We start from the raw sequence: 57671 nt of genomic DNA on the forward strand, positions 1-57671 counted from the left end.
CATTGCCGACCCCCTTCCCAAGACCCCCCCCCCCCCCCCCACCGTGGTGCGGGGTGAGGCGGGGCCGGGCCGCGGGGTGGGGCGGGGCCCCGGGGGTCACTCGTCGGTGAAGGTCATCCGGAGGCCGCCGAGCAGGGCGGCGACGAGGTTGTAGAGGAAGGCCAGCAGCGTGCCGAGCGCGGTGATGATCACGACGTTCACCACGGCCACGATCACGCCGTAGGAGAAGAACTTCTCGAACTCGAAGAAGGTCATGAAGGGCAGCGGGTCGCCGCTGTTGAGGTCGCGACCGAGCTGGTCGATGGAGGCCCACAGGCCCACCGCGTCCACCAGGTTCCACAGCAGCGCGACGGCCACCACGGTCGCGATGCCGATGGCGATGCCGATCAGCAGCGACAGCTTCATCACGGAGAACGGGTCGATCCGCGAGAGGGTCAGACGCACACGGCGCGGGCCGCGGCGCTCCCCGGTCGAGGGGCTCGCCGCCGCCTTGACGGGGCTGCGGCTCGCGCCCTTCGCGGCGTTCCCCGAGCCCTTCGAGGTGCTCCCGGAACCCTTCGCGGAGCTCCCGGAGCCCTTCCCGGTGCGGGACGAGCTCGCGGAATCCTCGACCACGGGCATCTTGGACGTCTCCTCGGCGGACGTGGTCGTCCTCGAGTCGCTCGAGCTCATGGGGGTCACTCCTCGTTCTCGTCGTCACCCGCGGGGGACGGGGCGGACGGATCCGAGCCTAGATCATCGCTGTCCGCGGGCGCGGAGGCGTCGCCGTCGGCCGCGGAGATCTCCACAGCATCTCCGTCGGCCCCGGCGGCCCCGGCAGCTTCTTCGAGGTCCTCCTCGGACTCGGGACTCGTGGTGACGAGCAGGATGCGGTCGCCCGCGTCAGGCTTGGCGAAGGTGACGCCCATGGTGGTGCGGCCCTTCGGCGGCACCTCGGCCACCTTGGAGCGGACCACGCGGCCGCGCTCCATGACGACCAGCAGCTCGTCGGTCTCGTCGACCACCGCGGCGCCGACCAGGTGGCCGCGGTCGTCAGGCAGCTTGGCGACGCGGATGCCGAGGCCGCCGCGACCCTGCACCCGGTACTCGTCGACCGAGGTGCGCTTGGCGAAGCCGCCGTCGGTCACCGTGACCACGAATCGGTCAGGACGGACCACGTCCATGGCGAGCAGCTCGTCGTCGTGGCGGAACTTCATGCCGGTGACGCCGGAGGTGGCGCGGCCGGTGGGGCGCAGCACCTCGTCCTCGGCGGGGAAGCGCACGGACTGGCCGTTGCGGGAGACGAGCAGCAGGTGGTCGTCGGCGTCGACCGCGCGGGCGGCGATCACGCGGTCCGGGCGGGTGCCGTCGGGACCGTCGACGTCGCGCAGGTTGATGGCGATGATGCCGCCGGTGCGGTTCGAGTCGAAGGCGGTCATGGCGGTCTTCTTCACGAGCCCGGATCGGGTCGCGAGCACGAGGTACTGGGCGTCCTCGTAGCTGTCGATCGCGAGGACCGAGGCGATGCGCTCGTCCGGCTGGAACGCCATGAGGTTCGCGATGTGCTGGCCCTTCGCGTCGCGCGGAGCCTCCGGCATCTCGTAGCCCTTGGCGCGGTAGACGCGACCCTGGTTGGTGAAGAACAGCAGCCAGCGGTGCGTGGTGGTGGTGAAGAAGTGCTCCACCACGTCGTCGGCCCGCAGCGAGGCGCCGCGCACGCCCTTCCCGCCGCGCTTCTGCGCGCGGTACTGGTCGGCGCGGGTGCGCTTGACGTACCCGCCGCGGGTGATGGTGACGACCACGTCCTCCTCGGGGATGAGGTCCTCCATCGACATGTCGCCGTCGAAGGGCAGGATCCGGGTGCGGCGGTCGTCGCCGTACTTGTCGACGATCTCCGTGAGCTCCTCGGAGACGATCTGCCGCTGCCGCGCCGGGTCGGCGAGGATCGCCTCGTACTCCTCGATGAGGGCCTGCAGCTCGTCATGGCGCTCGATGATCTGCTGCCGCTCGAGGGCGGCCAGGCGGCGCAGCTGCATGGCGAGGATGGCGTTGGCCTGGACCTCGTCGATCTCCAGCAGCTCCATCAGACCGGTGCGCGCCTGGTCCGCGTCGGGCGAGCGGCGGATCAGGGCGATGACCTCGTCGAGCGCGTCGAGCGCCTTGAGGTAGCCGCGGTAGATGTGGATCTGCTCCTCGGCCTTCTTCAGCCGGAAGCGGGTGCGGCGCACGATGACGTCGATCTGGTGCTTCGTCCACTCGCGCACGAAGGAGTCGATCGACAGGGTCCGCGGCACGCCGTTCGCGAGCGCGAGCATGTTCGCGGAGAAGTTCTCCTGCAGCTGGGTGTGCTTGTAGAGGTTGTTCAGCACCACCTTCGCCACGGCGTCACGCTTGAGGGTGATCACCAGGCGCTGACCGGTGCGGCCCGAGGTCTCGTCGGTGATGTCGGCGATGCCCTGGATCTTGCCGAGCTTGACCATCTCCGCGATCTTGCGGGCCAGGGTGTCGGGGTTGACCTGGTACGGCAGCTCGGTGACGACGAGCGCCATGCGCCCGTTGATCTCCTCGGTGGAGACCACGGCGCGCTGGGTGATGGAGCCGCGGCCGGTGCGGTATGCCTCCTCGATGCCCTTGGTGCCGACGATCGTGGCGCCGGTCGGGAAGTCGGGGCCCTTGATGAACCGCAGGCACGCCTCGAGCAGCTCCGGCTTGGTCGCCTCGTGATTCTGCAGCAGCCACTGGACGGCCTCGGCGACCTCGCGCAGGTTGTGCGGCGGGATGTTCGTGGCCATGCCCACGGCGATGCCGGCGGAGCCGTTGACCAGCAGGTTCGGGAAGCGGGCGGGCAGCACCGAGGGCTCGTCGACGGTGTTGTCGTAGTTGCCCTGCATGTCCACTGTGTCCTGGTCGATGTCGCGGACCAGCTCGAGGGCCAGCGGCGCCATCTTGCACTCGGTGTACCGGGGGGCGGCCGCGCCGTCGTCGCCGGCGGAGCCGAAGTTGCCCTGGCCGAGGATCAGCGGGTAGCGCATCGACCACGGCTGCACGAGGCGCACCATGGCGTCGTAGATCGCGGTGTCGCCGTGGGGGTGATAGTTGCCCATGACCTCGCCGACGACCTTCGCGCACTTCGAGAAGGAGCGGTCGGGGCGGTAGCCGCCGTCGTACATCGCGTAGACGATGCGGCGGTGCACGGGCTTGAGGCCGTCGCGCACGTCGGGCAGCGCGCGGGAGACGATCACGCTCATCGCGTAGTCGAGGTACGAGCGCTGCATCTCGTGGTTCAGGTCGACCTGGGTGATCCGGTCGACCTCCCCCTCGTCGAGGGGGTCCACGAGGGTCACGGTGCGGTCGGCGGCCTCGGCCGCGCTCAGCTCGGTCGCGCCGTCGGGCGTCGGGCCGGCGGGCGGGGCGGGGGTGCCGGCGGCCGACGGGAAGTCGGCGGACGGGGTCTGCTCGGAGCCATTCTCGGGAACGGTCGGGTCCTGCGGGGTGTCGCTCATGGCAGGGAGGGCCTTTCGGGTGGGGCCTGGTCTGGGGACGGGTCCCGGGCGCGCGGGGCGCTGCGCCGGGGCCGACGGTCAGATGTCGAGGAAGCGGACGTCCTTGGCGTTCTCCTGGATGAAACGGCGCCGGGACTCGACGTCGTCGCCCATCAGGACGGAGAAGATGGTGTCCGCGTCGGCGGCCTCGTCCACGGTGACCTGCTTGAGGGTGCGGGACTCGCGGTCCATGGTGGTGGACTGCAGCTCCTTCCAGTCCATCTCGCCGAGGCCCTTGTAGCGCTGGATGCCGTTGTCCTTCGGGATGCGGCGCCCGGCGGCACGGCCGGCGGCCATCCGCTCGTCCCGCTCGGCGTCGCTGAAGACGTACTCATGTGGGGCGTTGGACCACTTCAGGCGGTACAGCGGCGGCATGGCGATGAACACGTGGCCCATCTCGATGAGCGGCCGCATGTAGCGGAACAGCAGGGTCAGCAGCAGGGTGCAGATGTGCTGGCCGTCGACGTCGGCGTCGGCCATCAGGATGATCTTGTGGTACCGCAGCTTGGTCGCGTCGAAGTCCTCGCCGATGCCCGTGCCGAAGGCGGTGATCAGCGAGCGGACCTCCTGGTTGTCCAGGGCCCGGTCGAGCCGCGCCTTCTCGACGTTGAGGATCTTGCCGCGGATGGGGAGGATCGCCTGCGTGCGCGGGTCGCGGCCCTGCACGGCGGAGCCGCCCGCGGAGTCGCCCTCGACGATGAAGATCTCGCACTCGGAGGGGTTGCGGCTGGAGCAGTCGCGCAGCTTGCCGGGCATGCCGCCGGTCTCCAGCGGGGACTTGCGGCGCGTCGCCTCGCGGGCCTTGCGCGCGGCCTCGCGGGCGAGCGCCGAGGCCTGGCTCTTGGCGACGATGGCCTTGGCTTCCGCGGGGTGGGACTCGAACCAGTCCTGCAGCTGGTCGGTCATCACCTTGACCATGAAGGTGCGGGCGATGGTGTTGCCCAGCTTGGTCTTGGTCTGGCCCTCGAACTGGGGCTCGCCGAGCTTCACGGACACGACGGCGGTGAGGCCCTCGCGGATGTCCTCGCCGGTGAGGTTGGCGTCCTTCTCCTTGAGGATGCCCTGGGCCTTGCCGTAGCGGTTGACGATCGCGGTCAGCGCGCTGCGGAAGCCCTCCTCGTGGGTGCCGCCCTCATGGGTGTTGATGGTGTTGGCGTAGGTGTGCACGGACTCGGAGTAGGAACCGGTCCACTGCATCGCGACCTCGACGCTGATGTGGGCGTCGGTGTCCTCGGCCTCGAAGGAGATCACCTCGGGGTGGATCACCTCGGCGCGCTTGGCGGAGTTGATGAACTCGACGAAGTCCTGCAGGCCGCGCTCGTAGCGGTAGGCGACGGTGCGGGGTCCGGTCTGCTTGCCCTCGGCCTCGAGCTCGACGTCGACGAGGTCGGCGTCCTCCTCGTCCTGCGGGTCGGGGGTGCGCTCGTCGGTCAGCGCGATGCGCAGCCCCTTGTTGAGGAAGGCCATCTGCTGGAACCGCTTGCGCAGGGTCTCGAAGTCGTAGACGGTCTCGTCGAAGATCTCGCCATCGGCCCAGAAGGTGATGGTGGTGCCGGTCTCCTCGCTCGCCTCGCCCTTGTCCAGCGGGGCCTCGGGCACGCCGCGGGAGTAAGCCTGGCGCCACACGTGGCCGTCGCGGCGGATCTCGACCTCCATCCGGGTGGACAGGGCGTTGACCACGGAGGAGCCAACGCCGTGCAGACCGCCCGAGACGGCGTAGCCGCCGCCGCCGAACTTGCCGCCGGCGTGCAGCACGGTGAGGACCAGCTCGACCGCGGGCTTGTTCTCGGTGGGGTGCATGGCGACGGGGATGCCGCGGGCGTGGTCGACGACGCGCACGCCGCCGTCGGCCAGCAGGTACACCTCGATGGAGTCGCCGTGACCGGCCATGGCCTCGTCCACGGAGTTGTCGACGATCTCCTGCACCATGTGGTGCAGGCCACGCTCCCCGGTGGAGCCGATGTACATGCCGGGGCGCTTGCGGACCGCCTCGAGTCCCTCGAGGACGGTGATGTCCGAGGCGTCGTAGTGCTCGGGGGAGCGTGCCGCCTTCTCGCCCGCGCTGAGTCCGGGATCCGGTGCCGGCTCCGCCGCGGGGACGGGATCCGGCACGCCCTGGGGCGCATCCTGCTCGGGCATGGGTCGGTCGCTGTCGCTCACCTGGTGTGGCTCCTCGCTGTCCTCGGTCCCCGATCGGGAGAGCGACCGGGGGCGGTTCGACCGGGCACGGGGAGCGGCCCGCGGTCCGACGCGCGAACGGCCCGCGGAGTCCTCGCGCGCACGCGCGCGCGGGCCCCGGAGGCCGCTGTGCTCGAACCGACGGCTTCGCAGTCCACCGGGACGTCAGGGACGTCGGCCGAACCTCCGCCGATTCTATCGGAGGAGGGGCGTGAAACCTATTCGACGCCCCGTTCCTGTGGAGAAGTCACCGCGGAGAGCCTCCCAGGCGGCCTGGAACGGCCTCTGGACGGGGTCCGGGGGTCCTCGGACGAGGTCCCGTACACCTCCCGACCCCCTCGCGCGGCACAGGCGCGTCTGCGATCGCGACCCCCAAGACGATGACTGGACGGTGACCAAGCCGTCACCGAGCCGCCCCCGAGCCGCAGGGGAATCCGCCGCCGGATCAGAGCGCGGCGAGGACCGCGGCCGTCTCCAGAGCCGCCGCGACCGCCTCGCGCCCCTTGTCCTCGCGGGATCCGGGAAGCCCGGCGCGATCACGCGCCTGCTCCTCGTCGTCGCAGGTCAGCAAGCCGAAACCGACGGGGACGCCGTGGTCCAGGGCGACCCGGGAGAGCCCGTCGGTCGCCGCCGCGCACACGTAGTCGAAGTGCGGGGTCCCGCCGCGGATCACGACGCCGAGCGCCGCGACCGCGTCGTGGGTGCGGGCGAGCCGGTCCGCGACCACCGGCAGCTCGAAGGATCCGGGGACGCGCACCACCGTCGGCTCGACGCCGGCCTCGCGGGCCGCAGCGAGCGCGCCGGCGAGCAGGCCGTCCATCACCTCGCGGTGCCAGGAGGCGGCGACGACGGCGAGTCGGGTGCCGGGGCGGGCGGTGAGCTGCGGGGCGGGGGCGCCGTGTCCGCTCATGAGGGGTCTCCGTTCGTGAGGGTGCGGGTCGAGGGGAGGCCGATCAGGCGATGTCCCAGGCGGTCCCGCTTGGTGGTGAGATAGGTGAGGTTCTCGGGGGTGGGGTGGGGGTCGAGGTCGACGACGCCGTGCACGTCGACCCCGCCGGCGCGCAGCGCCTCGACCTTGTCGGGGTTGTGGGTGAGCAGGTCGACCGCGCCGACGCCGAGGTGCGCGAGGATCCGCGGCACGACGGAGAAGTCGCGGGCGTCGACGGGCAGGCCCAAGTCGAGGTTCGCCTCGACGGTGTCGCGGCCGGCATCCTGCAGGGCGTAGGCCCGCAGCTTCTGCGCGAGGCCGATGCCCCGCCCCTCGTGGCCGCGCAGCAGCACGAGCACGCCGCGGCCGCGGTCGGCGATCCGGGCGAGGGACTCCTGCAGCTGCGGGCCGCAGTCGCAGCGGTGCGAGCCGAGCACGTCCCCGGTGACGCACTCGGAGTGCACCCGGGTGAGGACCGGCCCCGGCGCGTCGACCTCGCCGAGGACGAGCACGAGGTGCTCGGCGGCGCCGTCGGTCACGGCGAGCGCCGAGAAGAGGCCGTGCGGCGTGGGCAGCGGGACCGGTGCGGTGACCTGCAGGGCGGATTCCTCGACGACCAGCAGGTCGGTCTCCTCGATCTCCCGGCGATGGGCGACGAGGGCCTCGATCGAGATCAGGGCCAGGCCGTGCCGATCGGCGAAGTCCCGCAGCGCCGGACCGCGCATCATCGTCCCGTCGTCGTGGACCAGCTCGACGATCATCCCCACGGCCTCACGTCCCGCGAGGCGGGCGAGGTCGACCGCGGCCTCGGTGTGTCCGCGACGCTCGAGCACCCCGCCCGGTCGAGCGCGCAGCGGCAGCACGTGCCCGGGGCGGATGAGATCGGCGGCGCAGGTTCCCGCCCCGCCGAGCACGCGGAGGGTGCGGGCGCGGTCCGCGGCCGAGATGCCGGTGGTGACACCGGCGGCGGCGTCGACGCTCACGGTGTACGCGGTGCGCAGGGGGTCGGTGCTGTGCTCGACCATGAGCGGCAGCTCGAGCCAGTCGGCCCGTGCGGCCTCCATCGGCGCGCAGAGCAGCCCGCTCGAGTGGCGCACCGCGAAGGCGATCAGCTCGGGGGTGGCGCACTCGGCGGCGAGGATCAGGTCGCCCTCGTTCTCGCGATCGGCATCGTCGACCACGACCACCGGTCGACCGGCCGCGATCTCCTCCACGGCACGGCCGACGGGGTCCAGACGCAGGCCGCTCATCGGTCCGCCCCCGTCGGCAGCAGCCCGCCGGCGAGCCGCTCGACGTACTTCGCCAGCACGTCCACCTCGAGATTGACCACGTCGCCCACGGTCCGCCGGCCGAGGGTGGTGCGGTCGAGGGTCTCGGGGATCAGGCCGATGCTGACCTCCGCGCCGGTGATCCCCGCGACGGTCAGGCTCACCCCGTCGACGGCGAGGGAGCCGCGGTCCACGACGTACCGCTCGAGGCCGTCCGGGAGCTCGAGGCACAGGAGGGTCGTGCCGCCCGCCTCGGTGCGACCGGTGATCCGGCCGACGCCGTCGACGTGTCCCTGGACGATGTGTCCGTCGAGCCGCCCGTCGGCCCGCACGCAGCGCTCGAGGTTGACCCGGTCGCCGGGTGCGCGGGAGCCGAGGGTCGTCGCGGCGAGGGTGGTCGCGATGACGTCGGCGGTCCAGGTGGTCCCGTCGTGGGAGGTGACGGTCAGGCAGCAGCCGTCGACGGCGATCGAGTCGCCGAGGCGGACCCCCTCGAGCACACGGGGCGAGCGGATCCGCAGACGCGCGGGGCGGCCTGGGGCCGACGGATCCGCGGGGACTTCCTGGGGGTGCTCGAGGGATTCGATCGTGCCGAGCTCCTCGATGATTCCGGTGAACATGACGGTCCTTTCGGGGGTCACGCCGCGCGGGGGCGCAGCAGGAGGCGGAGGTCGGTGCGACCGTCCGCCGAGGTCAGGGGGCGGGCCTCGACCAGGTCGAGGTCGAGCCGGTCGGCGAGGGTGGTGATGCCGAGGTCCGCGACGGCGGGGGTGCCGGCGCCGAGGAGGGTGGGGGCGAGGTGGACGATCAGCTCGTCGACCAGCCCCTCCGCCAAGAAGGCCGCGGCGAGGGTCGCGCCGCCCTCGACGAGCACCTGGCGGACGCCGCGGGCGAAGAGCTCGGCGAGCGCTGCGGCGGGATCACGGGTGGGCAGCGCGAGGGCCGGGCCCGCCGCCGGGTCGGGGGCGAGCAGCTCGACGCGGGCCGTCCGCCCCATGACGGCGCGCAGCGGCTGGCGCCGAATGGGGGCGCCGTCGGCCGTGCGCGCGGTGAGCCGGGGGCGATCCGCGCGGGCGGTGCCGGTGCCGACGAGCACCGCGTCGCAGCGCTCCCGCAGCTCGTGGACCTCGGCGCGCGCGGCCTCCCCGGTGATCCAGCGGCTCGTCCCGTCGGCCGCCGCGATGCGGCCGTCGAGGGTGAGGGCGAGTTTCCCGGTGACGAGGGGGCGGGAGTGGATCAGCCCGTGCTCCCAGCCGCGCAGGAGCTCCCGGGCGCGGTCGTGGAGCGGCCCGACGGGGAGCAGCTCGACCTCGATCCCGGCAGAGCGCAGACGCTCGAGTCCGCCCGCGGCGAGGGGGTTCGGGTCCCGGCGGGCGATGACGACGCGCCGGATCCGGGCTGCGAGCAGGGCCTCGGTGCAGGGTCCGGTGCGTCCGCGGTGGGCGCAGGGCTCGAGGGTCACGACGGCGGTCCCGCCGGGGGCAGGGCCGCTGAGCCGGGACAGCGCGTCGACCTCGGCGTGGGCGCTGCCCGCCCCGCGATGCCATCCTTCGGCCAGCACCTCGCCGTCGGCGGAGAGGATCACGCAGCCCACGCGGGGGTTCGGTCCGGCCGGGACGGGATCGCTCCCCGGCGGGCCGGGGGCGAGGTCGAGGGCGCGCTCGAGCGCTCGCTCCTCGGCGGGGGTGATCATGTGCGCTCCTCCGGTCGGTCGCTCACGGACCGGACGAAGGGGCGTCGGGACGTCGCCCTGCACGGGGACCGCGGCGTCCCGCGAGGGGACGCCGAGCGGTCGCCACAGGGCGACATCGCGTGCGCTTCCCATCCGGACTCTCACCGTCGGTCCAGGAGTTCCACCTGGTCAACCGAGGGCCAGAGGCCATCGGGTCGCGGACTGTCACCGCCGGCTCGGAATTTCACCGACCCCAGTGCACGCGAGCTTCTCAGCTCGTCACCGACCACGGTAGCAGTCCGGACCAGGGCGCCTCGCGGGCATGACCGGGGACGAACGGCGGCGAGAGCGGGTCACCCGTAGGTGTCGCGCGGTCCCCTCCAGGTCACGGTGCGGCGGCCCTTCTTCCAGGTGCGCTGGGAGGCGGCCGGGCCGGTGACCCGCAGCTCGGAGACCACGTGCGAGCCGACGTGCTCCTCGATCGTGGTGATCAGCTGCGGGGTAAGCAGGCGCAGCTGGGAGGCCCAGGCGGAGGAGGAGGCGCTCACCACGAGCACCCCGTCCTCGAAGGAGACGGGGCGGCAGTGGGTGCTGATCCGCTCGCCGACGATCTCGTCCCACTCCTCGAGCACACGCCCGGTGTTCATCCCCGCGGTCCAGCCCAGGTTCCCGAGGACCTTGCGCAGCACCGACTCGATGCCCTGCGGGTCGCGGGGATCGGGCCGGGCGCCGGAGTAGCCGGGCGCCCTCGTGGAGCGATCGCGCACGTCACGGGCCTGTGTCTTCGCCGAGATCGGGTAGAGGCCGCGGTCGCGGGCGGCGGCGCGGGAGCGGTTCACGGTGCGGCGGGCCAGCTCGAAGGGGTCCGACGGCACGGGGGGCGCAGGCGGGTCGACGGGGTCCTCGTCGGCCGCGGGTCCGCGATCCGCCCGAGGGCGATCCGGCCGGGCGGGGACCTCACGGACAGGGACCTCACGGGAGCGGTCCTCCCGGACGGGATCCTCGTCCGTCGGCTCCGGCCGGGGCGCCCCACTCCAGGTGGAGAGGTCGTACGGATTCGCGAGCCGGGGACGGCGCGAGGCGGCCGGGCGCTCGGTCATCGGGTGCTCACCAGGAGCCGCTCGTCCGCGGGACGGCCGCGCCGAGGGTGACGTCGACCAGGTGGATCTCGCCGGTGAGGGAGTCCGGGATGTCGCTGTCGTTGGCGGTCGTGATCAGCACCTGCGAGGCGCCGGTGACGATGCGGCCCAGGCGCTCGCGCCGGTGCACGTCGAGCTCGCTGAAGACGTCGTCGAGGATGAGGATCGGCTCCCCGTCGCCGAGGTCGCCCTCCTCGAGACGCAGCAGGTCGTAGCTGGCGAGCCGCAGGGCGAGGGCCAGCGACCAGGACTCGCCATGGCTCGCATAGCCCTTGGCGGGGAAGTCGTGCAGGCGGATCTCGAGGTCGTCGCGATGGGGGCCGGCGAGGGTCACCCCGCGGTCGATCTCCTCCTCGTGGCGCTCGGCGAGCAGCGCCAGCAGGGCGTCGTGGATCTCCCGGGTGCCGGGCAGCTCCCCGGGCGCGGTGCCGAGATGGTCCAGGACGGCCGACCGGTAGGCGACGTCGGCGGGGGACGTCACCTCGCCGCGCTGCCCGGGCGGCAGGTCGAGCGACTGCTCGGCGCCCTCGTCGGTCGCGACCCGCAGGTAGGAGTAGCCGAGATGCGGACGCAGCCGGTTGACCAGGTGCAGTCGCGCGCGCAGCAGCTCGGCGCCGAAGCGGGCGAGCTGCTGGTCCCAGACCTCGAGGGTGCTCGCCGCGGACTCCGCCGGGTCGAGCCCGCCGACGCTGCGCCCGCTGCCGCCGCGGCGCATCGAGCGCATCTGCTTGAGGAGGTTCGAGCGCTGCTTGAGCACGCGGTCGTAGTCCGCCTTCACGCCGGCGAAGCGCGGGGCGATCTCGAAGAGGAGCTCGTCGAGGAAGCGGCGTCGCCCCTCGGGATCCCCCTTGACCAGGCCGAGGTCCTCGGGGGCGAAGAGCACGGCTCGGACCTCGCCGAGGAGGTCGCGGAGACGGGAGACGTTCTGCCCCTGGACCCGGGCTCGATTGGAGCGGCCCGGAGTGATCTCGAGGTCGACCTGGAGGGGCCGCCCGGCGCGAAGGAGGCTCGCGCGGATGATCGCGGTCGCCGAGCCGCGGTGGACGAGCGCGGCATCGTGCGGGACCCGGTGGCTGGACAGGGTCGCGAGGTACCAGAGGGCCTCGACGACATTGGTCTTGCCCTGGCCGTTCGGACCCACCAGGACCGTGATCCCGCTCTGCACAGGCAGCTCGAGGCGCTGGTAGGAGCGGAAGTCGGTGAGATCGAGGGCGGTCAGCTGCACGGAGAAGGAGCTCCCGCGCTCAGATCCGCATCGGCATGATCAGGTACTTGTACGAGGTGTCAGGGGCTCCCTCGAGGGAGTCCTGACCGCTCATCACCGACGGCTTGATGGAGTCGGTGAAGGTCAGCCGCGCGAACTCGGTGCCCAGGGCGCCGAGGCCGTCGAGCAGGAAGCCGGAGTTGAAGCCCACCACGAGATCCTCACCCTCGAGCTGTGCCTCGAGCACCTCGCTCGCCTGGGCGTCGTCGCCGGCGCCGGCCTCGAGGGCGACCTGGCCCTCGGTGAAGGACAGTCGCACGGGGGTGTTGCGCTCGGCCACGAGGGAGACGCGCTTGACCGCGTCGATCAGCGCGCCGGTCGCGACGACGGCGGTGATGGCGGTGGTGTCGGGGAAGAGGCGGCGCACGGGCGGGTACTCGCCGTCGACCAGGGTCGAGGTGGTGCGCCGGCCGCCGGCCTCGAAACCGATCAGGTTCGCGGAGGAGTCCTCGGTCAGGGCGATCTCGACGCTCCCGCCGGTGGACATCGAGCGGGCCACCTCGTGCAGGGTGCGGCCGCGCACGAGGGCGGTGAGCTCCGTGCCCGGAGTCGAGGGGTTCCAGGTCAGCTCGCGCAGCGCCAGGCGGTAGCGGTCGGTGGCCATCAGAGTCATGGTCTCGCCCGCGATCTCGACCTTCACGCCGGTGAGCAGCGGGAGGGTGTCGTCCTTGGAGGCGGCGACGGTGACCTGGGAGATCGCCTCGGCGAAGACGTCCGCCGCGACGGAGCCGGCGACCGGCGGCATGGCCGGCAGCTGCGGGTACTCCTCGACGGGCAGGGTCGCGAGGGCGAAGCGGGCGCTGCCGCAGCGGACCTGGAGCTTCGTGCCCTCGAGGGCGATCGAGACGTCCTTGTTCGGCAGGGCGCGGACGATGTCCGAGAGCATGCGCCCCTGGACCAGGACCTCACCGGGCTGCTCGACCTCGGCATCGAGCCGGATCTGCGCGCTGACCTCGTAGTCGAAGGTCGAGAGCTGCAGCTCGCCGCTCGCGTCGGCGACGATCCGCACGCCCTGCAGGATCGGCATCGCCGGACGGACGGGGAGGGTGCGGGTGGCCCAGGTGACGGCGTCGCCGAGGACGCCGCGGTCGAGGTGGAACTTCACCGTTGCCACTCCTTCGCAGTGGTCGAATGCCAGATCGGGGGACAGCGTATCGGTTTCCTCGCGATGCCGCCGACACACCGGTCGTGATCCTTGACAGTCGCGGCTCTCGGCGCCCGCAGGCTGCTCGCGCGAGTCGTCGGATCCGTGCGTCTCGGTTCCGTCCCGCCGCGTTTAGGCACCGTCCGCGCATCCACATCCCCGACGAGCACTGAACTACAGTCCTCTTCTTCACAGCTGTGGATCCTGTGGATTCACCGCAACACTGCAGGTCGTACGGAGAACGACAAGAGTGGACGGATCGTTGATCGGCGAGATCGGTCCGTGGGCGGGTTGTGCATCGATCGGCCAGGACCACCGATTCCTGTCATTCGCCCGTGCACAACCGCTCCTGCGCTTATGCTTCGCGATCCACACTGTCCACAGGGTTATCCACAGTTGGGGAGAACTGGTCGCTGACCTGGCCTGTTCTTCTCCAATTGCTCGCTGCTGCTCTCCGCTGCGCTCCGTTGCCCCTTGTCGCTCCCTGCGGGGCCCTCACCGGCTCAGCGCGCGGAGTTCGAGCTCTTGATCCGCGCCGTGAGCTCCGTGACCTGGTTGAAGATCGCCCGACGCTCCTTCATGAGCTCGCTGATCTTCTTGTTCGCGTGCATCACCGTGGTGTGGTCGCGCCCGCCGAACTCCTCGCCGATGCGGATCAGCGGCATGTCCGTCAACTCCCGGCACAGGTACATGCCGATCTGCCGCGCCGAGACCAGCCGACGCGACCGGCCGGTGCCGATGATCTCCTCGACGCTCAGCCCGTAGTAGGTGGCCGTCTGCGCGATGATCGTCGCCGCGGTGATCTGGGCCCCGTCGTCATGGGAGAGCAGATCCTTCAGGACGCTCTCGGCGAGGGTGACGTCCATCGGCTGCCGGGACAGCGAGTGCAGCGCCTGAACCCGGATCAGCGCCCCTTCGAGCTCACGGATGTTGGTGGCGATGTGCGAGGCGATGTACTCGAGGACCTCGTGGGGCACCTCGCCGGTGTTCTCCTGCGCGACCTTCTTGCGGAGGATGGCGATGCGGGTCTCGAGGTCCGGCGGCTGCACGTCGGTCATCAGGCCCATCTCGAACCGGGAACGCATCCGGTCCTCGAAGCCTCCGAGCTCCTTGGGCGGCAGGTCGGAGGTGATCACGATCTGCTTGTCCGTGTTGTAGAGCGAGTTGAAGGTGTGGAAGAACGCCTCCATCGTCTCCGGCGCCCGCTGCAGGAACTGGATGTCGTCGATCAGCAGGATGTCGATGTCGCGGTAGCGGGCCTGGAACTCCTGGGCCTTGCCGAACTGGCCGGACTGCACCGAGTTGATGAAGTCGTTGGTGAACTCCTCGGAGTTCACGTAGCGCACCACCACGTCCGGGTAGAGGCTCTGGGCGTAGTGGCCGACGGCGTGGAGCAGATGGGTCTTGCCCAGGCCTGAGCCGCCGTAGATGAACAGCGGGTTGTACGCCTTCGCCGGGGTCTCGGCCACGGCCGACGCCGCAGCCTGCGCGAACCGGTTCGAGGAGCCGATCACGAAGGTGTCGAAGGTGTACTTGGCGTTGAGCCGCGAGTCCTCGCCGAGGGTCGAGGTGCCCGACGGGGCCCGCCGCGGGGCCGGCCCGGGAGAGGGTGCCGAGGAGCCGGTGACCGCGGAGAAGCCGTCGAAGGCTCCGGGGAGGTCGGCGGCGGTCCCGCGGCCGAAGCGGGAGACGGGATCCTCCGCACCGGACTCGGCGCCGGCCGACGCGGCGGAGGAGGAGCCGGGCATCGCGGCCCGGCCCGGCTGATCGCTCGCGGGCAGCACCGACCCGCTGTCCCGATCGCGGCGGAACGGGGTGCTGTGGACACCGCGGCCGGAGTTGTCCACAACGTCGTCCACAGGATGTGCACGTCCGACCGAAGGTGCCGAGGTCGCAGCGCCGCCGACGGGGTTCGCGGCCGGCGGCAGCTCGTCCTTGTCGTCCTCCTCGAGCAGCAGCGACTCGTCGACGGTCACCGCGAAGCGGATGTCGCGACCGGTGGACTCGCTCAGCGCGGCCTTGAGGGAGCCGGCTATCCGGTTCTCGAACAGCTCTTTCGCCGAGACGGAGGGCGCTGCGAGCAGGGCGGTGTCCGCCACGACGGCCATCAGGCGGGAGAGGGTCAGCAGGGCGATGACGCGCTGCGAGACCGTGCTGTCGCGACGCAGGGTCGAGAGCGTGCGCTCCCAGATCTCGTCGACGTTCGTGTCCGGCATGCTCTCTCCTGGCGTTCAGCGGTCCGGCCAGTTTTCCACAATGGCCCGCGGATTGTGGACCGAGCGTGTGGACGGAGCGGGTGAGGTCGGTCCCCTTCGCTCAACCAGTCACCGGCAGGTGGCGTGGAGCACAGGGGTGACCGCGCATAGCGCCGTGCCGGGGTCGTCGGCCGCACGAAACGCCGCACGGGATGTCAGGGAGAGTGAGAATCGGGCCACAACCAGGCGCTGGGAGCCTCCGAGCGTTGACCCTCCCAGGGGTCGCCCCTAAAATCGTGCAGTCAGCGCTGCGCGCCGTCCCGATCACGGTCCCCGGGTCCACTGCGGATCCACTCCGGTGTCGGATCGGTCCTTCGGCAGCCGCCCCGCCCCGGCGGGTGCGCCCGGACAACCCGTTCGTGCAGCAGACGACCAGACCACTTCGAGGGTTGCATCCCGCGCCCACGACCGAGGAGAACCGATGACCAAGCGCACCTTCCAGCCGAACAACCGCCGTCGCGCCAAGAAGCATGGCTTCCGCGCCCGCATGCGCACCCGCGCCGGCCGCGCCATCCTGAACGCCCGTCGCGCCAAGGGCCGCTCCGAGCTCTCGGCCTGAGGTCCCGGAGGGACGTGACCGGCACGGACGCCCCGTGACCTGGTCCCGTCACCGGCTCCGCACCGGCGACGAGTTCCGCGCCGTCACCCGAGGTGGCGTGCGCAGCGCCCGATCCCACGTGGTCGTGCACCTTTCCCTGCTGCCGCAGGGGACGGGGGCACCCCGCGTGGGATTCGTCGTGTCCAAGAAGGTCGGCAATGCCGTGATCCGCAACCGCGTCACCCGTCGGCTGCGCGAGATCGTGCGGCCCCGGCTCGGCGAGCTGCCGGCCGACGCGGCGATAGTGGTGCGCACACTCCCGGGCATCGCGGAGCTGCCCTTCGCCGAGCTCGAGGCCGAGGTCGACGGGGCGCTCGGCGCCGCCTCCCGCAAGCTCGCCCGCTCGCTGGAGCCCCGCTCCTCCGAGCAGCGGAGCGAGGATCGGCGATGAGCGGCGGACCCGTCGGCGCGATCCTGGGCCTGCCCCGTCGGGCCCTGCGCGTGCTGGTGCACGCCTACCAGCACGGCCTCTCGCCGTACACACCGCCGGCCTGCCGGTACGACCCCGTCTGCTCGCAGTACGGCATGGATGCCCTGCGCGTGCACGGTGCGCTCAAGGGGACCCTCCTGACCACCTGGAGGATCCTGCGCTGCAACCCCCTGACCCGGGGAGGGCCCGACCCCGTGCCCGCCCCCGGCATGTGGACCAATCCACGCCGACTGCGGCACCCAGCCGGGCAGGGCCTACCCTTGTCCGAGACCCCCGACCAGAGCCGTCACCTCGCATGAACGACATGCGCATCCGTGCGGCAGGAAGACCAGGCCGATGAACCCCCTGTATCCGATCGAATGGGCCGTCGCATGGCTCATGGTCCAGTTCCACCGACTGCTGTCCCTCTTCATGGAGGCGGACTCCGGGATCACGTGGGTGCTGTCGATCGTGGGCCTCACGGTGGTGGTCCGCACACTGATCATCCCGCTGTTCGTGCGCCAGATCCGCGCCTCCCGGGCGATGCAGATGGTCTCGCCCGAGCTGCAGGCCGTGCAGAAGAAGTACAAGGGCAAGACGGACCAGGAGTCCCGGCAGAAGATGGCCGAGGAGACCATGGCCATCTACCGGGAGGCCGGCGCGAGCCCGTTCTCCTCCTGCCTGCCGATCCTGTTGCAGATGCCGATCTTCTTCGGCCTCTTCCGCGTGCTCTTCAACAAGCTGCCGCAGGCGGCGGCCGGTGAGCCCTTCGGCCCGCTGACCACCGAGCTCGCGCAGTCCGCGAGCAGCTCGACGATCATCGGCAATGTCACCATCGCCGACTCCTTCCTCAGCCCCGGCGCCGGTGACCTCACGACCCGCATCCTCTCGGGCGTCATCATCGCCGCGATGTGTGCGGTCACCTTCTTCACGCAACGCGAGCTGACCATGAAGAACATGCCCAAGGCGGCCCTCGAGGGCCCCATGGCCAGCACGCAGAAGATGATGCTGTACATGCTCCCGTTCATCTACGTGATCACGGGACCGGGCATGCCGATCGGTGTGCTCATCTACTGGCTCACCACCAACGTGTGGACCTTCGGCCAGCAGTACATCGTCATCCGCGCGACCCCGACCCCCGGGTCCGACGCCGAGAAGGCCCGCCAGGAGCGGATCAACGCCAAGCGTGCGAGGAAGGGCCTCGAGCCGCTGGACTTCACGCCGCCGAAGAAGGTCGTCGAGCCGGATCCCGAGCCCGAGCGCAACCTCCGCGTCCAGCCCTCCTCCAAGAACAAGGGTGGCAAGAAGCTCTCGGACCAGGAGAAGCTCGAGCAGGCCCGAGCCGCCCGCGCTCAGGCCGCCGAGGAGCGCCGCAAGGCCCAGGAGGCCGCCGGCGAGGTGCCGGGCGTGACCACCAAGCCCGAGCAGAAGCGCTCGAAGAAGAAGCGCAACCGCTGACCCCCGCCGGCCCGGGAGCATCGACGCTCCCGGGCCCGCACCCTTTCCCCGATCGGAGATCCGCAGATCTCCCCACCCGCCCGGAGGACCCCGAATGACCGAGAACGCCCCCGAGACCGTCGCCGCCCCCGAGGGAGCGGAGACCGAGCTGACCGCCGCCGAACAGGCCACCGAGGAGCAGGCCACCGTGGAGCAGGCCGCCGCCGTGGAGTCCGCTCCCGAGGAGACCACTTCCGAGGACTCCGCCCCGTCGGCCGACGCGGATCCCGAGGAGGAGGCCGACGACGACTCCGCCACCGCCGGGGAGACCGCGGAGGAGCGCGTGCGCCGTCTCGAGGAGGAGGGCGACATCGCCGCCGACTACCTCGAGGAGCTGCTGGACATCGCCGACCTCGACGGGGACATCGACATCGACGTGGACGGCGACCGCGCCTCCGTCGAGATCCGCGGCGCCGACCGTCTCGCGGAGCTGAACCGGCCCAAGGGCGAGCTGCTCGACGCCCTGCAGGAGCTGGCCCGGCTCGCGGTCCAGACCCGCACCGGCAGCCGCTCGCGGCTCATGCTCGACATCGGCGGCTTCCGCGCCGAGCACAAGGACGGCCTCGAGGGCCTCGCCGAGACCGCGATCGCCGAGGCGAAGGAGACGGGTGCCCCGGTCCCGCTGCGCGCCATGAATCCCTTCGAGCGGAAGGTCGTCCACGACGTCGCCAAGCGCGCGGGCCTCCGCTCCGAGTCCGACGGTGACGGCAAGAACCGTCACGTCGTGATCTACCCGGCGAGCTGAGGTCCCCGGTGCTGCCCCTCCCCGACACGCTGCGCCCGACGGCCGAGCGGCTGTTCGGCGACCGCCTCGAGCTCGCCGAGCGGTACACCGACCTGCTCGCCGAGCAGGGGCCCGAGCGCGGTCTCATCGGACCGCGCGAGGTCGAGCGGCTCTGGGAGCGGCACGTGGTCAATTGCGCCCTGCTGACCGACGCCGTCGAGGAGGGGACCTCCACCCTCGCCGACATCGGCTCCGGCGCCGGGCTCCCCGGGGTGGTCATCGCCATCGCGCGGCCCGAGCTGTCGGTCACCCTGATCGAGACCATGCAGCGGCGCACCACCTGGCTCGAGGAGGTCGACGCCGAGCTCGGCCTCGGCCTCGAGGTGGTGCGCACCCGGGCCGAGGAGCTGCACGGGCGGCGCACCTTCGAGGTCGTCACGGCCCGTGCCGTCGCGGCGCTGGACAAGCTCGCCCGCTGGTCGCTGCCCCTCGTGGCCGACGGCGGGAGCCTGCTAGCGCTGAAGGGCGGCTCGGCGGCCGAGGAGATCGAGGCGGCGCAGAAGACGCTGCGGAAGCTCGGCGGTGTCGATCCGCGCATCGATCGCTACGGGGTGGGCGAGGTCGAGGTTCCCACTACAGTGGTCCAAGTGCGTCGCCGGGTGGAAGCGACCAAGAAGGGAGAGGCACGTGGCTGAGCAGCGCGAGGGGACCTCCCCGGGAGGCGGGACGATGGACGACACCCCGCTGATGCGCGAGCTCAAGCGCGACCACGACCGTCGGCGGAAGCTCGAGGGGCTCGAGTTCACCGCACCCGCGGAGACCCGCATCATCACGATCGCGAACCAGAAGGGCGGGGTCGGCAAGACCTCGACCACCGTGAACCTCGCCGCGGCCCTGTCCATGGGCGGGCTCGAGGTGCTGGTCATCGACGCCGACCCGCAGGGCAACACCTCCACTGCGCTGGGCATCGAGCACCACGCGGAGGTGCCCAGCATGTACGAGGTGCTGGTCGAGTCCGCGCCGATCAGCGACGTCGTCCAGCCGGTGCCGGACATGGAGCGGCTGCACTGCGCCCCCGCGACCATCAACCTCTCCGGCGCCGAGATCGAGCTGGTCTCCCTCGTCGCCCGCGAGAACCGACTGCGCAACGCGATCCGGGACCACCTCGCCCACCGGGCGGAGGAGGGGTTGCCGCGGCTGGACTACGTGCTCATCGACTGCCCGCCCTCGCTCGGCCTGCTGACGGTGAACGCCCTGGTCGCAGCGCGCGAGGTGCTTATCCCGATCCAGGCCGAGTACTACGCCCTCGAGGGGCTCAGCCTGCTCCTGAACAACATCGAGCTGATCCGCCAGCACCTCAACCCGGATCTCGTGGTCTCCTCGATCATGCTCACGATGTACGACGCCCGTACCCGGCTCGCCGCCCAGGTGGCGCAGGACGTGCGCGACCACTTCCCCGAGCAGACGCTCGAGACGACGATCCCGCGCTCGGTCCGCATCTCCGAGGCTCCGAGCTACGGACAGACGGTGCTCACCTACGATCCGGGCTCGAGCGGTGCCCTGGCCTATCGGGCCGCCGCCCACGAGCTCACCACCCGCCCCGTTCCCTGACCTCGAGCATCACCGGGCCGGCGCCGTCGCCGCGCCCCTGGCGCTCATCCCCGACAACACACGACCTCCGGAAGGACACGGCCATGACGCAGAAGCGAGGACTCGGACGAGGGCTCGGCGCCCTGATCCCGGGTGCGGGATCGACGCCCGTTCCGGCGCCCGAGGGCGAGCTGCGCACCCGTGTGCGACCGGCCACCGAGGAGCCCGAGCGGTCCAGCTCCCCCCGCCCGGTGGACATGTTTTTCTCCGGTGAGAAGGTCACCTCCGAGGAGGAACGCCCCCAGCGCGAACGGGGTCGGTCCCAGGACCTCGCGGGCGAGATGGCCAAGGCCGCGGCCGCCCGGCGCGGTCGCGGCACGACGGCCCGCGGGGCCGGTGCTCGGTCCGGTTCCTCTGCGAAGGCTGCGACCGACGGGGAGGGCGGCGCGGAGACCGCGGCCCCGGCGACCACTGCCGAGGCGCCGACGGCGAAGACCCCCACGAAGAAGACGTCCACGCGGAAGTCGTCCGCCGGCCGTACCTCGACCGCGAAGAGCTCCTCGACGGCCGGATCGCCGACGTCCCGCAGCGGGAGCACGAAGAAGGCGGCCGCGACGAAGGCGGCTGAGAAGAAGCCGGAGAAGGATTCGGCGGCGTCCACCCCCTCCGCATCGGGAACCAAGCGCTCTTCCACGCGGTCCGCAGCCTCCACGAAGGCTTCTGCGGAGAAGCCCTCGGCGCGTCCGGCCGCGACAGGCGAGGACAGCCCCGTGGTCGACGTCGAGGAGGTCGTGTATACCCCCACCCGCGACTCCCAGGAGCCGTCCCGCGAGGCCGCGCAGTCGGCGGAGCAGTCCTCCGAGGAGCCGACGGACTCCGAGACGGAGACCATCGCAGCGACAGAGGCGCCGGCGGTCGAGGAGTCGCTCGCCGAGGGGTCGACACCCGAGCCGGAGCAGCCGTCCGAGGCACCGCAGGATGTAGAGCCTGTGCGCCAGGAGCTCGTGAGCGTCCCCGGTGCGGAATTCGCCGAGATCCCGATCCATGAGATCCGGGAGAACCCGCGCAACCCGCGCACCATGTTCGATGACGACGAGCTCGACGAGCTGGCCTACTCGCTGCGCGAGGTCGGCGTCCTCCAGCCCGTTGTCGTCCGCCCGATCTCGGTCACGGAGGACGGGGAGTCGTTCGAGCTGGTCATGGGCGAGCGACGCTGGCGCGCTGCCCGGCTGGCCGGCCTCACGTCGATCCCCGCGATCATCCGGGAGACCAGCGATGACGACCTGCTTCGGGACGCCCTGCTGGAGAACCTCCACCGCTCGCAGCTGAACCCCCTCGAAGAGGCCAACGCCTATCAGCAGCTCCTCGAGGACTTCGGCTGCACCCAGGACGAGCTGGGCGAGCGCATCGGACGCTCCCGCCCGCAGATCACCAACACGCTGCGGCTGCTGCGTCTGCCCGCCCTCGTGCAGCGACGGCTGGCTAGCGGCGCCCTGAGCGCCGGGCACGCCCGCGCCCTCCTCTCGCTCGACGATACGTCCCTGATGGAGGAGCTCGCCCAGCGCATCGTCACCGAGGGTCTCTCGGTGCGTGCCGTGGAGCGCCTCGTGGCACGAGGCGGCGAGCAGACCGCGACCCGCACCATCCGGCGCAGCACGTACGACCCGCACGTCGTGGACCTCACCAGCCGCCTCTCGAACCGCCTCGAGACCCAGGTGCGCATCGACGTCGGCAAGCGCAAGGGCAAGATCACCCTCGAGTTCACGAACCTCGAGGACCTCGAGCGCCTCGTGGAAACCATGGGACTGGATCTGCCCCTCCCCGAGACGGGCGCCGCGGGCGACTGATCCCCCTCCCCATGAGAGGATCAGCCCGCGGCTGACGGTCGCGACGAGAGCGGCTCGGCCTGCGACTGACGCCCTCTCCGTGGGTTCCCGAGCGACCCTCTGCGCCAGAGCCTCCTGCTGTACTGCAGCGCTACGTTCGGCAGCCAGTGTCGGTGCCGGATATGCCCGTAAGGGTGCGATGGTCCTCGGGATGTGAGGCCTCGACGCGCTGTCGTTCACTTATCCTGTCGAGGATCGGTCCTCCCTGCTCGAACCGACTCTGTCGGATCGCCAAGCACTTAGCCCGGACGATGGTTCCGCGCTGCAGCTCGTCGGCGGTGGGGGCGGGGGAACCGTCATCGTCAGGATATGACACTGCGACGGCGGGTGTCAGTTCATGGAATTGTTTCGTCTCCCTCCTGCTTCTCCGGCACTCCGCGGGCAGCTGGTGCACAGAGTTGTGCACACTGTGGATCACCCGGTCTTTTTCCTGGTCAAAGCGCTTCACGAGAGCTTCTCCACCGACGTATCCACAACTGTGGACGGTCCGTGTCGGGATCTTCTTGAGACGACGCGTGTGGGTGTTCGCTATCTGGCGAGCTCGCGACCACCGGCGGTCTCGGTGCAGCGGACGGTGCATGGACGGTGTCGTGAGCGATCGACCACATGTCGTTCTGGTCCCCTATTCACGCCGCTCGGCGCCGTTCCCCGTGAAACAGGTCAGCACATTCGGTGTTGTGGCGAATTCGTGCCGTCAGGCACGACGCGTGCCTGGAGCAGGCACACAGAGATTGGCTGATGCTCTCGTTGGCCGTTTCACGCGAAACCGATGTTGGGGCTCGAAGGCTCGGGGGTCACCAATCTGCAGCGAGCTGGTCGCCCTCGTTCTGTCGTCGGCACAACCATGTCTGCCGCCTCTCCCGTGTCGGTGCCAAACGGCGAGCGTTGGCGGTTCACCGAATGGTGCGTTCTACGGGAAACCAGTTCTGGGGGTGCCGGCGCTTTCCTATGGCGAGGGATGCCGGAGGGGCTCGTGGGTCGGAGTAGCTAGGGCGTCGTGCGGTGCGCATAATGCAGAGAACCTGCAGGTCATCGCGATACTCCTCGAAGTGTTTCCTCCCTTGCCGGGGTTCTGCTGCAGGGGATCGTTAGCGGCTCTGAGCGGTGCGCGGAGACCGCTTCGTTGTTTGCCCTCCTCCTCCTCCTCCTGAGGCAGCGCTGTGGCAGGAGGTGCCTGTACGTCGCAGCGGATGCGTGGGGAGGAATCCACTCACTTCCAGGAGCCGTTTCCCGTGAAACTGTTGTCGGCCACTCGGCCTCTGGCCGGTCGGTGCCTCCTCTCGGGACGCATGAAAGACGGGCTCGTGCGCGTTGGCCGTGTGCTACGACGCCTTGTGTCATGGATGGGTGCGCGGACGTAGCAGGGAATCCCAGGGGAACCGAACTCACCGTTTCACGGGAAACGTCCATTACGTGACAGAAGCCCTTGCGGAGCGATAGCGAAATTGGACAGCGAAGACGAGACTGAGGTTTCCCGTGAAACGCAGGTGGACGTGTTCGCCGCTCGCTGAGTCGAGCGGCTGGGGCGCAGGGGACTCCCGGCCGTCGTGCAAAACCTTCCATCGCAATGCTGGGTCGTGGAAGGGACATGTTCAGTGGATGTGCTGGGTCGTCCGCCGGTGCGGGCTGGTGTCGCTCGGGCCGGCCGCTCCGTGGGAGGCGGAGTTTCACGTGGAACCCGGGGCTTCGCCGCCTGAGGGCTGTGTCGGCGAGGACTCCGCGGCTTTCACCGCACGTCATGAGTGGTCCCCTCTGCCGTAGGTCAGCGTCTTCAGTTCCGATCTATCCGCGCCCATGGGAGTGCCAGGTCTCCCGTGAAGCCGCGACGCATGCAAATGGTGGACCGGTGTGGCGTCCGTCGTCGCGAGGGCTGGCGCAGTGTGCAAGGAGCTTCGATCACGCCTCGAATGCAGAGGTGGAGTCCCGTCCCTATCTGCGGCAGGGTTGCGACGATCGTGGGAGGGATGAGCGCTGATGAACTAGCTGCCAAAGTGGTTGGCCGTGGTCGATCTCGCCCGGGAGGCGGACGCGTAGCGGCCACGGGGCAGAACGCATGCGGCGACACATGATGAATGCGCTCTTGGGCAGTCCTGTTTCACGGGAAACGTGGCAATACTTCAGGCGGAGTTGCGGTGGACTCGGCGTCTGGCTTCTATGAGTCCTGATGCGGTGCCGACGGAGCCAAGGGAGAGCCATTCCCGCAGTCGAGTAGAAGAAGTAGGGCCGTTTCACGGGAAACACGACGAAGTGACGCCGAGGCGAGTCGCCTACCCTCGCGCAGTTCCTCATCGTCTACCTCATCGGCATCGTCTATAACACCGGTGTCCCCCAGGGGAGGTGGCATCCGCGGAGGCGCGGTGGTCTCGGCAGCTATCCGCAGCGGAGTCGGGTGACTCTGTCTGAGGCCCGACCGATCGCGACGGTAGAGGAGTGTGTTTCACGTGAATCATGGGTCGAGGGCCGAGCGCCTCTAGACCAGCCGTGAAGGTAGTCGGTGGGGGCCGTCAGCTCCACCCGAGGTGGCATCGCGTGTAGCGAGCGGGGGCTTTGTTTCACGGGAAACTCGCTTCATAGGGGCGAGGGCTGGACTCCAAATGTCCGAGGCGCAGCGCTAGGTGCAGGGAGGTTCACAACTGACACTGCATCGTCCTCCTCCGATTCTAGTTCGGGACATGACCTGCTGCGGGACTACCGGACGGAGTGGACAACAGGCCAGGTCAGCGTGAGAACTCAATCACCTCACCCTGGCGAGCTCCCTGCAGACAGCACCCTCCCACCTCACGATCGTGCGGCCACGTTGCTCTGTCATGCGGTTCCACGCGGAACGCCGATCTCGCCCACATCGTCGGTGAACGGCAGGTGTCCAGCTGCTGGCGCGTTCCCCCTAGCGGCCCGAGTAGGCCTGCACTCGAGTCAGATTCTCGAGGTCGCTGGTCCACGTGGAACCCGTCTTGCTCGACGCGACATCTCGGCTGACCGGCATGGCCGGTCACGTGGAGCCTGCCGCCGTTCGCCGCCAAGACGAGATCCAGCGACACGCAGCAGGAGGGACGTCCCCGAGGCTGCTCGTGGCGTCGTCGAAGAGGTCGGAAGGACCCGACCCGGGCGTTGCGACGCAGCCCGCGGTGGCGGTCGCGTCGCGTTATGCACAGTGTGCGTAACGTTGTGGACATCGCATGCGTGCCGAGCGGGATCGTGCCCACATTTTTCCAGCATGACAGGAAGGGGCTCGGCACTGAGCGCCCGCCATGAGAGTGAACCTGCAGGTCAGGGCCATATGTGTCACTCAGAGGCGTCTCATCTGACAAGGGCAGTTGTCCACATCTGACTGTGGATAACTATGTGGAGAGAGCTGTTCAAGGGTGTGGATAACGATGTGGAGGACGCTGGGGACAACTCATCTCTGCACGTCACACCGGGCGGTTGCAGACAGCTTGACAGGACTCCGAGTGACCGCCGCGGAGAGCCCTCGAGTTCCGTCGAGCACCGACTCGTACCCCGAGCGCCGTCGACCGTTCTCGAGGACAGTCGAGCCCGTCGGCCGATACTCGTTCAGTCCGCGCGTTGCCCGCGGACCGCGCTCGGACCGAACTCTTCGTCGATGAAATGCTTCGGCAGAGCGCCGGCTCTGCGCCGAACGATCCTCCAGATCCCGGGCAGGCCTGCCGTTCCGCCGTCGACGCCTGTTCCGCTCAGATCGCGGATCGTGGATTCCGTCATGGCTGGTGCGGCATGACCGTCGGCCTCTTTGGTGGTTTGGTCAGGAGCCTCGTCTCCGGAGACCGGCGCGATCTCGTCGGCCCTCTTGCGTCCGGTGCCCTCCCCCGGGGCATCAGCAGGGACCAGCGCGAGCCAGGTCGGCATCAGCTCGACCCCGAGGAGATCGAGCACCTCTGGAGCGGGGTCCTCGAGGACCAGCGTCGTGACCGTCGGACCCCAGCGGCGAGCGAGCTCCCGCAGGACGGTCGGAGCCGGACGGGACGGGGCCGCCCACGGCGCCCACACGAGCACCACGGCACGCTCGGCACCCGAGGGTCCCGACGACACGATCTCGTCGCCGGGACCCTCGGACTGCAGCGGGCGGGGAGCCGTCACGCGCCGCCCCTGCTCACGCCTGCTGTGCACACGACCAGGGAGGTCAGGCGACGACGCCCTCGGCGGCGGCAGGAGCGTTGCTCGTGCTCGCGGCGGCGTCCTGATCGGCGAGCCAGCGCTCGGCGTCCAGTGCCGCCTGGCAGCCGCTGCCGGCGGCGGTGATCGCCTGACGGTAGGTGTGGTCCACGACGTCGCCCGCCGCGAACACTCCGGGTACGGAGGTGTAGGTGGAGCGCCCCTGGCAGACGATGTAGCCCTGGTCATCCAGCTCGAGCTTGCCGCGCAGCAGGTCCGTGCGCGGCAGGTGGCCGATCGCCTCGAAGACGGCGCCGGTGGCGAGCTCGCGCTCGACCCCGGTCTCGGTGTCGCGCAGGGTCACGGACTCGACCTTGTCGGTGCCGTTGATCGACACGATCTCGCTGTTCCACGCGAAGGACAGCTTCGGATCGGCCTCGGCGCGGCGGGCCATGATCTTGGAGGCGCGCAGCTCGCCGCGGCGGTGGACGAGCGTGACGGTCTTCCCGAAACGGGTGAGGAAGGTGGCTTCCTCGACCGCGGAGTCACCGCCGCCGACCACGACGATGTCCTGGTCCTTGAAGAAGAACCCGTCGCAGGTCGCACACCAGGAGACACCCTTGCCGGAGAGTTCCTTCTCGCCGCTCACACCCAGCTCCTTGTACGCGGAACCGGTCGAGAGGATGACGGTGCGGGCGCGGTACACGGTGCCGTCGTCGAGCGTGATGGTCTTGACGTCGCCCTCGAGCTGCAGATCGACGGCGTCGTCGTACACGATCTCGGCGCCGAAGCGCTCGGCCTGCTCCTGCATCGCGGCCATCAGTTCGGGGCCCTGGATCCCGGCGGGGAAGCCGGGGAAGTTCTCCACGTCGGTGGTGGTCATCAGGGCCCCGCCGGCATCGAGCGCCCCGGCGATGACGATCGGCTTCATCTCCGCGCGCGCGGTGTAGATCGCGGCGGTGTAGCCCGCGGGGCCCGAGCCGACGATGACGACCTCGTGCACGCGTCCCTCCGCCGGGTTCGCGGCAGGGGTGGCGGTCGGCGCGGGCGTCGCGGAGGTGCCGAGGATGTTGAGGGCCTGGATCGGCTGGGTCATGGGAGGAGTCCTTCCGTGGAGGTCGGTGCGGTCCGGGACGGGGCCGGACGGGGTGCGGGACGGGCTGAAGGGCGGGGCGGGGACGGTGGGGTGCGGCGCGGGCGGTAGCTCAGAGCGAGCCGATCATGACATCCCCGGTCCACAGACGGGTGGTCGAGGGGTCGGCGCCGTCCTGCGTCCCACAGCTGGGCAGGACGACGGTCGCCGAGACGGTGCCCCCGTTGGCGCGCAGCGTCTCGCGGTCCACGGGGCCGTGGACCAGGAGCCAGGCGCGGGTCCCGTCGGCGCTCCATGCCACCTCCTCGATGATCAGGATCGAATCGCCGATCCCCTGCTCGGTGAGGCACAGCCCCGCGTCGAAGCTCGTGGACGGCTGCATCACGCCGCTGTCGATCAGGCGCTGCACCTCCGGGCCGATGCCCGTCTCCGTGACAACGGGAAGACCCGCCGAGTTCATCCCGGACGCGCCCGAGGCGTCCACGGATGTGACCGAGCCCCCACCACCGGAGGTCGACTGCTCGAGGGCGACCGCGAGCTGGAGGCCGAGCGCGGCGGTTGCGACGAGCGCGACGATCACCATCGGCAGGGGGATGTCCAGCACCATGGAGCGCTGCAGACCCTCGCCGCTGCGGCGCCGGGTCGTGCGATGCGTCGGGCGCGGGGTCATTCGACGGCGATCTCCGCGATGCGGGCGCGGAAGCGACCGGACTCGTTGCTGTCCGGCGGCAGCTCGGGCAGCCAGATCGCGACGCGCTGCACGTCGATCGGCTCATCGGGCTGGAGGCGCACCTGTCCGTCGCCGGCGAGGGCCCCCGTCGCGAGGACGTCGCCGAGGGTGCCGTCGTCGTTCACGGCCCGCAGTTCGATGACGCCGCCGGTGTTCCGCGCGGTGGTGACGGTGACGGCGGTCAGACGCGACGGCTCGGCGAGGTCGACGTAGAGGCCGACGCCCTCCTTGAGCCCACCGTAGTCGGGGCTCGCGTAGTGCTGGGTGGACCAGTACGTGCCCGGGTCCCCGTCGGTGATCCGGTCTCGCTGATCGGCGTTGTCGGGATCGCCGTCGTGGCCGACCTCGAACAGCTCGACCCCGGCGAGCTGGGGTGCGGGGAGCGTCGGCTCGGCCGTGTCCTCCGCCGTCGGTTCGACGGGCGCCTCGTCGGTCTCCTCGGGCGCTGCGGTCTCCGAGGCGACCGGGGAGGTGTTCAGCGGGTTCGCCATGCGGTCGCGCAGTCCCGCCGTCACCGAGGTCAGCGCGACCACCATCGCGACGATGACCAGCAGGATCGCGCCGATGATGATCCACTGCGCCTGCCGCGAGCGCTGCTCGGCCGGGTAATCGCCGTAGACGTAGGAGTCCCCGCCGTCCTGGTCGACGGCCACGGCGACGACGTCGCGAAGGAGCGAGCTGCGGCTCATCGGCACGGTCGTCTCGACCGGCTCGTCGAGCGGCGACCGCTCGCGGCCGCGGATCACGATCGGCCCCTCGGGCGGGGTGGGCCCGGAGTCCTCCGTGGCGGCCTGCGGCGCCGTGGCGTCCGCGGCGGGCACCGCGTGCGGGACGTCGGATGCCTCGTGCGGATCGGCCGCGGTCATCGCGGTCGGCGGCAGCGCGGCGGTCTCGAGGCCCTGATCGGCCGCGGCCGGCGCGACGGGTGCTGCTCCCGCGGCCGACGGGGCGAGAGGCGCGAGGGGTGAAGCGGTCGCCGCGGCTGTCGGGGAACCGGATCCCGCATCTCGGGATCCGGTGGCCCCGGGCCAGTGCGTGCCCGAGGTGCGGGCGGGGAGATCCGAGCTCCGTCCGGGCACCGCATCGGGGCCGACGGCCGCACCGGCGGCAGCCATCCCCGCGGCTCCCGCGGCGGCGATCCCCGCGGCGCCGGCGGCACCGGTCGGGATCGCCTGCGCGGCATCCGTCGCCTGCGCGGGATCCGTCGCCTGCGCGGGATCCGCGGTGTCGTCGGCGGGGACCACCGGCTGGGGGCGGGCGATCTCGAGATGACCGGGGAAGGCGCTACCGTCCCGCTTGCGGTCGAGGTGCAGCTCCTGGACCAGCCCGCGGGCTCGGGAGGCGGTTTCGGCGGACGCCGAGGGGGCGCTGCGGGGGGCGTCGGCCGCGGGACCCTCGGCGGCGCCGGCTCCGGGTGCGGCCGCCGACGAGTCGGCCGACGGCGCAGGGGCGACGGGCGGGGCGGGCGCGGCGGGCGGCGGGGCGACGGCACCCGCGGCGCCGAAGGGCACGGCCGCGCCGACGGTGGGACGGGCGATTGTGTCCTCGTCGAGGCTGTCGTCGACGGGCGCGTTCGCGCGGGTGGAGGCCGGTCGCGCGATGGTGTCTTCATCCACGGCGTCGTGCGACGCCTCGGACGGTGCGGCGGCGGGGCGCACCACGGTGTCCTCGTCCACGTCGTCGTCGATCGAGGTCGCGGCGAGGGCGGCGCCCCCGGCCACGGCGCCCGCGGCACCGACCGCGATGGCTCCGGCGGCGGGATCCGGCCCGTCGGCCTCGGGGCTCGGCGACGTGGGCGCCGGCTCCGCGGCTCCGGCGGGCGGGGTGGCCTCAGCGGCATCGGCGGACGGGGCGGGGCGTACGACGGTCGCCGCGTCGTCGGGAACGGCCTCCGGCTCCGCCGCGACGGGCACCGGGGCGGTCGCGGGCTCCGGCCTCGGGGCCGGCGCGGCGGCGCTCGGGTAGGCCTCGAGCGTCACCGGGATCGACTGCCACGGCTCGAGGGCCGCGATCAGCGAGCGGGTGGTCTCGGGGATCTCGTCCCCGGACTCGTTCAGCACCAGATCGCACAGCAGGTCGAGGTCCTGCGGGATCTCGGTGTCCACGAGGGTCGACGGCCGGGGGACGTCCCCGTCGGCCCCGTGCTGCGGCGCCTTCCCGGTCAGCGCCCGGTACAGCAGAGCCACCAGCGCGGCCGTGTCCTGGAAGGAGGCGATCTCGCGCGAGCGGTCCAGCCCCTCGTGGGCGGCGGCCTCCACCCCGATGCCGAGCACCGTCACGGTCCCCGCGGCGGTGTCCACGAACAGGCGGTTGGAATCCAGGAACTGGTGGCGGACACCCCGACGCCGCGCGACCTCGAGCCCCGTCGCCGCCTCGCCGATGATCGAGCGGGCGGTCTCCGGATGCAGCGGTCCGCCGCTCAGCAGAGCGGCGAGCGGCGGTGCGGACGGCAGCGGGTACTCGACGACCGTGATCGGCTCGTCCGCCCCGGTCGCGGTCCCCGCCTCGCGCGGGTCGTCCAGCACCACGATCTCGCGAACCGGCATCAGGTGCGGGTCCTCGACGAGATAGGCGCGGCGGACCGCGTCGGCCGCTTCGAGGGCTGCGGCTCCGCGCACGACGAAGAGCGTCACGCCCTCGCCGGTGGCGACCGTGCGGGCGCGATGCCATGACGCCCCGTCGGCGACGCCGCGCAGAGGGATCGTCCCCTCCAGCGTCCAGCGCGCCGCGAGCGCGTCCTGGTTCGAATTCGAGTTCACGGACCGTCCTTCTCCTCGTCCTGCGGGCTCCTGCCCGTCACGAGCGGATCCCATGCTACGAGGTCGCCGTGCGGCCCCGTCGCAGGATCCTCCCCAGCAGCCGCTGACCGTGGCGGACCAGCGCCCGCACCTCGTGCACGCCCAGCAGCCACGCGAGCGCGGCGAACACCGCGGTCATCACCACGCCGATCACGGCGCCGAGCAGCACCGCGAGCAGGCGGTGGACCCACAGCAGGTCCCCGAGCAGGAGCACCAGGCCGCTGCCGACCGCCCACGCGACCGCCGCGGCGGCGGCGAGCTTCGCGAGCCCCACCGCGCCGGCGCGCCAGCTCGGCGCCGTCGCCCCGAGGGCCGTCGCCCGTCGGCGGAGCATCCACGACCCCATCCCCCAGGCGACGAGGTTGCCGAGGCTCGAGGTCGACGCCGCGGCCGCCGCCGCCCACTTCGGATCCACGAACCACAGGATCAGCGGCATCGTGACCAGCGAGATCACGGCGATCGGGATCTGGGTGAGGAAGGGGGTGCGGGCGTCCTCGTAGGCGAAGAAGTACCGCTTGACGAGGTACTGCGCCGCGAAGGGCATGAGGCCCAGGATGTAGGCGACCAGCACGGCGCCGTTCGCGCGGGCGCCGATCTCCCCGGTGCCGCCGCCGATCACCCACATGATCGGTCCCGAGAGCGCCACGAACACCGCGGTGCACAGCATCATCGGCACCGCGAGCAGGCGGGAGGTCTCCCCGTACTGGGTCAGCGCCTGGGTGTGCTCCCCGTCGGCCGCATGCCGGGAGATCGCCGGGAAGGCGGCGGTGACCAGGGTGACGCCGATGATCCCCTGCGGGAGCATGAACGCGAGATAGGCCCACTCGATGGTGAGCAGCGCCGGGTACTGGGCGGCGAGGTCCGGCTGGTCCTGGAACCTCTCCGTCATCTCGACGGCACCGCCCGTGGACCAGCGGGTCGCCCAGATGCCCAGCTGGCCCAGGCACAGCATGGCGAGGGACCAGAGGCCGATCCGGCTGAGCTTGCCGAGGCCCAGGCCGCGGAAGCCCCAGCGGGGCCGCAGGTGCAGGTCCAGGGTGCGGATGTGCCAGAAGAGGAAGAGCACCTGCGCCGCGGAGCCGCCGACGTTGATCGCCGCCATCGCCACGATCATCTGCAGCGTCCACTGGTCCGGGGAGCCGACGGTGCCCCAGATGCCGAAGAAGATCGCGGCGCCGATGATCCCCACCACGTTGTTGAGCACCGGCGCCCACTGGTAGGGCCCGAAGTTGTCGTGCGCGTTCAGCAGCTGGCCGCACATGACGTAGAGGGCCGAGAAGAGGATCTGCGGCATCATCCAGTAGCCCAGCTGCACCGCGAGCGCATAGGTCTCCGGGGGCAGCACGCCGCTGGTCAGGGTGATCAGCAGCGGCACCGCGACGATGCACACCACGGTGATCGCGGCGACGACCGTGACCACGAGGGTCATCAGGCGCGAGATGTAGTCGCTGCCGCGGTCCGGGCGCTTGATCGCCCGCACGATCGCGGGCACCAGAATCGCGTTCAGGGTGCCGCCGCCGACGAGCAGCCACACCGTGTTGGGCAGGGTGTTCGCGGCGCTGAAGGCGTTCGCTGCGCCGGACATGGAGCCGGCCAGCACCATGCCGAAGAGGAAGTTGCGGACAAAGCCCAGCAGCCGGGAGACCACGGAGCCGGATGCCATGACGACGCTCGCCTGCAGCAGACGGGAGCGGCTGGAGACGCTGCCGTGGCGGCGGTGGCGCGGGATGTGGCGGGTGCGCAGCTCGCGGCTCATCGGGTCTCCTCGGGGCGGTCGTCGGGACGGGGGGTCGGGTCGCCAGGGGCGGGGTCCTGATCGGGATCGGGGTCGGGACCGTGCGCGGGACCGGGGTCGGGCGGTGATCCCGGGTCCACCGCGGGGGTGGAGCGGCCCGTGCGGGCGAGCTCCTCCGGATCCTCGGGCACGTGCACCGCGGGGGCGCGGGTCGAGGCGCCGACGCGACGGGCCCGGGCGATGCCCACCACCACGAGCACGCCCATCGCGATGACCAGCACCAGGGTGGTCCAGTTCTCCCACGCGGGGTTGACCGTGAGCGGCACCTCGGTCGCGTCGGTCAGCGCCCGGCCGTCCTCGGTGGTGAGCCGGGTGGTGAGGGTGACGGTGCCGTTGGCGATCGCCTCGACGGGCACCGTCGTGTCGATCTGCCCGCGGGCGGGGACGGTCACCGTCGGGTGCTCCTCCACCCGCACGAGCGGCTTGTCGGAGGAGACCTCGGCGCGGACCGTGATGGGGGTGTCGAGCTCGTTGACGATCGTGACGGGCACGCCGGCCGAGTCGGAGATCAGGTTGTAGCCCGAGGCGGGGTCCAGGTGGATCCCGGCGCGCAGGTCCGCGGCGGCGGTGCGCGCCCCGGCGGCGCGCTCGGCGGAGACCTCCGGGTGGCCGCGCCAGCGCTCTGAGGTGGCGGCGAGCACCTCGAGGCGTGCCGCCTCGAGCGAGGTGTCGTCCTCCATCACGGCCGCGAGCACGTCGAGTTCCTCCCACGCGGCGGCGAGCTCGTCGACGGTCCCGGGGGTCAGCAGCTCCGCGTCGACCGCCTCCTGCTGGTGCTCCCAGCGCCCCTCGGCATCGGGGGCGGAGGGCCGGACGGACTCCGCGGGGAGGTCGCCGATCGCATAGAGCTCGCCCGACTCGTCCTGGGGGTCCTGGGTCCAGGTCTCCTGCTCGGCGGCGGAGATCAGGGCGTCGGTGCGGCCGACGGTGATCCACGGCGCCTCGCCGAGGGCGTCGAGCACCGTCGCGGTCGCGGCCGGGTCCAGGGTGACGTCGGGATCCGGGGAGATCAGCAGGTGGCGCGGCGCCGTCGTGAACTCCGAGGCGATCGTGGCCGTCTCGGCGAGCATCCGCTGCCGGGTCTGCTCCGCATCGCCCTCGCTGGTGAGGGTCTCGAGCTCCGCGGAGAGGCGGGTGTCCGGGGCGAGGACTGTCAGCGGCGAGCCGGTGCCGTCGCCGAGATCCACCGCGGCGACGGAGCTCGGGGTCAGCGAGGAGGACGGATCGGGGCGCAGCGAGCTCGCGGGGACCAGCGCGGCGGAGGCGCCGGCCTGCTGCAGCGCGAGGAGCGACTGACCGGTCGCGGACTCCGCGGCGAGGGAGAGCACGGTGCCGTGCTCCTCGAGGCCCTGCTCCGCCCATACCCGTTCCGCGGCCGAGGTCGCCGCGGCGGTGAGGGACTCGTCGCCGGCGGCCTGCAGGCTCACCAGGTCGGCGCGCGCATAGGGCATGCCGAGCACGGTGCGTTCGCCGACGCCGCCCGTGAGGGTCTCCGCGAGGGAGGCGCTGGGGGCGTCGGGGGCGAAGGTGCGGGGCGCCGAGGGCGGGGCCTCCTCCGTCGGCTGGCCGTCGGTGCCCACGGCGGTGGCGTCCCCCTGCGCGACCTGCGGCGGATCCAGCAGGGCTGGATCCAGCCACCAGTCGACGTCGGGCCGCACCGCCAGCTCCCGCAGCGCGGCGAGCTCCCCGGAGTCGACGGAGGTCGCGAAGGACTCCGGGGCGGTGACCGCGGCGGAGGCGTCGGCCGCGGAGACCGGTAGCAGCACCGACTGGGTGATGGAGTCCTCGGCGCCGTCCGGTCGCCACACGAGGAAGGAGCGGAGGGCCGCGAGGTCCTCTCCGTCGGCGGCCACGGTCAGCGAGACCCGGCGCGTGCCCCAGTAGTACGGCTCCGCGGAGAAGCCCAGCTCGTCCGCGGAGAGGGTCACCGAGAGGGTCGCGGACTCCCCGGGGGCGAGGCGCGGCACCGCGGCGGAGGTCGCGAGGGGGGTGCCGACGGTGTCCGGTGAGGTGTCGGCCTGCCATTCCGCGAGCAGGTCCCGGTCGGTGACCCGCGCCGAGCGGGTGCGCAGCTCGAGCTCCACCGCGCTGAGCGGCTCAGAGGAGGTGTTGGTCACCTCGACCTGCGCCTGCACGGTGCCGCCGGGGGCCAGGGAGGTGGGCGAGAGCTCGACCAGGTCGAGCGCGACGGGGTCGTCCGCGCCGGGCGTGGGCGGGACGGCCGGGGCCGGAATCGCGCCGGTCGCGGCGGCCCCGGTGCCGGTGGTGGCGGCCCCGACGGGGGTCGCGGCGGCCGTGGACCCGGCCGTGCCGGCCACGGCAGGGGTCGTGACGGCGCCCGCCAGCACCGATGAGGCAAGCAGGAGTGCCGTCAGCAGCGCCGCGAGCACCGGGCGCACGGACGGCGGGGACGACGGCATGGTGACACTGTATGCGGCCGCTACCGTAGGAACCCCGGGCGCCACGAGACCTCCACGGACCGTGCCGCCCCGTGTCGTCCGCCCCCGGCCCGGAACAGGAACCGCCCGTGACCGATCCCGTCGACGAGTCCGCCCAGCGCCTCGCCACCGCCCGCACCCGCGCCGCGTCCATGTTCGCCGCCCTCCCCGAGGAGGTCCACGAGCTGGGGCGCCGCTTCGAGGCGGCCGGGCACGAGCTCGCCCTCGTGGGCGGGCCGGTGCGCGACGCGGTCCTGGGCCGCTCGAGCGCGGACCTCGACTTCACCACCTCCGCCCGTCCCGAGCAGACCGAGGCGATCCTGCGCGAGTGGACCCACGACGGCGCGATCTGGGACATGGGGCGTGACTTCGGCACCCTCGGCGGCGTCCGCCACGGCGTGCGCGTCGAGATCACCACCTACCGCACCGAGTCGTACGACCCGACCTCCCGCAAGCCGCAGGTCGAGTACGGCGACACCCTCGAGGGCGACCTCTCCCGGCGGGACTTCACGGTCAACGCGATGGCCGTGCGCCTGCCCTCCCTCGAGCTCGTCGACCCCTTCGACGGGCTCACCGACCTCTCCCGCACCCTGCTGCGCACCCCCGTCGGCCCCCAGCAGTCCTTCACCGACGATCCGCTGCGGATGATGCGAGCGGTCCGCTTCGTGGCGCAGCTCGGCTTCCGCATCGAGGACTCCACGGCCGACGCGATCGAGGAGCTCGCCGAGCGGATCACCATCGTCTCCGCCGAGCGGGTGCGCGAGGAGCTGGTCAAGCTGATGCTCGGCGCCCATCCCCGCGGCGGCCTCGAGCTGCTCACCGAGCTCGGGCTCGCCGCCCACGTGCTGCCCGAGCTGCCCGCGCTGCAGCTCGAGATCGACGAGCACCACCACCACAAGGACGTCTACGAGCACTCGCTCACGGTCCTCGACCAGGCGATCGATCTCGAGAGCCCCGCCGGCTCGGGCGGACCCTGCGAGGGACCCGACCTGGTGCTGCGGCTGTCCGCCCTGTTCCACGACATCGGCAAGCCCGCCACGCGCCGCTTCGAGCCGGGCGGGGCGGTGAGCTTCCGCTTCCACGAGACCGTCGGCGCGAAGATGACGGTCCAGCGGATGAAGGCCCTCGCCTTCGACAAGGACACCACCAAGCGGGTCGCCCGGTTGGTCGAGCTGCACCTGCGCTTCCATGGGTACGCCGACGCGCCGTGGACCGACTCGGCGGTGCGCCGGTACGTGACCGACGCCGGGGACCTGCTCCAGCACCTCCATCGGCTCACCCGCGCCGACGTCACCACCCGCAACCGGCGCAAGGCCCGAGCGCTCTCGCGGGCCTACGACGAGCTCGAGGCCCGCATCGACGAGCTCGCCGCCCAGGAGGAGATCGACAGGATCCGCCCCGATCTCGACGGCAACGAGATCATGCGCCTGCTGGACCTGCCGCCGGGCCGCGAGGTGGGCGAGGCGTACCGGCACCTGCTCGAGCTGCGCATGGAGCATGGGCCGCTGGGCGCCGAGCGGGCGGAGGCCGAGCTGCGTTCCTGGTGGGAGTCCCGCTCCGGCTCGTGAGGGTCCTGTGGAGGCTCGCCGCCGCGCTGTGAGCGGCGCCGCATGGAACGTGCACACCCTGTGTGCTTCGACGCCAGGTCGTTCCGTCGTAAGGGGGGGCGTGCCCATACTGAGGGACTGCGCCTCCTCGCGGGGTGCTACCCGTCCGTGCCCCCGAAGGACTAGGAGCAGCCCGTGAGCGACTCTCGACGCTCGTCCCGCGGCTCGTCGGATCGAGCCAGGAAGCAGACCGGCGGCGCACGTCGCGCAGCCGGAGTCCGGCGGTCCTCGTCGTCCTCGAAGCCGTCCGGCAGCTCGCCGAGCGAGGAGCCCCGCGGCACCAGCCGCACGGGCCGACGCGCCGACGGCGCCGCTGCGGCAGGTGCCGCGGCCGGCGCGGGCGCGACCGCGAAGCGCTCCGCCGCAAAGGGCTCCGGAGCGAAGCCCGCGACCGCGAAGAGCGGCGCCGCGAAGAGCTCGTCCGGCGGAACCGCCGGCGGCCCCTCCGTCTCCCGGCGCCATGCCCGCTCCGCCGGCGGGGGCGCGAAGGCCGGGGCCGCGAGCACGGCCGCCGCGGGGACCGCCGCCGCGAAGCGCTCCGGGGGGAAGCCCCGCCGGCCGCGCGCCACCAACTTCCTGAACTACCCGCGCGCCGGGGCGAAGAACCCTTGGCGCTGGATCCCGTCGTTTCGGATGATCGCGGGCTTCGCCGCGCTGCTGGTCATCGCCGGCGTCGGCGTCGCCGTGTGGCTGTACAACGACACCGAGGTGCCCGAGCCCTCGGACTTCGCCCTCGCGCAGACCACCCGGGTGTACTTCGCCGACGGCGAGACCGAGATGGGCCGGTTCAGCGAGATCAACCGCACCGAGCTCTCCTCCGACGAGATCCCGCAGAACGTCAAGGACGCGGTCGTCGCGAGCGAGGACTCGAGCTTCTACGACAACCGCGGCATCTCCCCGCGCGGCATCGCCCGCGCCCTGATCAACAACCTCTCCGGCGGAGCCCGCCAGGGCGGGTCCACCATCACCCAGCAGTACGTGGAGCGGTACTACACCGGCACCACCACCAGCTACGTCGGCAAGGTCCGCGAGATGGTGATGGCGCTGAAGATCGACGAGGAGCTGTCCAAGGACGAGATCCTCTCCCGCTACCTCAACACCATCTACTTCGGCCGCGGTGCCTACGGCGTCGAGGAGGCCTCCCAGGCGTACTTCGGCAAGCCCGCCGCGGAGATGACCGACGCGGAGGCCGCGCTGCTGGTCGCCGTGATCCCCGCCCCGTCGGCCTACGACCCGGCGGAGAACCCGGAGAAGGCGACCGAGCTGTGGGACCGCGTGATCACCCGCCAGGTGAACCTCGGGCAGATGACCCCGGCCGAGGGTGACGCCCTCCAGTTCCCCGAGACCATCGACCCCGCGAACGAGAACTCGCTCGGCGGCACCAAAGGCTACCTGCTGGCCCAGGTCCGCAAGGAGCTCGTGGCGCAGGGCTTCACCGAGGACGAGATCAACACGGGCGGGTTCACGATCGTCTCCACGATCGACCCGATGATCCAGCAGAACACCGTCCAGGCGATCGAGAACCTCCCGGACGACCGGCCCGAGAACAACCACGTCGGCACCGTGACCATCGACCCCTCCACCGGGGCGATCCGCGGCATGTACGGCGGCGCGGACTACGTCACCCAGTCCCGCAACGACGCGACCCAGTCGCGGATGCAGGCCGGCTCGATCTTCAAGACCTTCACCCTCATCGCCGCCCTCGAGGACGGCTACCCGCTGGACTCGCGCTGGGACGGGAACTCGCCGAAGTCCTTCGACGTCCCCGGCGGCTGGACGGTGAAGAACTTCAACGACGTCGACTACGGCCGAGTCACCCTCGAGAAGGCGACCACCAGCTCGATCAACACCGCCTACGCGGAGATCAACTTGGAGATCGGCCCCGAGCGCACGCAGGAGACCGCGATCGCGCTGGGTTTGCCGGAGGACACCCCGGGCCTGGATCCGGTGCCCTCGAACGTGCTCGGCTCCGCCTCCCCGACGGTGCTCGAGATGGGCGAGGTCTACGCGACCATCGCCTCGGGCGGCGTCCACCGCAGCTCGTACATCGTCCAGTCGGTCACCCGTCCCGACGGGTCCTCCGCCTACGAGCACGAGGTCTCGGAGACCCAGGCGCTCGACGAGGAGGTCGCGATCAACGCGACCGTGGCCCTGCAGGGCCCGCCCACCTCGGGCTCGGCCCGTTCCCTCCAGAACGTCATGGACGGCCGCCCCGTGGCCGGCAAGACCGGTACTTCGGAGAGCTTCCGCTCGGCGTGGTTCGTGGGCTTCACCCCGCAGCTGGTCACGGCGGTGGGCATGTTCCAGCCCTCAGCCGACGGCACCTCCGAGGAGGCGCTGACCGCCTTCGGCGGCGAAGACTCCATCACCGGCGGCACCTTCCCCACTCAGGTCTGGGGCGACATCATGTCGACCTCCCTGGAGGGCCAGGAGAAGCTGGACTTCCCCGACGAGGTCACGCTCGACAACGAGAAGCGCTCCCGCAGCACCCAAGCGCCGCGCGAGCCCGCCACGCAGCAGCCGACCGAGGAGCCCTCGGAGGAGCCCACCACCGAGGAGCCGACGACCGAGGAGCCCACCACGGAGGAGCCCACCACCGAGGAGCCCTCGGAGGAGCCCACCACCGAGGAGCCCACGACCGAGGAGCCGATCGAGCAGACCACCGAACCCGGCGAGACCCAGCCCACCGAGGGCACGGACACGCAGGGCCAGGGGCAGGGCACCGGCGGCCCCGGCAACGGGAACGGCAACGGAAACGGCGACGTGACCGGTCGCGACGACGGGGAGACGGACGCCGCGGGCGAGACCGCGCAGACCACCACCGGCGGCGACTGATCGTGCGGACGGGCCGGCGCCGATCGCGCCGGCCCGTCGGCCGCTGTGATCCGCCGCGCACGTCCACAACCGCCCTGGCCCGGCTCCGGACCGCCGGGTAGGCTGGGGCGGTCCGTGCCGCGCATCGCCGATGCCGCGCCCGGATGGCATGAACCCTCCTGCCACGGAGAGACCGTGGCCGCAGAGACCACAGGAGGTGGGTACCAGACATGCGCAAGTACGAAATGGTCGTGATCCTCGACCCGTCCGTCGACGAGCGGACCGTGAGCACCACGTTCGAGAAGCTCGTCCAGGTCGTCCCGGCCGAGGGCGGCACCGTCGACAACGTCGACGTCTGGGGCAAGCGCAAGTTCGCCTACGAGATCGACAAGAAGTCCGAGGGCATCTACATCGTCCTCACCTTCACCGCCACCTCGGCGACCGCTCAGGAGCTCGACCGCCAGCTGGGACTCAACGAGTCCGTGCTGCGCACCAAGCTCATGCGTCTCGACGCCAAGTGACCTCGCGTCGCTGACCAGCGCACCAACCCATCCGACCCCGGAGCAGAGGAGCACCCATGGCGAACGACACCGTCATCACCGTGATCGGCAACCTGACCGCTGACCCCGAGCTGCGCTTCACGCAGTCCGGTGTGGCCGTCGCGTCGTTCACCATCGCGTCCACCCCCCGCACCTTCGACCGTCAGTCGAACGAGTGGAAGGACGGCGAGGCGCTGTTCCTCCGCTGCTCCATCTGGCGCGACGCCGCGGAGAACGTGGCCGAGTCGCTCGAGAAGGGCTCCCGCGTCATCGCGCAGGGGCGTCTCAAGCAGCGCTCCTACCAGGACCGTGACGGCAACCAGCGGACCTCGGTCGAGCTGGACGTCGACGAGATCGGTCCGTCCCTGCGCTACGCCACCGCGAAGGCCACCAAGGTCCAGCGCGGTGGAGGTGGCGGCGTAGGCCGCGGCGGCTTCGGCGGCGGCAACCAGGGTGGTGGCCAGGGCGGCTACGGCGGCGGCCAGCAGGGCGGCGGCCAGGGCGGCTACGGCGGTCAGCAGGGCGGTTACAACAATGCGCCGCAGGGCGCTCCCGACGCCGACCCGTGGGCCGGCGGAGGCAACCAGGGCGGGTACGACGACCCTCCCTTCTGATCGGTCCCCGACCGGTCTGACCGGCCCCGCGCCGGTCGATGCACGACACTGATCCACTCCATCCCGGGTCCATGCCCGGGCTCCCCTCAGAAAGAAGGAGCACCACGATGGCCAAGCCTGTTCTTCGCAAGCCGAAGAAGAAGCAGAACCCGCTGAAGGCCGCCGGTCTCGAGACCGTCGACTACAAGGACGCCGCGCTGCTGCGCAAGTTCATCTCCGACCGCGGAAAGATCCGCGCCCGTCGGGTCACCGGCGTCTCCGTCCAGGAGCAGCGCAAGATCGCGAAGGCCGTGAAGAACGCCCGCGAGATCGCGCTCCTGCCCTACTCGACCTCCGGTCGCTGAGCGAGGAAGGCGTAGACATGACCACCAAGCTCATCCTCACCCACGAGGTCTCCGGCCTCGGTGCCGCCGGTGACGTCGTCGACGTCAAGGACGGCTACGCGCGCAACTTCCTGATGCCCCGCGGTCTCGCGACCCCGTGGACCAAGGGCGGCCAGCGCCAGCTCGACCAGATCCGCGCCGCCCGTGGCAAGCGCGCGATCGCCTCGCTCGAGGACGCCCAGGCGCTCAAGGCGACCCTGGAGTCCAAGCCCGTCGTCATCGCGGAGCGCGCCGGCGAGAACGGCCGCCTCTTCGGTGCCGTGGCCTCCAAGGAGGTCGCCGAGGGCGTGAAGTCGGCGTTCGACAAGGACATCGACCGTCGCACCGTCGAGTTCCCCGCCCCGATCCGCGCGCTCGGCGAGCACAAGGCGACCGTCCGTCTCCACGACGACATCTTCGCCAACCTGCTCATCCAGGTCGTGGCGGCGAAGGGCTCGGCCAAGGCCTGATCGTCCAGGGCCCGCGCAATAGCCCGTTTCTCAACCACTTCCGCCTCGGAAATGGTTGAGAAACGGGCCATTCGCATTCCCGGCGAGGGCGGTCCTGGCCGGTCCGCGAGAGTGCCTCGCCTATCCTCGTGCGGGTGAACTCCCCGACCCCCACTTCCACGTCGGTCCCCTCCGACGACCACCAGGGCCTCGCCCGTACCCTCGGCCATGGCCAGATGGCGATGATCGCCATGGGCTCTGCCCTCGGCACCGGGCTCTTCCTCGGCTCCGGAGAGGCGATCGGCTACGCCGGCCCCGCGGTCATCGTCTCCTTCGCGCTCGGCTCCCTGATCGCGGCGACCGTGGCCCTGTCGATGGGCGAGATGGCCTCGCGCCACCCGGTGCGCGGCGGCTTCGGCACCCTCGCCGCCCGTTACCTGTCCCCGTTCTGGGGCTACCTCAGCCGCTGGCTGTACTGGATCGTCACCGTGTGCGTGACCGGGGCGGAGCTAGTGGCCTGCGCCGCCTACCTCGCCTACTGGCTGCCGGGCGTGCCGATCTGGGCGGGGATCCTGCTGTTCGCGGCGGTGATCATCGGGATCAACCTGTTCAGCGTCGGCTCCTTCGGCGTGGTCGAATTCTTCCTGTCCTCGATCAAGGTGATCGCGGTGCTGGTCTTCCTCCTGATCGGCGCGGCACTCGTGCTGGTCGGGGTGCCGGGCGCACCGGCCGCGGGGTTCGTCGAGCTCACGGCCGACGGGGGCTTCGCCCCGATGGGCTGGAGCGGTGTGTGGGTCGCGCTCTCGGTCGTGATGTTCTCCTTCGGCGGCATCGAGCTGCTGTCGATCACGGCCGCCGAGGCGAAGGATCCGGCGCGTTCGATCCGCACTGCCGCACGGACCACGATCGTGCGTCTGGCCTTCTTCTACGTCCTGTGCATCGGGATCGTGCTGTGCCTGGTGCCGTGGCGGGAGGCCGCTGGGACGGGTGGTGAGGTCGCGACCTCGCCGTTCGTGATGGTCTTCGACCGGATCGGGGTGCCCGGCGCCGCCCATGTCACGAACCTGCTGGTGCTGATCGCGGCGCTCTCGGCGGCGAACGCGAACCTGTACGCGGGCAGCCGGATGATCCACTCCCTCGCCTCCGACGGGCTCGCTCCCCGCTTCGCCGCGCACACCACCGCGCGGAAGGTGCCGGCGGTCGGCATCGCGCTGAGCTCGGTGGGCCTGATCGGTGCGGCGCTACTGGCCTTCTCCGGGGTGGGCGGCGTGTTCGGCTACATGATGAGCCTGGTCGTCTTCGCGGTGATCCTGGTGTGGGTGCTGATCCTGCTGACCTTCCTCTCCTTCCGACGCCGCGGGATCACCGGGGCGACCTTCCGGATGCCGGGCGGCTCGGTCACCGCCGTGGTGGGCCTGGTGGGTCTGCTGGCCGTGCTCGCGACCGTCGCCGTGCGGCCGAGCATGCAGGTCGCGGCGATGGTGGGCGTCCCGGCGGTGATCGTGGCGAGCCTGCTCTACCTGGTCGTGGGGCGCCGACGCGTCGATCCGCGGGACATCGACGAGGCCTTCGAGGAAGCGGAGTCGATGCGCTGAGAGGTCTTCGTCACTGTGCGGCCCGGCGGTTTGGGGCCGGGGTTCTCGGAGGGTAACCTAGGGGAATCTTCGGTCTCGGTGTGTATGGCACCCGGTGCCGGAGCCACGCGCAAGTGGCGGAATTGGTAGACGCGCACGGTTCAGGTCCGTGTGCCGGAAACGGCGTGGGGGTTCAAGTCCCCCCTTGCGCACCGCGGAGAAACCCCGGTTCACCCAGGTGAGCCGGGGTTTTTCGTCGTCCGGGTGGCGGGCGCGGCAGTGGCCGACGACAACCGACGGGTGGGCGCCCGCCGACGGGGCCTAGCCCAGCCCGCGCCGCCCCGCCGGCCCGTCCGGCTCAGAGGATGAACTCCAGCGGGTCGAACTCGTCGATCTCGATGATGCGGACCCGCGGCAGACGGCTCGTGAAGGCCTGCACGTCGTACTCGAGGTCGTGCAGCTCCACCCCGGGGATCTCCCGCAGGTCCCCCGACATGAACTCGGTGAAGCCCACGATCGCGGTGCGCCGCTCCTCGTCCTCCGCGAGCGCCTCCATCTGCGGGACGAAGTCGCTGTCGTGGCTGACCAGCATGACGTCGGCCTCGCGCGGCACGAGGGCCTCGGCGGTGCGCTGGATCGCGATGTCCACGACCTTGCCCTCGCCGCGCAGCGGCACCGGGGTGTAGCCGAGCGCGATGAGCGCCTGCACGAAGTTCAGCGGAAGGCTGTCGGAGACGGCAAGGAAGAACAGGCCCTTGACCTCCTGCTGCCAGGCCGACTCCGCATGCTGCAGCAGCTTGTTCCAGCGCGGCCGCTCCTCCGGCTGGGGCCGACGGCCCAGCACCGAGCCTCCCAGGGTGGCATCGATGTTCTCGCCGTCGACGAGGAGGTACGTGGTGCGCTGCGTCATGGGGACGAGCCTACGCGGCGGGCACGTAGCCTGGAGGCGATCAGGAGGTGGCCATGCTCCCGCTGCAGCAGACCTACGCGGAGGCGCTCCCCGAGCTCTCCGTGCCGTGGCGGGCGGATCTCCCGCCGGATCCGGCGATCCTCTGGCTGAACGAGTCCCTCGCCGTCGAGCTCGGACTGGACCCTGACTGGCTGCGCGGTCCCGAGGGTATGGCCCTGCTCACCGGGCAGATCGACGGCACCGTCGCCCAGGCGTACGCCGGCCACCAGTTCGGCAGCGCGAACCCGCAGCTCGGCGACGGCCGGGCCGTGCTCCTCGGTGAGCTGATCGACACGACCGGCCGACGGGTTGACCTGCACCTGAAGGGGTCCGGCCGCACCCCCTTCGCCCGCGGCGGGGACGGGAAGGCCCCGCTTGGGCCGATGCTGCGCGAGGCCGTCATCGGTGAGTTCCTGCATGCCGCGGGGGTGCCGACGACGCGGGCCCTCGCCGTGCTCACCACCGGGGAGCGGATCGCGCCGCGGCAGGGGGTGACGCCGGAGCCGGGCGCCCTGCTGGTGCGCGTTGCCGCGAGCCACCTGCGCGTCGGCACGGTGCAGGCCGCCGCCTGGCATCACGGCCCGGAGGTCACCGGGCGCCTCGTCGACCACGTGATCACCCGCCACCACCCGTCGGCCGACGGTCCGCTCGGGCTGCTCGCCGCGGTCACGGGCGCGCAGGCCGAGCTGGTCGCGCAGTGGATGCTGCTCGGCTTCGTCCACGGCGTGATGAACACCGACAACATGGCGCTCTCCGGGGAGGGGATCGACTACGGGCCGTGCGCGTTCCTCGACGTCCACCGGAACCAGGCGGTCTTCTCCTCGATCGACCGCGGCGGCCGCTACGCGTACGGCAACCAGCCGGGGATCGCGCTGTGGAACCTCTCGCGCTTCGCCGAGGTGCTGCTGCCGGTGATCGATGCGGAGGACCCGCAGCGAGCCGTCGACGCGGCGACCGCGGTGCTCGAGGGCTTCGAGCCCGCCTACCGGGCGGCGCATGCCCGCGGACTCGCGGCGAAGCTCGGCATCCCCGTCGGCGCGGCAAGTGCGACGGGCCCCGCTGGCGACGCCATCCCGACCGCCGGGCACGCCGCCGCCCCGGCTGCCGGAGGGGACGACGTGACGGCTCTCGGCGCGGACCTGTTCTCCCTGCTGGAGGCGCAGGCGATCGACCACACGGGCTTCTTCCACGCCCTGACCGACGGGGACCCGGAACCGCTCTTCACCGACCCCGATCCCTACCGGGAGTGGGCGGTGAGGCGCGAGACGCTGCGCGGGACCGGCCCCGATCGGGCCTCCGCCGCCGACGCGATGGCAGCCGCGAATCCAGTGGTCATCCCGCGGAACCTCGCCCTCGACAGTGCGCTGCGCGCCGCGCACCTCGGCGATCCCGGGCCCGTCCTCGACCTGCTCGAGGCGGTCGCGGAGCCGTTCGCCCCGGTCCCCGGCCGGGAGCACCTCGAGGGTGCGGGCGAGGGCGGGGACGACTTCCTGACCTACTGCGGCACCTGAGCGCTGGCCGCCAGGATCGCGCGGTCCACCGCGGCGCGATCGCCGAGATGCCTTGCCACGTCATAGCTGAAGGCGTCGTAGCGGAGCGAGCCGCCCTCGTCGACGAGTGCCTTCGCCGTCTCGGGGGAGGTCAGTGCGGCGAGACGCGTCAAGGCCCGGTGATCCCACATGGCCTGGGCGAGCACCCGATGGCGGAGCGACAGCCACGGCGTGCCGTCGGGCCCCGGGTAGACGGCGAAGGCGTCCCCGCCGTAGAAGACGCCGCCCGCGCAGGTGTCCGCGAACGGATCGATCGGGCGCAGCGCGAACTGGGACCATCAAAAGGTGTAGCCCCAGTGCAGGAAGCCGGGCGCGTCGAAGACGAACAGTTGCCGGCCGAGCACCCGGGAGCGCACCGAGGGCAGGGCGATGAAGCGGTTCGCGACCTCACGGTTCTGGGCGACGCAGTAATAGACCCACGGCCGGTGCCCGGCGGCGAGGAACGGCTCGACGTGGTCCGTGGCGACGATCGGGGTGTCCACCAAGCCCTGCTGGGCGTACTCGAGGGAGCTCAGCGCGTCGACCACCTCGGCGCCCTCCAGCAGATCCGCGACCTGGTCCTTCGCTGCGCGATAGGCGTCGAGGTGCTCCGCCGAGGGCTCGTCGGACACGTGCCACAGCACCCGCCCCTCCCAGTGCTCGGCGAGATGGGTGCGCAGCGCGGGGATCAGCGTCTCGAGCAGCCGACGGTAGGAGGGATCGGTCGCCGGGACGTGCCAGCCGAAGCGGTGCTCGGGGCCGCCCGGCGTCCCGACCTCGATCGCCGGGGTCGCGCGCGCTCCCCATTGGGTGAACAGGTGCGCGATCTCGAGGCAGGTGATCCTGAGCCGGCGACAGAGGTCGAGCCAGCCGTCCAGGTTCGTCATGTCCAGGACGTACTCGCCGTCGACCTCGGCGATGCCCACGAGCTGCACCGTCGGCCGACGATGCCCCTCCGCCGTGTCGAGCGGCGGCGTCCAGGAGGGGGTGAGCACGGAGGTGACGCCCATGTCCACGGCGGAGGCGAGGAAGGCCTCGATCAGCTCCCAGTGCCGCTCCGAGTACACCGGCACGCCGTAGTGCTCAGCGAGGGAGTCGGCGTGGAACCAGTGGGTGTTCACGAGCGCGAGCGGCGGCAGGGAGAGGGGGTGGATCCGCAGGTCGGCGGTCTCCTCGGCGAGTACGGCGTCGTCGGCGGCACGGAGCACCGTGAGCCGCAGGGTGTGGTCCCCGGCGAGGGCCGGATCGTCCGCGCGCACCTCGATCCACAGCGACTCCCAGGTCTCCGCGGCGAGCGGGAAGGGCTCCTCGCCGACGGGCTCGAGCAGGTCCAGGTACTCGCCCGGCTCCGTCACGAGGTAGTGCGGATCGGGATCCTCGGGGGCGGGCAGGGAGACGGGCACGCGCCGCACGACCTGCACGCTCGTGTGCTCGGCGAGGTCGCCGCCGACCATCCTGTCAGGTCTGCGGCCTGCGTAAACGCCCCGGCCATAAATCCATTGCCCGCGCTGCCGCCCCGGGTCTACGGTGGAGGCACATCGAAAGGAGGTGATCCGAGGAATGAATGACCTTCGGACTCGTGAGGTGGCTCGCCGCTGAGGCAACCCCTCGACTCTGACCCGCATCAGCGGGCCCCCAGATCGACGGACCGCAGCGAATCCACCCGAGCTGCCCGGACCCGCAGGGGTCGGCCCTTGTCCAGCCGACATGCGCACCGCGCACCCTGCGGGTTCGCCCCTGTCCGGGCGCGGATCGGCGGCGCCGCCACGCGGGCTACGCTTCGCCCGTGACCTCCGTGAGCTTCCCGCCGGTGACCCGCCTGACCCCCGCCCCGTCGGCGATCGACGACGCCGCCGTGCGCTGGTTCCCGCATCCGCCCCGCGAGGACGACCGCGTGGTCCTCCTGCTGCACGGCCTCGGCTCCCACGAGGGCGATCTGCTCGGCCTCGCCCCCGCCCTCCCGCGGGACGTCGTCTACGCGTCCCTGCGCGGCGTCTTCGCGTGCGGCGCCGGCTTCGCCTGGTCCGCGCCGCCGCCCGTGGACCCCGCCGATCCCTCCCTGCTGCAGGAGGCGGCCGCCGCCGTCGAGGGCTGGATCGCGCGCACCGCCCCCGGCCGCGTGATCGGCGCGATCGGGTTCTCGCAGGGCGGGATGCTCTCCCTCCATTTGCTGCGCCGCGACGCCCGCGCCCTCGACTGGATCGTCCAGCTCTCCGGTCGCCCTTTCCCCGCCCCGATGCCGGGGGACGCCGCGCTCGCCGCCGCTCGCCCGCCGGTGCTCTGGGGCCACGGCGGCCAGGACGCGCTGTTCGGCCCGGCGGCCGACGAGGAGGTGCGCTCGTTCCTCCGCGAGCACACCGACGTCGAGGAGGTGCTGCGCCCGCAGCTCGGCCACGGCATCGACGAGGAGGAGCTCGCCGCGGTGATCGCCTTCGTCGAGCGTCAGCTCGGCGGGGACGGCGCAGCGCGCTGAGCGAAGCCGGGCACCACCTCCCGCGAGGCGTCCTCCACAGCGCTCCGGCCCGGGGCCCGCACGCAGGGAGCGGGCTGTAGCATTCCCTCAGTCCCGGCCGAGATGCGGTCGGGCCATGAGGAGCACCAGGAGATCATGAGCGCCGCCAGCGACGCCTCCAGTGACAGTCCCAGGCCTTCGGGCCTGCACTCTTACATCACACGCGGGGGGATCCGGCCATGGATCTGATCGGCCCCCTCGTCTCCCTCGCGATCGGGCTCCTGCTCATCGCCGCCTGCGGCGGATTCGTCGCCGCCGAGTTCTCCCTGATCACCGCCAACCGCAATGACGTGGAGGCGGCCGCCGCCTCCGGCGACAAGCGGGCCCGCGGGGTCCTGGAGGGCATGAGGACCCTCTCCACGCAGCTCTCCGGAGCGCAGCTGGGGATCACCGTGACCAACCTCGGCATCGGCTTCCTCGCCGAGCCGGCGATCGCCGCGCTCGTGTCCCCGACGCTGGAGGGGTGGGGCCTCGCCCCTGTCGCCGCCCGCTCGGTGTCCGTCGCCCTGGCCCTCGTGCTCGCGACGGGCATGACCATGATCTTCGGCGAGCTGGTCCCCAAGAACCTTGCGATCGCCCGACCCCTCGAGACCGCGAAGGCCGTCGTCGGCTTCCAGCGGATGTTCACGAAGGTCCTTGGCTGGCCGATCCGCCTGTTCAACGGCAATGCGAACGCGATCGTGCGCCGTCTCGGCGTCGAGCCGCAGGAGGAGCTCGGCTCGGCCCGCAGCGCCGAGGAGCTCTCGGCCCTCGTGCGCCGCAGCGCCGACGAGGGCGCCCTGCCCGCGGAGACCGCGACGCTCGTGCAACGCACCCTCGCCTTCGGCGACCGGCGCGCCCACGACGCGATGGTCCCGCGCGGCCGCATGGACGTCCTGGAGACCACCGACTCGGTCCAGGACCTGCTGGACCTCGCCCGCGAGGGCGGGCACTCCCGCTTCCCGGTCCTGAACCCGGAGAACGAGATAGCCGGAGTCGCCCATGTGCGCCACGGCCTCGCCGTGCCCTTCGCCGAGCGGCCCACCACCACCGTCGCCGCCGTCATGGGGCCGGCCACCTTCGTGCCCGACACCGTGCCGCTGGACGACCTGATGGACACCCTCCGCGGCGGCGGCCTGCAGATGGCCGTGGTGATCGACGAGTTCGGTGACCACGCCGGTCTGATCACCCTCGAGGACCTCGTCGAGGAGATCGTCGGCGAGGTCCGCGACGAGCACGACGAGGAGACCGACCCGGCCCCCGAGCCGGACGGCTCCTGGGACTTCGACGCCCGCACCCGGCCGGACGAGGCGACCGAGAGGCTCGGCGTCACCGTGCCCGAGCACGAGGACTACGACACCCTCGGCGGCCTCGTGACCATGGAGCTCGGACGCCTCGCGGAGGTCGGCGACGAGGTCGTGGTGGACACCGACCCCGCCCCCGGTGAGGACCCGGCGAGGGTCCGCATCGCGGTGACCGAGGTCGATGGCCTGCGCATCGAGACCCTCCACCTGAGCGTCGAGCCCGTCCCCGTGGACGAGGACGACGACGGGGCCGAGGGATCCGAGAAGCAGGGCCGCGGTGCTCGCAAGGACCGGGGCGGCCGTGACGAGTCGAAGGAGGCGCGTCGATGAGCGACTTCACCGGACTCGCCCTCACGCTCGTGCTGCTGCTCGCCAACGCCTTCTTCGTCGGCGCCGAGTTCTCCCTGATCTCCGCCCGCCGCTCGATCATCGAGCCGAAGGCCCTCGAGGGGAACTGGGCCGCGAAGCGCACCCTCGGCGCGATGGAGCAGGTCAGCCTGATGATGGCGGGCGCCCAGCTCGGCATCACCGTCTGCTCCCTGGCGCTCGGCGCGATCAGCGAGCCCGCGATCGCACACCTGCTCGAGGTCCCCTTCGCGTGGATCGGCGTGCCGGAGGCCCTCCAGCACCCGATCGCCTTCGTGATCGCCCTGTCCCTCGTGACCTACCTGCACGTGGTCTTCGGCGAGATGGTCCCCAAGAACATCGCGCTCGCCGGCCCGGAGCGGATGGCGATGATCCTCGGCCCGATCCTGCTGGGCATCGTCACGATCCTCCGCCCGCTGCTGTGGACCTTCAACGGCCTCGGCAACCTGGTGCTGCGGATCCTCGGCGTCGAGCCGAAGGACGAGGTCACCAGCGTGTTCACCCGGGACGAGGTGGCCGCGATGGTCAGCGAGTCCAAGGAGGGCGGCCTGCTCGAGGACAACGACGAGGCCCTGCTGCTGGGAGCGCTGTCCTTCGACGGGCGCTCGGTCGCGAACCTCGTCATCCCGCGCGGCCGGGTCTCCACCCTGCCCGAGGGCGTGACCCCCGCCGCCGCGGAGGTCGCCGCCGTGGAGGGCTTCAGCCGCTTCCCGGTCGAGGCGGCCGACGGGGCGCTCGTGGGCTACATCCACATCAAGGACGTGCTCGAGGCCTCCGAGGAGGCCCGCGACCGGCCGATCCCCGCCCACCGCATCCGCGGCCTGCCGCGGATCGGCGCGGACCAGCCGCTGCGCCGCGCCCTCGCCCAGATGCAGGCCTCCGGGGCGCATCTCGGCGCGGCCACCGACGCCGCGGGCGTCGTGATCGGCATCGTCACCCTGGAGGACATGCTCGAGGAGCTCGTGGGCCAGATCCGCGACGACTCCCGCACCGCGGCCTGATCGCGGACCCCCTCCCGACGGGGCGTGCGGCCACCCGGCCGCGCGCCCCGTCTGCGCGTTCCTCGGCGAGTGAGCGTGCATCCCCGCGCCCTCGCGCACCAGGCGGGTGAGCCGCGCCACGGAACGCGGGGACAGCGCCTCCCCGGGCGCGGTCTCGTTACGGTGGCCGCAGCACGACGACGTGCCCCGGCCCCGCGCCGGACCCGACGCGAGAGGGGATGCCGCATGGCCTTCGCCGAGCCGCAGGACGACCGGCCGCCGGATCGGCCGGCGCAGGAGCGGCGGGCTGCGTCGGCCGGGTCGCAGCCGGTCTTCTTCGTGTCCGACTCGACCGGCATCAGCGCCGAGACCATGGGCAACGCCCTGCTGCTGCAGTTCCCGAGCGTCCCCTTCGAGCGGCGCGTGATCCCCTTCGTGCGCACCGCCGCGGAGGCCCGGGAGGTGCGGGCACGGCTCGATGCGGCGGACGGGGCGATCGTCTTCCTCACCGCCGTCGACGACGCGGTGCGGGCCGAGCTGCTCACCACGCGCGCGCTGGTGATGGACCTCGTGACCGAACCGCTGACACGGCTCGAGGAGCGCCTCGGCGTCCACGGCGACCACGCCCCGGCCCGGCTCCACGGCGTCGGCGACGTGCACCGCTACAACCGGCGCATGGCGGCGGTCGAGTTCGCGATCGAGCACGACGACGGGCAGTCCATCCGGGCGCTCGAGAAGGCGGATCTCGTGCTCATCGGGCCCTCCCGCTGCGGCAAGACCCCCACCAGCATGTATCTCGCCCTCCAGCACGGACTGTTCGTCGCGAACTATCCGCTGATCGACGAGGACCTCGAGGCGGAGGTGCTGCCGAAGTCGATCCGGCGCCTCGCCGCCCGCTGCGTGGGCCTGGTGACCTCGCCGCAGCGCCTCGCCGAGGTGCGCGCCGAGCGCCGGCCGGGCTCGCGGTACGCCTCCCTCGAACAGACCCGCTGGGAGCTCAGCCGTGCCCGCCGGGTCTGCTCCACGCACTCCATCCCCGTCGTCGACTCCTCCACGAGATCCGTCGAGGAGATGTCCGCCCTGATCCTGCAGAGCCTCGAGAAGCGCGGAGCCCCGCACCGCTGAGGCCCGGCCGCCATGACCGTCCGCCCGTCCCCACCCCACCTCCCGGCCCTATCTCACCCCCACCCCCACCCCAGGAGCAGCAATGACGCAGCGCATCCGATGGTTCTCCGAGCTCGGCCTCGACGATCTCGAGCAGGTCGGCGGGAAGAACGCCTCCCTCGGCGAGATGGTCTCCCATCTCACCGCCCTCGGCGTCCAGGTCCCCGACGGCTTCGCCACCACGGCCGACGCCTACCGGGAGCTGCTCGCCGGCACCGGCCTCGCCGACCGGATCGACGCCCGCCTGCGGGACCTCGACGTGGAGGACACCATCGCGCTCGCCGAGGCGGGGGCCGAGATCCGCCGCATGGTGATCGAGCAGCCGCTCCCCGCCGCCCTCGAGGAGGAGATCCGTACCGCCTACGCGGCGCTCGCCGCGGGCAGCGGGGCGGAGGTCTCGTTCGCGGTGCGCTCGTCCGCGACCGCCGAGGACCTCCCGGACGCGTCCTTCGCCGGCCAGCAGGAGACCTTCCTGAACGTGCGCGGCATCGACGCGGTGCTCACCGCGATCCGCGAGGTGTTCGCCTCCCTCTACAACGACCGCGCGATCGCCTACCGCGTCCACCACGCCTTCGACCACGCCGCTGTGGCGCTGAGCGCCGGGGTGCAGCGGATGGTCCGCTCCGACCTCGGGGCGAGCGGCGTGCTGTTCACCGTCGACACCGAGTCAGGCTTCCCCGGCGCCGTGTTCGTGACCAGCGCCTACGGCCTCGGAGAGGGGGTGGTGCAGGGAGCGGTCAACCCGGACGAGTTCTACGTGCTGAAGTCCGCGCTGCGCGAGGGGAGGCCCGCGATCCTGGCCCGGAGCGTCGGCGAGAAGGCGACCGCGATGGTCTACACCGCCGATCCCACCGTCGGCCGGACCACGGAGTTCGTGGAGGTCGAGCCGGTCCGTCGGCGGCGGTTCTCGCTCACCGACGAGCAGGTCTTGGACCTCGCCCGGCAGGCGCTGATCATCGAGGAGCACTACGGCCGGCCGATGGACGTCGAGTGGGGCCTGGACGGCACGGACGGCGGGCTGTACATCCTGCAGGCGCGCCCCGAGACGGTGCAGTCCCGCGCCGGATCCACCGTGGAGAAGCACCGGCTCGAGGAGCGGGGCGAGGTGCGCGCGGAGGGCCGCGCGATCGGGGCCCGGATCGGCGCGGGACCGGTGCGCGTGCTGACCTCCCTCGAGCAGATGCACGATTTCCGGCCCGGCGAGGTGCTGGTCGCGGACATGACCGACCCCGACTGGGAGCCGATCATGAAGCGGGCCGCCGCGATCGTCACCGACCGCGGGGGACGCACCTGCCACGCGGCGATCATCGCCCGCGAGCTGGGGATCCCCGCCGTCGTCGGGACCGGGAGCGCGACGGGCACCCTGCGCGACGGCGAGGAGGTCACCGTCTCCGCCGCCGAGGGCGACACCGGCTACGTCTACGCCGGCAGGCTGCCGGTCACCGTCACCACCTCGCAGGTGGACGCGATGCCCGAGATCCCCACCCGGATCATGATGAACGTCGGCAATCCGGAGCAGGCCTTCTCCTTCTCCCGGCTGCCGCACCAGGGCGTGGGCCTGGCGCGGCTCGAGTTCCTGGTGAACCGGCAGATCGGCATCCACCCCCGTGCACTGCTCGAGCTCGACCGGCTCGAGCGGGACCGGCCCGAGCTCGCCGAGCGGGTGCGCGAGCGGATCGCCGCCTACCCCGGGCCGCGGGAGTTCTTCGTGCGCCGCATCGCCGAGGGCGTCTCGATGATCGCGGCGGCCTTCGCCCCCGAGCCGGTGATCGTGCGGATGAGCGACTTCAAGTCCAACGAGTACGCGAACCTGCTGGGCGGTGACGAGTTCGAGCCGCGCGAGGAGAACCCGATGCTCGGCTACCGGGGCGCCTCCCGGTACGTCTCCGAGGACTTCGCGGCGTGCTTCGCGCTGGAGGCCGAGGCGCTGCGCCACGTGCGCGAGGAGATGGGGCTTGCGAACGTGAAGCTCATGATCCCCTTCGTGCGCACCCCGGAGGAGGGGCGGGCGGTGATCGACCTGCTCGCCGCGCACGGCCTGGTGCGCGGCGAGAACGGGCTCGAGGTCATGATGATGTGCGAGATCCCCGCGAACGCCCTACGGGCCGAGGAGTTCCTCGAGCACTTCGACGGCTTCTCGATCGGCTCGAACGACCTCACGCAGCTGACCCTGGGCCTGGACCGCGACTCGGCGCTGGTCGCGGAGCGGTTCGACGAGCGGGACCCCGCGGTGCTCTTCCTGCTGCAGCGCGCGATCGAGGCCTGCCACGCCGCCGGGAAGTACGTCGGCATCTGCGGGCAGGGGCCGAGCGACCATCCGGACCTCGCCGAATGGCTCGTGGACCGGGGCATCGACTCGCTGTCGCTGAACCCGGACACCGTGGTCGAGACCTGGCAGCGGCTGGGGCAGCGGGAGGAGCGGGCCGGGACCGCCTGAGCGGCGGGTCACGCGGTGCCCGGCCGACGGGGGCCGGGCCCGACGGGGGCAGACGGGTGGTGCCGGTGGTCAGTCGTCCACGTGGTCGACGGCCACCGGCATTATCTCGCCGGTGCGGGTGCCGGGCCCGCCGTGGCTCTCGGTGCCCGGCACCGAGGTGACCGTGGTCAGCAGGAAGACGGAGTCGTCGAGCGCCTCCACCCCGTGACGGTGATGCGTGAGCGCCTCGAGCTGCCCCGTCTCGATCACCACCGGGTCCTCGCCCGTGATGCGCACCTTCCCGCGGATCATCTGGATCGAGGCGGCGGGCGGGGAGTTGTGCTCGCCGAGGGAGACGCCCTGGCGGAGCGCGATGACGGTCTGCCGCAGCGGGCCGTCGTGGATCAGGATCTCGGCGTGACGGCCGTTGGGGGCCTTTCGGGCCTCCGCGATGGCCAGGGTGATCGCCTCGGACAGGGCGGGCATGGGGTCCTCCTCGCAGCGACGTCGCTTCGCTCCAGTATGGGCCGCGCGACGCGTCCCGTCAGCGGATCGGCGAGGTCCGACGGCGAGTCGGGTCAGCCGTCCACGGCGGCGCGGGCGCGGGCCAGCATCTCGCGCTCGCTCACCCCGGCGGCCGCTGCGGCGGCGGCGACGTCCCGGAACTCGGGCTCGCGCCGCACGACGGATCCGTCGGCGTCGCGGGCGACCTTCACCGCGATCCGGTGCCCGTCGACCTCGACGCTCTCGAAGGAGCGGGTGCGGATGGTCCGCTCGACGCGGTGGCGGCGCACTCCGAGGCTGCCGGTGCGGTCCATGAGCAGGGACGACGCCTCCTCGGCGGCGTCCTCGCGGACCAGCGCGTGGACGGTCACCGCGGGCCGGCCGTGCTTCATGACGATCGGGGTGAGCCAGGCGTCGAGCGCGCCGTCCGAGAGCAGGGCCTCGATCACGCCCGGCCACAGCCGCGGGTCGAGGTCGTCGACGTTCGCCTCGAGCTGCACGGCGGCGGTGGGGGTGTCGTGGGCGTCCGCCGCGGCGACGGAGCCCGCGGCGGCAGCGGGGCTCGCCGCACCGGCGGTGCCGACGAGGACACGCACCACGTTCGGCCGACCGGGGGTGTCCTTGGTGCCCGCGCCCACCCCGAGGACGAGCACGGTCATCGCCGGCTGCGGGCCCGCGGTCCTCGCGAGACCGCGCAGCAGCGCAACGCCCGTGGGGGTCGCGAGCTCGCCGATGCCGGGGGCGACGCCCGCGGGGACGCGCCGGCCGCCGTGCTCGTGCGGGCCGCCGGCCATGTGCGCGGGCACGGTCGCGTCCGAGTCGGGGACCTCGACGACGGGGTGGTCGTGGTCGTGCCCGTGACCGTGCGTGTGCCCGTGACCGTGCGTGTGCCCGTGACCGTGCGAGTGACTGTGGCCGCGGGCGGGGAGGATCTCGCCGGCGACCGTCGGCCAGCCGAGCGCGAGCCGCGCGACCGCGGGCACCGGCACCGGGATGTCTCCGTGCGCGGCGCGGATCCGGCCGCTGCCGACGGCGAGCACGCTCCCGGTGCCGTCCTCGATGCCCAGCTGCCGCCAGGCCTCGCACGCCCCGATCACGTCCGCGAGCGAGTCCAGCGCCCCCACCTCGTGGAAGTGGACCTCGTCCGCTGGGACGCCGTGGGTCGCCCCCTCGGCGTCGGCGAGTCGCCCGAACACCGCGAGGGACAGGTCGATGGTCCGGGCGGGGACGTCGTCCCGGCCGCGGGCGCCCTCGAGCAGGGCCCGGATCGAGGACCAGGTGCGGTGCGGCGGATCCTCGACCCGCACCTCGACGTCCACCTTGGTCGCGCTCTGCCCGCCGCGGTCCACGCGCCGGCGCACGAAGCGCACCGAGTCCGGGACCAGCGCATCGAGCACGTGCTGCACGCCGTCGAGATCCGCGCCCGCGTCCACGAGGGCCGCGAGCAGCATGTCCCCGGCGATCCCGGCGGTCGCGTCGATGTAGGCGGAGCGAGGGGCGGCGGGCGCGTCGGCGGTCATCCCCCGATCGTAGTGATCGGTGCGCGATCTGTTGAAGGGAACGTCGCCGACGGCCGTGCGGCCTGGAGGATCGGGGCGCGTCGGGAGTGGGGTAGCGTCGTGGTGTGCGGAGACGACAGCTGGGGGCGGCGCTGTGGATGCTGAGCGCCGTCACCCTGCCGGCAGAGATCGTGGCGGGGCTCCTCGCGGCCCCGCAGTACCACTGGCTGCACCAGACCATCAGCGAGCTCGGCATCCCGGCCGGGACGCTCGGTGGGATGCCCATGCATTCCGTGCTGAACTTGGCGCTGGTCCTGGCCGGCGCCTGCCTCGTCGCCGGGACGGTGCTCCTGCTGCCTTCGCTGGGGCGCGGGTGGCGGCGTGGGGTCGGTGCTGGCGCGCTCCTCCTGTGCGGTGCGAGCACGGCCGCGACGGGACTGATCCCGCTGGACGTCGACGTCGCGCTCCACGTCCTCGTGTCGATCCCGACGCTCGCGCTGGCCGCGGTGCCAGGTCTGGCGCTCGGCCCCGTGCTGCTGCGTCCCGGCGCTCTCCGCACTGTGGTCCTCGCTGTGTCCGTGCTGGCGCTCGCGAGCGGCATCGTCGTCGGCCTCTGGATCGAAGCGCCGCTGCCCGGCCTCCTCGAACGCGTGGCGGTGTGGCCCACCACCGTGATCATCGCGCTCCTCGGCGTGGCTCTGGTCGGCCGGCTGCCCGCTCAGGCTGCTGAGCGCTCCGCCTCCGTCGGTGCTGCTGAGTAGGCTCGGTCCGACCCCGGTCGGGGTCGCATCGATGGTCCGCACTCCCGATCCCGCCCCAGGAGGCCCGATGCCCCGCAGCTCCCGCGGCGACCGTCCGCAGACCGGGCCGTCGAGCCCCGCCGCCCTCGAGGCGGCCGAGCGGAACCCCTTCACCCCCGGCTTCGGCCTCGTCCCGCGCGTCCTCGCCCTGCAGGGCACCCCGGTCGAGGACTTCGCGGCCGCGCTCGCCGGCCGGCGCGGCGCCGGGGAGCGGTCCGTGCTGATCGCAGGGGCGCGCGGCGTCGGCAAGACGGTGCTGCTGGGGCAGCTGCGCGAGGTGGCCGCGCGGGCCGGCTGGCGCACCCTGGTGCTGCACACCTCCTCGGCCTCGATGGTCGAGGAGCTGCGGGGCGGCGCCGTGGACCTGCTGCGCGAGGTCGACCCGGAGGCGGAGCAGATGCGCGCCACCTCCGCCGAGGGCGGGGCTTTCGGGGTGCGCGCCGGGGCGGATGTCGAGTTCGTCGACCGCTACGCCGGGGAGAAGGTGCCGCTGGGTCGCCTCCTCGAGCGGCTCGCCGCCCTCCTCACCCGGGACGGAGGGGGCCTGCTGGTGAGCGTCGACGAGGTGCAGTCCGCGGACCATGCCCAGCTGCGCGAGGTCACCCAGCACCTGCAGGACCTCATCGGGGCGGGCCACGGCGCGGGCTTCCTCGCCGCGGGGATCCGCACCGGC

At 71.8% G+C, this 57671-nt stretch carries 44 protein-coding genes, 1 tRNA gene, 1 pseudogene and 1 riboswitch (1 of these 47 running past the window's edge); of the genes and pseudogenes, 24 read left to right on the forward strand and 22 right to left on the reverse strand.

Features of this window, described 5'->3' with window-relative positions; genetic code table 11:
* Window positions 1-96 precede the first annotated feature (96 nt).
* The 11 genes from V1260_RS06155 to dnaA all read right to left on the reverse strand — a co-directional run bounded on the left by V1260_RS06155 (window position 97) and on the right by dnaA (window position 15330).
* A complete protein-coding gene (locus tag V1260_RS06155; RefSeq protein WP_329745928.1) occupies window positions 97-672 on the reverse strand; it encodes a DUF3566 domain-containing protein in 576 nt (191 codons plus the stop codon).
* 5 nt (window positions 673-677) lie between these two features.
* The gene (gyrA, locus tag V1260_RS06160) at window positions 678-3482 is read right to left on the reverse strand and encodes a DNA gyrase subunit A (RefSeq protein WP_329745929.1); all 2805 of its coding nucleotides are present in this window, start codon (window positions 3480-3482) and stop codon (window positions 678-680) included.
* A 78-nt stretch (window positions 3483-3560) separates the two neighbouring features.
* Window positions 3561-5681, reverse strand: coding sequence for a DNA topoisomerase (ATP-hydrolyzing) subunit B (gene gyrB / locus V1260_RS06165; RefSeq protein WP_329745930.1), 2121 nt, complete (start codon window positions 5679-5681; stop codon window positions 3561-3563).
* A 463-nt stretch (window positions 5682-6144) separates the two neighbouring features.
* Window positions 6145-6609 (reverse strand): 6,7-dimethyl-8-ribityllumazine synthase, encoded by a 465-nt coding sequence (ribH, locus tag V1260_RS06170; RefSeq protein ID WP_329745931.1) that lies wholly within the window; start codon window positions 6607-6609, stop codon window positions 6145-6147.
* Window positions 6606-7877, reverse strand: a complete 1272-nt coding sequence (ribB, locus tag V1260_RS06175; protein ID WP_329745932.1) for a 3,4-dihydroxy-2-butanone-4-phosphate synthase — start codon at window positions 7875-7877, stop codon at window positions 6606-6608. The genes ribH and ribB overlap by 4 nt, the downstream gene beginning before the upstream one ends.
* Complete coding sequence (locus V1260_RS06180; protein ID WP_329745933.1) at window positions 7874-8515, reverse strand: riboflavin synthase; 642 nt, start codon at window positions 8513-8515, stop codon at window positions 7874-7876. The genes ribB and V1260_RS06180 overlap by 4 nt, the downstream gene beginning before the upstream one ends.
* Before the next feature lie 17 nt (window positions 8516-8532).
* A complete protein-coding gene (gene ribD, locus V1260_RS06185) occupies window positions 8533-9588 on the reverse strand; it encodes a bifunctional diaminohydroxyphosphoribosylaminopyrimidine deaminase/5-amino-6-(5-phosphoribosylamino)uracil reductase RibD (RefSeq protein WP_329745934.1) in 1056 nt (351 codons plus the stop codon).
* Window positions 9589-9703: 115 nt separating this feature from the next.
* A riboswitch (FMN riboswitch) is annotated at window positions 9704-9833 on the reverse strand.
* A gap of 87 nt (window positions 9834-9920) precedes the next feature.
* The gene (locus V1260_RS06190) at window positions 9921-10667 is read right to left on the reverse strand and encodes a DUF721 domain-containing protein (protein ID WP_329745935.1); all 747 of its coding nucleotides are present in this window, start codon (window positions 10665-10667) and stop codon (window positions 9921-9923) included.
* Between the two features lie 7 nt (window positions 10668-10674).
* Window positions 10675-11931 (reverse strand): DNA replication/repair protein RecF, encoded by a 1257-nt coding sequence (gene recF, locus V1260_RS06195; protein WP_329745936.1) that lies wholly within the window; start codon window positions 11929-11931, stop codon window positions 10675-10677.
* A gap of 19 nt (window positions 11932-11950) precedes the next feature.
* Window positions 11951-13075, reverse strand: coding sequence for a DNA polymerase III subunit beta (gene dnaN / locus V1260_RS06200; RefSeq protein WP_329745937.1), 1125 nt, complete (start codon window positions 13073-13075; stop codon window positions 11951-11953).
* Between the two features lie 542 nt (window positions 13076-13617).
* Window positions 13618-15330 carry a chromosomal replication initiator protein DnaA gene (gene dnaA / locus V1260_RS06205; protein WP_329745938.1) on the reverse strand — a complete coding sequence of 571 codons (1713 nt, stop codon included), beginning with the start codon at window positions 15328-15330 and terminating at the stop codon, window positions 13618-13620.
* A gap of 460 nt (window positions 15331-15790) precedes the next feature.
* Here dnaA and rpmH point away from each other — a divergent pair, with 460 nt between their 5' ends.
* The 8 genes from rpmH to V1260_RS06245 all read left to right on the forward strand — a co-directional run bounded on the left by rpmH (window position 15791) and on the right by V1260_RS06245 (window position 22034).
* Window positions 15791-15928, forward strand: coding sequence for a 50S ribosomal protein L34 (gene rpmH, locus V1260_RS06210; RefSeq protein ID WP_329745939.1), 138 nt, complete (start codon window positions 15791-15793; stop codon window positions 15926-15928).
* A gap of 34 nt (window positions 15929-15962) precedes the next feature.
* Window positions 15963-16358, forward strand: coding sequence for a ribonuclease P protein component (gene rnpA / locus V1260_RS06215; protein ID WP_329745940.1), 396 nt, complete (start codon window positions 15963-15965; stop codon window positions 16356-16358).
* The gene (gene yidD, locus V1260_RS06220) at window positions 16355-16696 is read left to right on the forward strand and encodes a membrane protein insertion efficiency factor YidD (protein WP_442878127.1); all 342 of its coding nucleotides are present in this window, start codon (window positions 16355-16357) and stop codon (window positions 16694-16696) included. The genes rnpA and yidD overlap by 4 nt, the downstream gene beginning before the upstream one ends.
* A 37-nt stretch (window positions 16697-16733) precedes the next feature.
* Window positions 16734-17834 carry a membrane protein insertase YidC gene (gene yidC, locus V1260_RS06225; RefSeq protein WP_329745941.1) on the forward strand — a complete coding sequence of 367 codons (1101 nt, stop codon included), beginning with the start codon at window positions 16734-16736 and terminating at the stop codon, window positions 17832-17834.
* 94 nt (window positions 17835-17928) lie between these two features.
* Window positions 17929-18618 (forward strand): Jag family protein, encoded by a 690-nt coding sequence (locus V1260_RS06230; RefSeq protein WP_329745942.1) that lies wholly within the window; start codon window positions 17929-17931, stop codon window positions 18616-18618.
* 8 nt (window positions 18619-18626) lie between these two features.
* On the forward strand, window positions 18627-19292 hold the full coding sequence (gene rsmG, locus V1260_RS06235; RefSeq protein ID WP_329745943.1) for a 16S rRNA (guanine(527)-N(7))-methyltransferase RsmG: 666 nt from the start codon (window positions 18627-18629) through the stop codon (window positions 19290-19292).
* 34 nt (window positions 19293-19326) lie between these two features.
* Window positions 19327-20208, forward strand: coding sequence for a ParA family protein (locus V1260_RS06240; RefSeq protein WP_329746048.1), 882 nt, complete (start codon window positions 19327-19329; stop codon window positions 20206-20208).
* Between the two features lie 83 nt (window positions 20209-20291).
* Window positions 20292-22034: a ParB/RepB/Spo0J family partition protein gene (locus V1260_RS06245; protein WP_329745944.1), complete on the forward strand. Its 1743-nt coding sequence runs from the start codon at window positions 20292-20294 to the stop codon at window positions 22032-22034.
* Window positions 22035-25625: 3591 nt separating this feature from the next.
* On the opposite strand, the gene V1260_RS06250 is transcribed toward V1260_RS06245, so the two are convergent.
* The 6 genes from V1260_RS06250 to V1260_RS06275 all read right to left on the reverse strand — a co-directional run bounded on the left by V1260_RS06250 (window position 25626) and on the right by V1260_RS06275 (window position 35019).
* Complete coding sequence (locus tag V1260_RS06250) at window positions 25626-25964, reverse strand: hypothetical protein (protein ID WP_329745945.1); 339 nt, start codon at window positions 25962-25964, stop codon at window positions 25626-25628.
* Window positions 25965-26211: 247 nt separating this feature from the next.
* The gene (gene trxB, locus V1260_RS06255) at window positions 26212-27279 is read right to left on the reverse strand and encodes a thioredoxin-disulfide reductase (protein WP_329745946.1); all 1068 of its coding nucleotides are present in this window, start codon (window positions 27277-27279) and stop codon (window positions 26212-26214) included.
* A gap of 109 nt (window positions 27280-27388) precedes the next feature.
* Window positions 27389-27946 carry a hypothetical protein gene (locus tag V1260_RS06260; RefSeq protein WP_329745947.1) on the reverse strand — a complete coding sequence of 186 codons (558 nt, stop codon included), beginning with the start codon at window positions 27944-27946 and terminating at the stop codon, window positions 27389-27391.
* Window positions 27943-30765 (reverse strand): hypothetical protein, encoded by a 2823-nt coding sequence (locus V1260_RS06265; RefSeq protein ID WP_329745948.1) that lies wholly within the window; start codon window positions 30763-30765, stop codon window positions 27943-27945. The genes V1260_RS06260 and V1260_RS06265 overlap by 4 nt, the downstream gene beginning before the upstream one ends.
* A 55-nt stretch (window positions 30766-30820) precedes the next feature.
* Window positions 30821-32560, reverse strand: coding sequence for a murein biosynthesis integral membrane protein MurJ (murJ, locus tag V1260_RS06270; protein WP_329745949.1), 1740 nt, complete (start codon window positions 32558-32560; stop codon window positions 30821-30823).
* Window positions 32557-35019, reverse strand: a complete 2463-nt coding sequence (locus tag V1260_RS06275; protein ID WP_329745950.1) for a DUF6049 family protein — start codon at window positions 35017-35019, stop codon at window positions 32557-32559. Before V1260_RS06275 ends, murJ begins: the two co-directional genes overlap by 4 nt.
* A gap of 107 nt (window positions 35020-35126) precedes the next feature.
* On the opposite strand from V1260_RS06275, the gene V1260_RS06280 reads away from it, so the two are divergent.
* From V1260_RS06280 to V1260_RS06315, 8 genes are all read left to right on the forward strand, one after another.
* Entirely contained in the window at window positions 35127-36605 is a 1479-nt protein-coding gene (locus V1260_RS06280; protein ID WP_442878129.1) for a CCA tRNA nucleotidyltransferase, read from the forward strand.
* 174 nt (window positions 36606-36779) lie between these two features.
* Window positions 36780-39479, forward strand: coding sequence for a transglycosylase domain-containing protein (locus tag V1260_RS06285; RefSeq protein ID WP_329745951.1), 2700 nt, complete (start codon window positions 36780-36782; stop codon window positions 39477-39479).
* Window positions 39480-39688: 209 nt separating this feature from the next.
* Window positions 39689-39979 (forward strand): 30S ribosomal protein S6, encoded by a 291-nt coding sequence (gene rpsF, locus V1260_RS06290; RefSeq protein WP_329745952.1) that lies wholly within the window; start codon window positions 39689-39691, stop codon window positions 39977-39979.
* 56 nt (window positions 39980-40035) lie between these two features.
* Complete coding sequence (locus V1260_RS06295; RefSeq protein WP_329745953.1) at window positions 40036-40611, forward strand: single-stranded DNA-binding protein; 576 nt, start codon at window positions 40036-40038, stop codon at window positions 40609-40611.
* Window positions 40612-40718: 107 nt separating this feature from the next.
* Window positions 40719-40955, forward strand: coding sequence for a 30S ribosomal protein S18 (gene rpsR / locus V1260_RS06300; protein ID WP_010533203.1), 237 nt, complete (start codon window positions 40719-40721; stop codon window positions 40953-40955).
* A gap of 17 nt (window positions 40956-40972) precedes the next feature.
* Window positions 40973-41443 (forward strand): 50S ribosomal protein L9, encoded by a 471-nt coding sequence (gene rplI, locus V1260_RS06305; RefSeq protein WP_329745955.1) that lies wholly within the window; start codon window positions 40973-40975, stop codon window positions 41441-41443.
* A 134-nt stretch (window positions 41444-41577) separates the two neighbouring features.
* On the forward strand, window positions 41578-43017 hold the full coding sequence (locus V1260_RS06310) for an amino acid permease (RefSeq protein WP_329745956.1): 1440 nt from the start codon (window positions 41578-41580) through the stop codon (window positions 43015-43017).
* Between the two features lie 107 nt (window positions 43018-43124).
* Window positions 43125-43208 (forward strand) — tRNA-Leu (locus V1260_RS06315).
* 146 nt (window positions 43209-43354) lie between these two features.
* Here the strand turns inward: V1260_RS06315 and V1260_RS06320 are convergent.
* Window positions 43355-43906, reverse strand: a complete 552-nt coding sequence (locus V1260_RS06320) for an NYN domain-containing protein (RefSeq protein WP_329745957.1) — start codon at window positions 43904-43906, stop codon at window positions 43355-43357.
* A gap of 53 nt (window positions 43907-43959) precedes the next feature.
* Here V1260_RS06320 and V1260_RS06325 point away from each other — a divergent pair, with 53 nt between their 5' ends.
* Window positions 43960-45456 carry a protein adenylyltransferase SelO gene (locus V1260_RS06325; protein WP_329745958.1) on the forward strand — a complete coding sequence of 499 codons (1497 nt, stop codon included), beginning with the start codon at window positions 43960-43962 and terminating at the stop codon, window positions 45454-45456.
* Here V1260_RS06325 and V1260_RS06330 read toward each other — a convergent pair.
* A complete protein-coding gene (locus V1260_RS06330) occupies window positions 45441-45608 on the reverse strand; it encodes a hypothetical protein (RefSeq protein ID WP_329746050.1) in 168 nt (55 codons plus the stop codon). The two genes, V1260_RS06325 and V1260_RS06330, sit on opposite strands and share 16 nt — an antisense overlap.
* A gap of 6 nt (window positions 45609-45614) precedes the next feature.
* A pseudogene (locus V1260_RS06335) lies at window positions 45615-47183 on the reverse strand (DUF4091 domain-containing protein); the annotation flags it as partial.
* Between the two features lie 77 nt (window positions 47184-47260).
* Between V1260_RS06335 and V1260_RS06340 the strand changes: the two are divergent.
* From V1260_RS06340 to ppsA, 5 genes are all read left to right on the forward strand, one after another.
* Entirely contained in the window at window positions 47261-47947 is a 687-nt protein-coding gene (locus V1260_RS06340; RefSeq protein ID WP_329745959.1) for an alpha/beta hydrolase, read from the forward strand.
* Window positions 47948-48165: 218 nt separating this feature from the next.
* Window positions 48166-49599: a hemolysin family protein gene (locus V1260_RS06345; protein WP_329745960.1), complete on the forward strand. Its 1434-nt coding sequence runs from the start codon at window positions 48166-48168 to the stop codon at window positions 49597-49599.
* Window positions 49596-50636 carry a hemolysin family protein gene (locus V1260_RS06350; protein WP_329745961.1) on the forward strand — a complete coding sequence of 347 codons (1041 nt, stop codon included), beginning with the start codon at window positions 49596-49598 and terminating at the stop codon, window positions 50634-50636. Before V1260_RS06345 ends, V1260_RS06350 begins: the two co-directional genes overlap by 4 nt.
* 225 nt (window positions 50637-50861) lie before the next feature.
* Entirely contained in the window at window positions 50862-51740 is an 879-nt protein-coding gene (locus tag V1260_RS06355) for a pyruvate, water dikinase regulatory protein (RefSeq protein WP_329745962.1), read from the forward strand.
* Window positions 51741-51822: 82 nt separating this feature from the next.
* Window positions 51823-54216 (forward strand): phosphoenolpyruvate synthase, encoded by a 2394-nt coding sequence (gene ppsA, locus V1260_RS06360; protein ID WP_329745963.1) that lies wholly within the window; start codon window positions 51823-51825, stop codon window positions 54214-54216.
* Between the two features lie 69 nt (window positions 54217-54285).
* Here the strand turns inward: ppsA and V1260_RS06365 are convergent, their stop codons facing one another.
* Both V1260_RS06365 and V1260_RS06370 read right to left on the reverse strand, forming a co-directional pair.
* A complete protein-coding gene (locus V1260_RS06365) occupies window positions 54286-54681 on the reverse strand; it encodes a hypothetical protein (RefSeq protein ID WP_329745964.1) in 396 nt (131 codons plus the stop codon).
* 92 nt (window positions 54682-54773) lie between these two features.
* Complete coding sequence (locus V1260_RS06370; RefSeq protein ID WP_329745965.1) at window positions 54774-56219, reverse strand: LarC family nickel insertion protein; 1446 nt, start codon at window positions 56217-56219, stop codon at window positions 54774-54776.
* Between the two features lie 104 nt (window positions 56220-56323).
* On the opposite strand from V1260_RS06370, the gene V1260_RS06375 reads away from it, so the two are divergent.
* Window positions 56324-56959: a DUF998 domain-containing protein gene (locus V1260_RS06375; RefSeq protein WP_329745966.1), complete on the forward strand. Its 636-nt coding sequence runs from the start codon at window positions 56324-56326 to the stop codon at window positions 56957-56959.
* Between the two features lie 67 nt (window positions 56960-57026).
* Window positions 57027-57671, forward strand: partial view of an AAA family ATPase gene (locus V1260_RS06380; RefSeq protein WP_329745967.1) — the 5' portion only. It continues 603 nt past the right edge of the window; 645 of the gene's 1248 nt are visible here — the first part of the coding sequence; its start codon is at window positions 57027-57029; the stop codon falls past the right edge of the window.

Origin of the sequence: Brachybacterium sp. J144, from assembly GCF_036321705.1 — a bacterium.
GTDB lineage: Bacteria > Actinomycetota > Actinomycetes > Actinomycetales > Dermabacteraceae > Brachybacterium.

Coding starts and splice junctions, on each gene's coding strand:
- yidD (WP_442878127.1), top strand. CDS start 16,355: ATGAGCGGCGGACCCGTCGGCGCGATCCTGGGCCTGCCCCGTCGGGCC.
- V1260_RS06320 (WP_329745957.1), bottom strand. CDS start 43,906: ATGACGCAGCGCACCACGTACCTCCTCGTCGACGGCGAGAACATCGAT.
- gyrA (WP_329745929.1), bottom strand. CDS start 3,482: ATGAGCGACACCCCGCAGGACCCGACCGTTCCCGAGAATGGCTCCGAG.
- V1260_RS06155 (WP_329745928.1), bottom strand. CDS start 672: ATGAGCTCGAGCGACTCGAGGACGACCACGTCCGCCGAGGAGACGTCC.
- rpsF (WP_329745952.1), top strand. CDS start 39,689: ATGCGCAAGTACGAAATGGTCGTGATCCTCGACCCGTCCGTCGACGAG.
- V1260_RS06180 (WP_329745933.1), bottom strand. CDS start 8,515: ATGTTCACCGGAATCATCGAGGAGCTCGGCACGATCGAATCCCTCGAG.
- V1260_RS06230 (WP_329745942.1), top strand. CDS start 17,929: ATGACCGAGAACGCCCCCGAGACCGTCGCCGCCCCCGAGGGAGCGGAG.
- V1260_RS06365 (WP_329745964.1), bottom strand. CDS start 54,681: ATGCCCGCCCTGTCCGAGGCGATCACCCTGGCCATCGCGGAGGCCCGA.
- V1260_RS06370 (WP_329745965.1), bottom strand. CDS start 56,219: ATGACCGCCGACGCGCCCGCCGCCCCTCGCTCCGCCTACATCGACGCG.
- dnaA (WP_329745938.1), bottom strand. CDS start 15,330: ATGCCGGACACGAACGTCGACGAGATCTGGGAGCGCACGCTCTCGACC.
- trxB (WP_329745946.1), bottom strand. CDS start 27,279: ATGACCCAGCCGATCCAGGCCCTCAACATCCTCGGCACCTCCGCGACG.
- V1260_RS06240 (WP_329746048.1), top strand. CDS start 19,327: ATGGACGACACCCCGCTGATGCGCGAGCTCAAGCGCGACCACGACCGT.
- V1260_RS06345 (WP_329745960.1), top strand. CDS start 48,166: ATGGATCTGATCGGCCCCCTCGTCTCCCTCGCGATCGGGCTCCTGCTC.
- yidC (WP_329745941.1), top strand. CDS start 16,734: ATGAACCCCCTGTATCCGATCGAATGGGCCGTCGCATGGCTCATGGTC.
- rplI (WP_329745955.1), top strand. CDS start 40,973: ATGACCACCAAGCTCATCCTCACCCACGAGGTCTCCGGCCTCGGTGCC.
- ppsA (WP_329745963.1), top strand. CDS start 51,823: ATGACGCAGCGCATCCGATGGTTCTCCGAGCTCGGCCTCGACGATCTC.
- V1260_RS06190 (WP_329745935.1), bottom strand. CDS start 10,667: ATGACCGAGCGCCCGGCCGCCTCGCGCCGTCCCCGGCTCGCGAATCCG.
- V1260_RS06275 (WP_329745950.1), bottom strand. CDS start 35,019: ATGCCGTCGTCCCCGCCGTCCGTGCGCCCGGTGCTCGCGGCGCTGCTG.
- ribH (WP_329745931.1), bottom strand. CDS start 6,609: ATGAGCGGACACGGCGCCCCCGCCCCGCAGCTCACCGCCCGCCCCGGC.
- rpmH (WP_329745939.1), top strand. CDS start 15,791: ATGACCAAGCGCACCTTCCAGCCGAACAACCGCCGTCGCGCCAAGAAG.
- V1260_RS06260 (WP_329745947.1), bottom strand. CDS start 27,946: ATGACCCCGCGCCCGACGCATCGCACGACCCGGCGCCGCAGCGGCGAG.
- V1260_RS06350 (WP_329745961.1), top strand. CDS start 49,596: ATGAGCGACTTCACCGGACTCGCCCTCACGCTCGTGCTGCTGCTCGCC.
- V1260_RS06295 (WP_329745953.1), top strand. CDS start 40,036: ATGGCGAACGACACCGTCATCACCGTGATCGGCAACCTGACCGCTGAC.
- rpsR (WP_010533203.1), top strand. CDS start 40,719: ATGGCCAAGCCTGTTCTTCGCAAGCCGAAGAAGAAGCAGAACCCGCTG.
- V1260_RS06245 (WP_329745944.1), top strand. CDS start 20,292: ATGACGCAGAAGCGAGGACTCGGACGAGGGCTCGGCGCCCTGATCCCG.
- ribB (WP_329745932.1), bottom strand. CDS start 7,877: ATGAGCGGCCTGCGTCTGGACCCCGTCGGCCGTGCCGTGGAGGAGATC.
- ribD (WP_329745934.1), bottom strand. CDS start 9,588: ATGATCACCCCCGCCGAGGAGCGAGCGCTCGAGCGCGCCCTCGACCTC.
- V1260_RS06325 (WP_329745958.1), top strand. CDS start 43,960: ATGCTCCCGCTGCAGCAGACCTACGCGGAGGCGCTCCCCGAGCTCTCC.
- V1260_RS06355 (WP_329745962.1), top strand. CDS start 50,862: ATGGCCTTCGCCGAGCCGCAGGACGACCGGCCGCCGGATCGGCCGGCG.
- murJ (WP_329745949.1), bottom strand. CDS start 32,560: ATGAGCCGCGAGCTGCGCACCCGCCACATCCCGCGCCACCGCCGCCAC.